This is a genomic window from Halobellus inordinatus, from assembly GCF_024498335.1.
GTDB classification, from domain to species: Archaea; Halobacteriota; Halobacteria; order Halobacteriales; family Haloferacaceae; genus Haloquadratum; species Haloquadratum inordinatus.
Genome location: NZ_CP101825.1, coordinates 2,298,966 through 2,354,035, shown reverse-complemented (window position 1 = coordinate 2,354,035; position 55,070 = coordinate 2,298,966). Strand labels below are relative to the sequence as shown.

At 56.5% G+C, this 55,070-nt stretch carries 64 protein-coding genes and 1 pseudogene (2 of these 65 cut by a window edge); 20 read left to right on the top strand and 45 right to left on the bottom strand.

The window, feature by feature from the left end:
* Positions 1-479, bottom strand: partial view of a hypothetical protein gene (locus NO362_RS11980; protein ID WP_256545443.1) — the 5' portion only. The gene continues 421 nt to the left of window position 1, outside the view; only the first 479 of its 900 coding nucleotides appear in the window; it begins with the start codon at positions 477-479; its stop codon lies off the left edge, out of view.
* 99 nt (positions 480-578) lie between these two features.
* The gene (locus NO362_RS11975) at positions 579-1,604 is read right to left on the bottom strand and encodes an AlbA family DNA-binding domain-containing protein (protein ID WP_256545442.1); all 1,026 of its coding nucleotides are present in this window, start codon (positions 1,602-1,604) and stop codon (positions 579-581) included.
* A gap of 186 nt (positions 1,605-1,790) precedes the next feature.
* On the opposite strand from NO362_RS11975, the gene NO362_RS11970 reads away from it, so the two are divergent.
* The gene (locus tag NO362_RS11970; RefSeq protein WP_256545441.1) at positions 1,791-2,258 is read left to right on the top strand and encodes a hypothetical protein; all 468 of its coding nucleotides are present in this window, start codon (positions 1,791-1,793) and stop codon (positions 2,256-2,258) included.
* Positions 2,259-2,274: 16 nt separating this feature from the next.
* Positions 2,275-2,883, top strand: coding sequence for a hypothetical protein (locus NO362_RS11965; RefSeq protein WP_256545440.1), 609 nt, complete (start codon positions 2,275-2,277; stop codon positions 2,881-2,883).
* A 9-nt stretch (positions 2,884-2,892) separates the two neighbouring features.
* Here the strand turns inward: NO362_RS11965 and NO362_RS14665 are convergent.
* Together NO362_RS14665 and NO362_RS14605 are read right to left on the bottom strand one after the other, a co-directional pair.
* Positions 2,893-3,048, bottom strand: a pseudogene (locus NO362_RS14665) (restriction endonuclease); the annotation flags it as partial.
* A 131-nt stretch (positions 3,049-3,179) separates the two neighbouring features.
* Positions 3,180-3,452, bottom strand: a complete 273-nt coding sequence (locus NO362_RS14605) for an HNH endonuclease (RefSeq protein ID WP_369335105.1) — start codon at positions 3,450-3,452, stop codon at positions 3,180-3,182.
* Between NO362_RS14605 and NO362_RS11960 the strand changes: the two genes are divergently transcribed.
* Positions 3,336-3,611 carry a hypothetical protein gene (locus NO362_RS11960; RefSeq protein ID WP_256545439.1) on the top strand — a complete coding sequence of 92 codons (276 nt, stop codon included), beginning with the start codon at positions 3,336-3,338 and terminating at the stop codon, positions 3,609-3,611. The genes NO362_RS14605 and NO362_RS11960 overlap by 117 nt on opposite strands.
* 373 nt (positions 3,612-3,984) lie before the next feature.
* Here the strand turns inward: NO362_RS11960 and NO362_RS11955 are convergent, their stop codons facing one another.
* From NO362_RS11955 to NO362_RS11935, 5 genes are read right to left on the bottom strand one after another with little or no spacing between them, the layout of a single operon-like run.
* On the bottom strand, positions 3,985-4,935 hold the full coding sequence (locus NO362_RS11955; RefSeq protein WP_256545438.1) for a hypothetical protein: 951 nt from the start codon (positions 4,933-4,935) through the stop codon (positions 3,985-3,987).
* Complete coding sequence (locus NO362_RS11950) at positions 4,932-5,657, bottom strand: DUF8168 family protein (protein WP_256545437.1); 726 nt, start codon at positions 5,655-5,657, stop codon at positions 4,932-4,934. Before NO362_RS11950 ends, NO362_RS11955 begins: the two co-directional genes overlap by 4 nt.
* A gap of 55 nt (positions 5,658-5,712) precedes the next feature.
* On the bottom strand, positions 5,713-6,576 hold the full coding sequence (locus tag NO362_RS11945) for a hypothetical protein (RefSeq protein ID WP_256545436.1): 864 nt from the start codon (positions 6,574-6,576) through the stop codon (positions 5,713-5,715).
* A 5-nt stretch (positions 6,577-6,581) separates the two neighbouring features.
* Entirely contained in the window at positions 6,582-6,710 is a 129-nt protein-coding gene (locus tag NO362_RS11940) for a hypothetical protein (RefSeq protein WP_256545435.1), read from the bottom strand.
* Complete coding sequence (locus NO362_RS11935) at positions 6,703-7,044, bottom strand: twin-arginine translocation signal domain-containing protein (protein WP_256545434.1); 342 nt, start codon at positions 7,042-7,044, stop codon at positions 6,703-6,705. The genes NO362_RS11940 and NO362_RS11935 overlap by 8 nt, the downstream gene beginning before the upstream one ends.
* Before the next feature lie 209 nt (positions 7,045-7,253).
* Here NO362_RS11935 and NO362_RS11930 point away from each other — a divergent pair, with 209 nt between their 5' ends.
* Positions 7,254-7,466 carry a hypothetical protein gene (locus tag NO362_RS11930; RefSeq protein ID WP_256546639.1) on the top strand — a complete coding sequence of 71 codons (213 nt, stop codon included), beginning with the start codon at positions 7,254-7,256 and terminating at the stop codon, positions 7,464-7,466.
* Positions 7,463-9,109 carry a hypothetical protein gene (locus NO362_RS11925; RefSeq protein ID WP_256545433.1) on the top strand — a complete coding sequence of 549 codons (1,647 nt, stop codon included), beginning with the start codon at positions 7,463-7,465 and terminating at the stop codon, positions 9,107-9,109. Before NO362_RS11930 ends, NO362_RS11925 begins: the two co-directional genes overlap by 4 nt.
* 126 nt (positions 9,110-9,235) lie before the next feature.
* Here the strand turns inward: NO362_RS11925 and NO362_RS11920 are convergent, their stop codons facing one another.
* A complete protein-coding gene (locus tag NO362_RS11920) occupies positions 9,236-12,400 on the bottom strand; it encodes a hypothetical protein (protein WP_256545432.1) in 3,165 nt (1,054 codons plus the stop codon).
* 237 nt (positions 12,401-12,637) lie between these two features.
* Here NO362_RS11920 and NO362_RS11915 point away from each other — a divergent pair, with 237 nt between their 5' ends.
* Positions 12,638-14,605: a transposase gene (locus tag NO362_RS11915; protein ID WP_256545431.1), complete on the top strand. Its 1,968-nt coding sequence runs from the start codon at positions 12,638-12,640 to the stop codon at positions 14,603-14,605.
* Positions 14,606-15,023: 418 nt separating this feature from the next.
* On the opposite strand, the gene NO362_RS11910 is transcribed toward NO362_RS11915, so the two are convergent.
* Positions 15,024-15,434 (bottom strand): GIY-YIG nuclease family protein, encoded by a 411-nt coding sequence (locus NO362_RS11910; RefSeq protein ID WP_256545430.1) that lies wholly within the window; start codon positions 15,432-15,434, stop codon positions 15,024-15,026.
* Between the two features lie 456 nt (positions 15,435-15,890).
* Between NO362_RS11910 and dcm the strand changes: the two genes are divergently transcribed.
* A complete protein-coding gene (gene dcm, locus NO362_RS11905; RefSeq protein WP_256545429.1) occupies positions 15,891-17,342 on the top strand; it encodes a DNA (cytosine-5-)-methyltransferase in 1,452 nt (483 codons plus the stop codon).
* 25 nt (positions 17,343-17,367) lie between these two features.
* Here dcm and NO362_RS11900 read toward each other — a convergent pair whose 3' ends face one another.
* Together NO362_RS11900 and NO362_RS11895 are read right to left on the bottom strand one after the other, a co-directional pair.
* Entirely contained in the window at positions 17,368-18,471 is a 1,104-nt protein-coding gene (locus NO362_RS11900) for a restriction endonuclease, SacI family (RefSeq protein ID WP_256545428.1), read from the bottom strand.
* Between the two features lie 5 nt (positions 18,472-18,476).
* Positions 18,477-18,674 (bottom strand): hypothetical protein, encoded by a 198-nt coding sequence (locus NO362_RS11895; protein ID WP_256545427.1) that lies wholly within the window; start codon positions 18,672-18,674, stop codon positions 18,477-18,479.
* 112 nt (positions 18,675-18,786) lie between these two features.
* Here NO362_RS11895 and NO362_RS11890 point away from each other — a divergent pair, with 112 nt between their 5' ends.
* Positions 18,787-19,833 (top strand): hypothetical protein, encoded by a 1,047-nt coding sequence (locus tag NO362_RS11890; RefSeq protein WP_256545426.1) that lies wholly within the window; start codon positions 18,787-18,789, stop codon positions 19,831-19,833.
* On the opposite strand, the gene NO362_RS11885 is transcribed toward NO362_RS11890, so the two are convergent.
* Positions 19,823-19,960 (bottom strand): hypothetical protein, encoded by a 138-nt coding sequence (locus tag NO362_RS11885; RefSeq protein WP_256545425.1) that lies wholly within the window; start codon positions 19,958-19,960, stop codon positions 19,823-19,825. The genes NO362_RS11890 and NO362_RS11885 overlap by 11 nt on opposite strands.
* A 148-nt stretch (positions 19,961-20,108) precedes the next feature.
* Between NO362_RS11885 and NO362_RS11880 the strand changes: the two genes are divergently transcribed.
* The 3 genes from NO362_RS11880 (at position 20,109) to NO362_RS11870 (ending at position 26,467) form a co-directional block, all read left to right on the top strand.
* Complete coding sequence (locus NO362_RS11880) at positions 20,109-22,190, top strand: AAA family ATPase (protein WP_256545424.1); 2,082 nt, start codon at positions 20,109-20,111, stop codon at positions 22,188-22,190.
* Between the two features lie 4 nt (positions 22,191-22,194).
* Positions 22,195-23,526: a hypothetical protein gene (locus tag NO362_RS11875; protein WP_256545423.1), complete on the top strand. Its 1,332-nt coding sequence runs from the start codon at positions 22,195-22,197 to the stop codon at positions 23,524-23,526.
* A gap of 475 nt (positions 23,527-24,001) precedes the next feature.
* Complete coding sequence (locus NO362_RS11870) at positions 24,002-26,467, top strand: hypothetical protein (protein WP_256545422.1); 2,466 nt, start codon at positions 24,002-24,004, stop codon at positions 26,465-26,467.
* Positions 26,468-26,493: 26 nt separating this feature from the next.
* Here the strand turns inward: NO362_RS11870 and NO362_RS11865 are convergent, their stop codons facing one another.
* The 19 genes from NO362_RS11865 to NO362_RS11775 all read right to left on the bottom strand — a co-directional run bounded on the left by NO362_RS11865 (position 26,494) and on the right by NO362_RS11775 (position 44,161).
* Positions 26,494-26,616: a hypothetical protein gene (locus tag NO362_RS11865; protein ID WP_256545421.1), complete on the bottom strand. Its 123-nt coding sequence runs from the start codon at positions 26,614-26,616 to the stop codon at positions 26,494-26,496.
* A 1,269-nt stretch (positions 26,617-27,885) separates the two neighbouring features.
* Positions 27,886-28,110, bottom strand: coding sequence for a hypothetical protein (locus tag NO362_RS11860; protein WP_256545420.1), 225 nt, complete (start codon positions 28,108-28,110; stop codon positions 27,886-27,888).
* 296 nt (positions 28,111-28,406) lie between these two features.
* The gene (locus tag NO362_RS11855; RefSeq protein ID WP_256545419.1) at positions 28,407-30,350 is read right to left on the bottom strand and encodes an ATP-binding protein; all 1,944 of its coding nucleotides are present in this window, start codon (positions 30,348-30,350) and stop codon (positions 28,407-28,409) included.
* Positions 30,347-30,727 (bottom strand): hypothetical protein, encoded by a 381-nt coding sequence (locus NO362_RS11850; protein ID WP_256545418.1) that lies wholly within the window; start codon positions 30,725-30,727, stop codon positions 30,347-30,349. The genes NO362_RS11855 and NO362_RS11850 overlap by 4 nt, the downstream gene beginning before the upstream one ends.
* A 103-nt stretch (positions 30,728-30,830) precedes the next feature.
* Complete coding sequence (locus NO362_RS11845; protein ID WP_256545417.1) at positions 30,831-31,145, bottom strand: hypothetical protein; 315 nt, start codon at positions 31,143-31,145, stop codon at positions 30,831-30,833.
* On the bottom strand, positions 31,145-34,744 hold the full coding sequence (locus NO362_RS11840) for a hypothetical protein (RefSeq protein WP_256545416.1): 3,600 nt from the start codon (positions 34,742-34,744) through the stop codon (positions 31,145-31,147). The genes NO362_RS11845 and NO362_RS11840 overlap by 1 nt, the downstream gene beginning before the upstream one ends.
* A gap of 357 nt (positions 34,745-35,101) precedes the next feature.
* A complete protein-coding gene (locus NO362_RS11835; protein ID WP_256545415.1) occupies positions 35,102-36,622 on the bottom strand; it encodes a P-loop NTPase family protein in 1,521 nt (506 codons plus the stop codon).
* Positions 36,619-37,443: a hypothetical protein gene (locus tag NO362_RS11830; RefSeq protein ID WP_256545414.1), complete on the bottom strand. Its 825-nt coding sequence runs from the start codon at positions 37,441-37,443 to the stop codon at positions 36,619-36,621. The genes NO362_RS11835 and NO362_RS11830 overlap by 4 nt, the downstream gene beginning before the upstream one ends.
* Positions 37,440-39,092: an ABC transporter permease gene (locus NO362_RS11825; RefSeq protein ID WP_256545413.1), complete on the bottom strand. Its 1,653-nt coding sequence runs from the start codon at positions 39,090-39,092 to the stop codon at positions 37,440-37,442. Before NO362_RS11825 ends, NO362_RS11830 begins: the two co-directional genes overlap by 4 nt.
* Positions 39,092-39,286 carry a hypothetical protein gene (locus NO362_RS11820; protein ID WP_256545412.1) on the bottom strand — a complete coding sequence of 65 codons (195 nt, stop codon included), beginning with the start codon at positions 39,284-39,286 and terminating at the stop codon, positions 39,092-39,094. Before NO362_RS11820 ends, NO362_RS11825 begins: the two co-directional genes overlap by 1 nt.
* The gene (locus NO362_RS11815; RefSeq protein ID WP_256545411.1) at positions 39,287-39,499 is read right to left on the bottom strand and encodes a hypothetical protein; all 213 of its coding nucleotides are present in this window, start codon (positions 39,497-39,499) and stop codon (positions 39,287-39,289) included.
* Complete coding sequence (locus tag NO362_RS11810; protein WP_121569221.1) at positions 39,496-39,816, bottom strand: hypothetical protein; 321 nt, start codon at positions 39,814-39,816, stop codon at positions 39,496-39,498. The genes NO362_RS11815 and NO362_RS11810 overlap by 4 nt, the downstream gene beginning before the upstream one ends.
* A 7-nt stretch (positions 39,817-39,823) precedes the next feature.
* Positions 39,824-40,441: a hypothetical protein gene (locus NO362_RS11805; protein ID WP_256545410.1), complete on the bottom strand. Its 618-nt coding sequence runs from the start codon at positions 40,439-40,441 to the stop codon at positions 39,824-39,826.
* 142 nt (positions 40,442-40,583) lie between these two features.
* Positions 40,584-40,859 (bottom strand): hypothetical protein, encoded by a 276-nt coding sequence (locus NO362_RS11800; RefSeq protein ID WP_121569219.1) that lies wholly within the window; start codon positions 40,857-40,859, stop codon positions 40,584-40,586.
* Between the two features lies 1 nt (position 40,860).
* Positions 40,861-41,439 carry a hypothetical protein gene (locus NO362_RS11795; protein ID WP_256545409.1) on the bottom strand — a complete coding sequence of 193 codons (579 nt, stop codon included), beginning with the start codon at positions 41,437-41,439 and terminating at the stop codon, positions 40,861-40,863.
* 18 nt (positions 41,440-41,457) lie between these two features.
* The gene (locus NO362_RS11790; protein WP_256545408.1) at positions 41,458-41,889 is read right to left on the bottom strand and encodes a hypothetical protein; all 432 of its coding nucleotides are present in this window, start codon (positions 41,887-41,889) and stop codon (positions 41,458-41,460) included.
* Between the two features lie 39 nt (positions 41,890-41,928).
* Positions 41,929-42,240 carry a hypothetical protein gene (locus NO362_RS11785; protein ID WP_256545407.1) on the bottom strand — a complete coding sequence of 104 codons (312 nt, stop codon included), beginning with the start codon at positions 42,238-42,240 and terminating at the stop codon, positions 41,929-41,931.
* A 112-nt stretch (positions 42,241-42,352) separates the two neighbouring features.
* Entirely contained in the window at positions 42,353-43,837 is a 1,485-nt protein-coding gene (locus NO362_RS11780; protein ID WP_256545406.1) for a hypothetical protein, read from the bottom strand.
* 183 nt (positions 43,838-44,020) lie between these two features.
* Positions 44,021-44,161 (bottom strand): hypothetical protein, encoded by a 141-nt coding sequence (locus tag NO362_RS11775; RefSeq protein ID WP_256289934.1) that lies wholly within the window; start codon positions 44,159-44,161, stop codon positions 44,021-44,023.
* A gap of 437 nt (positions 44,162-44,598) precedes the next feature.
* On the opposite strand from NO362_RS11775, the gene NO362_RS11770 reads away from it, so the two are divergent.
* Complete coding sequence (locus NO362_RS11770; RefSeq protein WP_256545405.1) at positions 44,599-44,808, top strand: AbrB/MazE/SpoVT family DNA-binding domain-containing protein; 210 nt, start codon at positions 44,599-44,601, stop codon at positions 44,806-44,808.
* Positions 44,809-44,906: 98 nt separating this feature from the next.
* Here the strand turns inward: NO362_RS11770 and NO362_RS11765 are convergent, their stop codons facing one another.
* Positions 44,907-45,629: a recombinase family protein gene (locus NO362_RS11765; RefSeq protein WP_256545404.1), complete on the bottom strand. Its 723-nt coding sequence runs from the start codon at positions 45,627-45,629 to the stop codon at positions 44,907-44,909.
* A gap of 288 nt (positions 45,630-45,917) precedes the next feature.
* Between NO362_RS11765 and NO362_RS11760 the strand changes: the two genes are divergently transcribed.
* The 3 genes from NO362_RS11760 (at position 45,918) to NO362_RS11750 (ending at position 46,825) form a co-directional block, all read left to right on the top strand.
* Complete coding sequence (locus NO362_RS11760) at positions 45,918-46,115, top strand: hypothetical protein (protein WP_256545403.1); 198 nt, start codon at positions 45,918-45,920, stop codon at positions 46,113-46,115.
* On the top strand, positions 46,105-46,401 hold the full coding sequence (locus NO362_RS11755; protein ID WP_256545402.1) for a type II toxin-antitoxin system RelE family toxin: 297 nt from the start codon (positions 46,105-46,107) through the stop codon (positions 46,399-46,401). The genes NO362_RS11760 and NO362_RS11755 overlap by 11 nt, the downstream gene beginning before the upstream one ends.
* A gap of 109 nt (positions 46,402-46,510) precedes the next feature.
* Entirely contained in the window at positions 46,511-46,825 is a 315-nt protein-coding gene (locus tag NO362_RS11750; RefSeq protein WP_256545401.1) for a hypothetical protein, read from the top strand.
* Positions 46,826-47,057: 232 nt separating this feature from the next.
* Here the strand turns inward: NO362_RS11750 and NO362_RS11745 are convergent, their stop codons facing one another.
* The gene (locus NO362_RS11745) at positions 47,058-47,747 is read right to left on the bottom strand and encodes a hypothetical protein (RefSeq protein ID WP_256545400.1); all 690 of its coding nucleotides are present in this window, start codon (positions 47,745-47,747) and stop codon (positions 47,058-47,060) included.
* A gap of 209 nt (positions 47,748-47,956) precedes the next feature.
* On the opposite strand from NO362_RS11745, the gene NO362_RS11740 reads away from it, so the two are divergent.
* Positions 47,957-48,265: an AbrB/MazE/SpoVT family DNA-binding domain-containing protein gene (locus NO362_RS11740; protein ID WP_256545399.1), complete on the top strand. Its 309-nt coding sequence runs from the start codon at positions 47,957-47,959 to the stop codon at positions 48,263-48,265.
* A complete protein-coding gene (locus NO362_RS11735; protein ID WP_256545398.1) occupies positions 48,262-48,702 on the top strand; it encodes a type II toxin-antitoxin system VapC family toxin in 441 nt (146 codons plus the stop codon). Before NO362_RS11740 ends, NO362_RS11735 begins: the two co-directional genes overlap by 4 nt.
* Positions 48,703-48,809: 107 nt before the next feature.
* On the opposite strand, the gene NO362_RS11730 is transcribed toward NO362_RS11735, so the two are convergent.
* Together NO362_RS11730 and NO362_RS11725 are read right to left on the bottom strand one after the other, a co-directional pair.
* On the bottom strand, positions 48,810-49,250 hold the full coding sequence (locus NO362_RS11730) for a toxin-antitoxin system TumE family protein (RefSeq protein ID WP_256545397.1): 441 nt from the start codon (positions 49,248-49,250) through the stop codon (positions 48,810-48,812).
* Positions 49,247-49,822: a DUF7342 family protein gene (locus NO362_RS11725; protein ID WP_256545396.1), complete on the bottom strand. Its 576-nt coding sequence runs from the start codon at positions 49,820-49,822 to the stop codon at positions 49,247-49,249. The genes NO362_RS11730 and NO362_RS11725 overlap by 4 nt, the downstream gene beginning before the upstream one ends.
* A gap of 193 nt (positions 49,823-50,015) precedes the next feature.
* Here NO362_RS11725 and NO362_RS11720 point away from each other — a divergent pair, with 193 nt between their 5' ends.
* Together NO362_RS11720 and NO362_RS11715 are read left to right on the top strand one after the other, a co-directional pair.
* On the top strand, positions 50,016-50,288 hold the full coding sequence (locus NO362_RS11720) for a ribbon-helix-helix domain-containing protein (RefSeq protein WP_256545395.1): 273 nt from the start codon (positions 50,016-50,018) through the stop codon (positions 50,286-50,288).
* Between the two features lie 10 nt (positions 50,289-50,298).
* Positions 50,299-50,598 carry a type II toxin-antitoxin system RelE family toxin gene (locus tag NO362_RS11715; protein ID WP_256545394.1) on the top strand — a complete coding sequence of 100 codons (300 nt, stop codon included), beginning with the start codon at positions 50,299-50,301 and terminating at the stop codon, positions 50,596-50,598.
* 37 nt (positions 50,599-50,635) lie between these two features.
* Here NO362_RS11715 and NO362_RS11710 read toward each other — a convergent pair whose 3' ends face one another.
* The gene (locus NO362_RS11710) at positions 50,636-50,812 is read right to left on the bottom strand and encodes a hypothetical protein (protein ID WP_256545393.1); all 177 of its coding nucleotides are present in this window, start codon (positions 50,810-50,812) and stop codon (positions 50,636-50,638) included.
* Positions 50,813-50,929: 117 nt separating this feature from the next.
* Here NO362_RS11710 and NO362_RS14705 point away from each other — a divergent pair, with 117 nt between their 5' ends.
* Positions 50,930-51,166 (top strand): DUF8106 domain-containing protein, encoded by a 237-nt coding sequence (locus tag NO362_RS14705; RefSeq protein ID WP_500683709.1) that lies wholly within the window; start codon positions 50,930-50,932, stop codon positions 51,164-51,166.
* Positions 51,167-51,382: 216 nt separating this feature from the next.
* Here NO362_RS14705 and NO362_RS11705 read toward each other — a convergent pair whose 3' ends face one another.
* The 7 genes in view from NO362_RS11705 to NO362_RS11675 are tightly spaced (each overlapping or abutting the next) and all read right to left on the bottom strand, a layout consistent with a single transcriptional unit that may run on beyond the window.
* The gene (locus NO362_RS11705; protein WP_256545392.1) at positions 51,383-51,610 is read right to left on the bottom strand and encodes a hypothetical protein; all 228 of its coding nucleotides are present in this window, start codon (positions 51,608-51,610) and stop codon (positions 51,383-51,385) included.
* A complete protein-coding gene (locus tag NO362_RS11700; RefSeq protein WP_256545391.1) occupies positions 51,607-51,870 on the bottom strand; it encodes a hypothetical protein in 264 nt (87 codons plus the stop codon). Before NO362_RS11700 ends, NO362_RS11705 begins: the two co-directional genes overlap by 4 nt.
* A complete protein-coding gene (locus NO362_RS11695; protein ID WP_256545390.1) occupies positions 51,867-52,193 on the bottom strand; it encodes a hypothetical protein in 327 nt (108 codons plus the stop codon). Before NO362_RS11695 ends, NO362_RS11700 begins: the two co-directional genes overlap by 4 nt.
* Complete coding sequence (locus tag NO362_RS11690) at positions 52,190-52,936, bottom strand: DUF6884 domain-containing protein (RefSeq protein ID WP_256545389.1); 747 nt, start codon at positions 52,934-52,936, stop codon at positions 52,190-52,192. Before NO362_RS11690 ends, NO362_RS11695 begins: the two co-directional genes overlap by 4 nt.
* Positions 52,933-53,376: a hypothetical protein gene (locus NO362_RS11685; RefSeq protein WP_256545388.1), complete on the bottom strand. Its 444-nt coding sequence runs from the start codon at positions 53,374-53,376 to the stop codon at positions 52,933-52,935. Before NO362_RS11685 ends, NO362_RS11690 begins: the two co-directional genes overlap by 4 nt.
* Positions 53,369-55,012, bottom strand: a complete 1,644-nt coding sequence (locus NO362_RS11680; RefSeq protein ID WP_256545387.1) for a DNA cytosine methyltransferase — start codon at positions 55,010-55,012, stop codon at positions 53,369-53,371. Before NO362_RS11680 ends, NO362_RS11685 begins: the two co-directional genes overlap by 8 nt.
* Positions 55,009-55,070, bottom strand: partial view of a hypothetical protein gene (locus NO362_RS11675; RefSeq protein ID WP_256545386.1) — the end only. The gene runs 241 nt beyond the window's last position; 62 of the gene's 303 nt are visible here — the last part of the coding sequence; its start codon lies beyond the right edge, outside the window — the gene reads right to left on this strand; it ends in the stop codon at positions 55,009-55,011. Before NO362_RS11675 ends, NO362_RS11680 begins: the two co-directional genes overlap by 4 nt.

Below are 55,070 nucleotides of genomic sequence, written 5' to 3'. Positions count from 1 at the left end.
TCGTCTAACCCTGAGAGTGCAATCGCAAAGTTTCCCGCAGAGAGATCTCCTCGATAATTCAAGGCATCCTTCTCATATGTAAAAGCCCCGCCGACCACTTGACCAGGGCTCTGTGAGAGGAAGACCGGCTCGTCGATACACAAATTGAGGGAGATCAGGAAATCAAAGATATCAGCGTGTTCTCTCAGTGGTGGGTCGATCGTTTCGAATAGTCCGTTCGAGATTATCCACCAGTGTCGCTCGGGATGATCTACAGTATGCTTTTTCCGTATTTTGTTGTCGCTGGTAACTACTCGCCGCCCGCGGTGAGCTTGTTCGTTGATCCATATATCGACTGGATTCTTTTGCTTGAGGGACAGAGACTCTATTCCAGGACATTTGATTTGAGATACCTTCTCCGCCTTTTGATCGACCTTCGATTGATTTCCCGTTCGCGTCTGGCTTACAGGGCGGAGATAGGCAGGTATGTACGTGGTCATCTCCGCGAAATCCAACGGCATACAGTAAATATGTGTTGGGGTATACAAGTCAGAAAATCTACACTCGTCTGAACCCTTCTATCAGTACTTTATTCAAAACTATCTGGTGTTCTCTTCTTCTAATCTCTCTATCTCCGATGTCAGTTCTGGGCTTATCTCTCTCGTTGATTTCTGCACCTCCGAAAGTTTCTGCATAATCAGTGGTCCCAGTCCGAGATAATCCATTTCTTCCTTTTCTGAATTCCAGAAAGAGACTGTGATTGTCCAAATTCGGAAATCACCCCAGTCATCACTTTTCTCAGTACCAATCTCTGGATGAAGGACCTCCGTTCTGAGTCGCCGAATTAGTTCATTCGTGGATCTAATAAGCTTATACTGCTCTTGTAGTTGCTGATAGACATCCTGACTAATGATCTCAATAAGTTGTTCATCAAGTGCGGCATCCCAAGCATCGGTCGCAAGTAGGTCAATCACATAGTGATCGCTGTCGACTTGGTGATTTTGTTGAAGCTTCCGCAGTAATTTACGACCCCCTTTGGCAGATTTGTTGTTTAGATCGAGCTCTTTTTCCAAGGCTCGAAGATATTGGAGTACGCGTTGTTTCTTTCGCTCTCGTTCTCGACGGTTTTCGTAGAGACGATCAAGCTGCCAGCGGTCCGTTTCCGGCTCTATAGGATCGCTTTCTTCTCCATTTCGCCTATAGATCACCCCGTCGTTCATTATGTGAGGAGGTACTCGACTTTCTGGTACTTCAATAATCAACACACCCCAATCAGTATACTCGGGATTCCTAACGAGCTGGATATCGAAGTCGGGGACCGGGTCAACTCTGGTTTTCACCCAGCGGCGTACCGTTTCTTTGAGACCGTCGTGTTCGGTTAGATGGATCCCGATCGGGCTCGCCGCTTCATTATTGAACTTCTCCGGAACGCCAAGGAAGAGCCATCCTCCATACGTATTTGCGAAAGAGGCGATGATTTTTGCGACGGTGTCTTCCGGTTGGTTTGGAAATTGACGCTTATATTCTACGTAGTACCCCTCTGAGACGCCGTCCTTTTCCAATGTGTTCAAATCATCAAACTCGATTTCTGCGACAGGCTTGTCAAAGGGATTGAAGTCGACCATAGTCCTCCAAGTCAGTTCGAGAACATTAGTGCTGTCCTGACTCTCCTGAGGTTATTGGCACCCCGGAACGATCCCATCTGGATGATCTGATTCATCTATTCGTCCTATTTAACTGAACCCAAAAGATATACGCTGAAGAGATTATTATGAAGACGCAGACGGACGCCCGGCGTCTCAGCTAAAATAATGGCCCAACAAGACCAGATTGGCGACCGTGCTGAATGGGTGCTGCGGATCCTGTACGCGCCAGTCAAAGGAAAAACTGCGGTCCCGATTGTTGGAATCACTCGGTTGATGAAGGCCTGCTTTTTAGTCCATAAGAAGCTGGACGCAGAGGAAGGCATCCAGACGGATTTCAGTTTCTATCCTGGAGACTACGGGCCAATTGATGACGAAGTCTATTCCACGTTGGAGAGACTTCAGTCGCGAGGTCTCGTGGAGGAAAGAGAGAGTAGGAAATATGATGGCACCGAGTATGTTCTTACCACCGAGGGGATAGATAGGGCTGAGGAACTCTTCGAAGAACTCTCAGGTAGTGAAAGGGAGCTATTGTCCTGGATAAAAGGCAAACACGTACTCAAACCCCTTTCCAAGCTTCTCAGCTTTGTGTACAACAGATATCCAAAGTATGCTGAAAACTCTAAACTGACCTAGCACATTCCAACGAGATATGGTAGGTGCCACTATTATCGCGGGGATGTTCGGATTTTTGGGAACGCTCTTTTTGGGATTCCTCTATACGACTCTCTGGACTTGGCGACATTCGGCGTCATTGGGTGGGGACGACGAGGAGCGAGTGGTAGAACTCGAAAGTCATCAGAAGAGCAAGCTGGATGACGAACTAACGAAGCTATTCATAAATATTGATGGACGGTTAGACAGCCGGGATGATCTCCCTCCGGATATAAATGAAAGAGATCACATCGCGAATGTGATTAACAGAGAGATTGGTGAAGAAGATATCAGGCCAGTCGTTGATGAACTGGATTCCGTAGACCAGCCTGTTTCGATATTCGACGACCACCGGAACGCGTATCGAACGGCGTCGCGCGATTTTATGTGGGGAGGACTCGCTACGCTCGCTCTTGCTGGATCAATGGCGGTAGTGACGGTATGGAACGGCGATCCATTCTCTGATTCGATTGCGTCATTCTTCTATTTTTTATTGATACTTGGAGTGGTCAGCAAGGGATATGATGGTGTCCAAAACTTCCTAAAAGCGCAATCTCTCAAAGACGAATTTGAGGATCTCTGGCGGAAATACAAGCGGATTGATTGACAACTTCCCCACCGCCGATTCCACGATCTCGATCTCCTCATCGGTCAGCCCGTACAGTTCGTAGACGATCTCGTTGATCAGGTCGTCGGTCCGCTTGATCTTCCCGTCTAACTCCGCAGCGCGCTCTTTCGCCTCAATGTATCGCCTCAGTCTGTCAGCGATATCGATACCGCCCCGCAGCCGACGCACGCTGTGAAGCCGGGATGGAAGGTTGGATTGGGATAACGCTGTCTGCTATGTGGCCGTAAGTCGACTCCTGAAAAAGAACCACTGAGGGAGGATTCGTAGATGGGGAGTTACTCATCAGGGGGCCACCACTCTAAACGTTCGTTACGTCGTCTCAGATATTCTTGAGAAGGTGGTTCTTCGGGGAAGGCCACTGAGTCGGTGTCAACGAGTGTCTGCTCAAGGAAAGAGCCCAGGCCTGAGACATCTGGTCGAGTTACGACCTCGTGAGCCTCTGTGATTGTAAACAGCTCCAAATCAAAGGCACGATGATGGGTGTAACAGAGGAGAATTCCGTTGTCGATATCTCCTCGGGGTTCCTCGAACTCACTCCACGGAAGAATATGGCCTGCCTGAAGCAAGCCTGGTCTGGAGATATTGCACAGCAGGCACGTGTCGTTAAACCGATCTCGAACAGCCGCACGGAAATCGGCCTGTCCTTGCCGCTGAGCGCTTTTTGTTTGAACACTCCCAGTTTGGACCTCACTATTGCTATCGTCTGAGCTGTTTTCAGATGAACTGCTGTTTGAACTGAGTCGTTGCCGAGCCCTGTCAGCCTCTACGGACAGCTCCTCCTCGTTACCATAGAAATCCTCCCAGATTTCAAGACATCCTTTACTGATATTACTTAGCCCCTGTGTATTTCGGGGGTCAAGATATCGATAATTCCCTAACCTAAATACAACTGCGTCCGGCGATCTACCGATTAGCTCGGCTACTTTCTGGATCTCTGGATCACTTGAATCTTCTACGATGTCAGGGTGATTAAGGTATAGCTGCTCTCTGAGCTCTATATTCTTGACACGGTTGAGTGGTTGGAATCAATCCTATTTTCTCACAGATTGCGTATGTTTATTCTCGTGAATCACCCCCTGATTAGGCCGATGTATCAGATTCCTTTCCATAACCGGCCAGTTCGCTGCCGTTCATCTCCGGCTCCTCGGTCTCGATCGGCTTCACGCGAAGTTCGCCGAACCCATACTTCGAGTGGGTCCCGACTCGGCGTATAGCATTCTTCGCCGTCTCGATTGGCGAATCGCCCGCATATCCGACGACTTGGCCGTGGTCGAGGGTCACGAGGTCGTAGATTTCTCCTTGCTCGACGATCTTCTCTGCACGGCGACGGAGTCCATCGTCGTGATCTACCGACCACCACCACGGTACTGTATCTCCATCTGCGCCGGGATACTCACTGTCTACAACGTACGGTGACACCAGCTCGAGGAGGTAGGCATCTGCGCCTCGCAGCCGGGAGTAGTCTAAGGCCTCCAGATCCACGACCTGCGTATCCTTCAGCCGGACACTGCCGTAGCCGTAGTTCCGCCTGCCACCGAACTGGATGCCATCGAGCACGTCCTCGCCCAGCGGCAGCGTATCAGGGTCATCGGCGTGCAGATAGGCGTGGATGAACCACGACGTCGTCTCTGTCTGCGCGTATGCCTTCTTAGGACGTCCCATAATCGTCTCGTGAGCTAATGCCATCTCACCACTCTGTGGCCGGAGATCGTGCGTGTTCAGCGCGTCCCTCGCACGGCTGTCGAGCAGCCAGTGATGGTGGGGGTTCCGGAAGAGGAACAGGTCGTCGTACGCCTCGACATCGGGCAATGTCGCGCCCATATACGGGAGTATCCCGTCCTGCGCGTGTTCTTCGGGATACGTTCCGAACTGACCGGGGACGAACATCCCGTGACTGGCGTTCAAACGCTTGGCATCGTCGTGGGTGAGCTGGTGCCCGATCGCGTGAAGGATCGCGTTCCCGCTCACGTAGTAGGGATGGCCGATGTAGTCCATCTCCAACTCCCAGTGGACTTGCTGAATGCGGGTCATAGACCGTACTCCTCCTCGAAATTCTCGATGTACTGGAGTGCGGTACTCCACGCACCGATCCGGCGAAGGTTCGCGTCCAGCACCATCGCCTGCTTGTTCTGATCGATTTTCAGAGGATTCGCGGTCAACCGCATCCACGTGGCCGCCCACGACCGCCACGGTCGGCTACCCAAGCGTGCCCACGGACGCCCGCCTGATTCCGAACCAAGCCGGAGCGAGAACTGTTCTCCGGCATAGATCGTCCGAAACGGCTCGACTTCGTCTGGGTCGTCGACGATCAGCAGGAGGTCCTCGAACTCCTGGTCCTGCTGGTAGGCGTCGAGGAGCGCCGCCACGAGCAGTGTGTGGTACTTCAGGCTCGTGTACGGGTAGTAGACCGACTCGTTGAATCCGCTGGCCACGTCAGACGTGAGCCACGTCCGATGTATCGTCTCTGGGTCGGAACTCGTCAGCAGGTCGCTGATCGCTTCTGAGAGCATCGGACGAGCGAAGTCATCTGGGTCGTAGGCGCTCTCTCCAGTCAGCAGCGACAGCCGGTAGTGGGTGTCGTGATTGTCAACCGTCTTCTCGGGTTTCCCAGGTGGCCGACTCAACGCCGACGCATCCGCATCTGCGCCGTGTGGGGTTGGCTGGTTGACCGGTACACCAGCGAACGTGTCCGGAGCAGTCCTATGCGGTTCGCCGTTGAGCTTGTGAGCATCGTGGCGATAGGCTGCGACCATAGGGTTCCGGTCTCCGACGTTCTGAAAGTCGCTGAGTGTCGCGTTTTCCGTCATCCTACGGCCCCTCCGCGATGCGATCTTCGAGTGTTTCCACGAAGCAGGGGCGGTACTCCTCTGCCCACCGCTCGTCTTTCCCGTCCATCGCGTTCGTGTTGCCCTTTCCGCGGTCGAAGACCCGCTTCAGCTCGCGCTCATCGTACAGTGGGTTGATGAGCTCACAGTCGACGATTCCCGCCCCGAAGTTGCGGGCACCGCCCAGTTGGTGCATAAAGTCGGTGCGATGCTCGTCGAGGAAGTCGATCGCCTCGGCGAGTAGGCCGACGAACTCGGGCTTTGTTTCACGGAAGGACAGATGCCACGCACCTTCGAGATTCGCAACGGCGTCGATCTCGACGTTCCGTAGCGGCTCGCGGTTGTCATCTCGATTCCGGGAGACGACGTTCCGGTTCAGCCGTCGATAGTGGCCTTCGGCTTGGCCGCGCGTGTAGTCGACGTTCGATCGGACCGGCGAGAATTGGATCGGTCGGCGCATCACCTTGCCGGGAACGCCGCCGAAGCCGCCGAAGAGGTCGAAGACGACACAGCCGTCGTCTTCCTTCGGGTCATCCGTACACGCGCCCTTCTCGTGGTAGCCGGCGTCGAGATCGCGGTCGTAGACATCGGCTTTCATAAAGTTCGCGTTGGCCTCTCCAGGGTGGCAGGCTGTCCCGCCGTATTCTTGGACGATTTCTTCGATTCCGTGGCGAAGCCAGCCCGACAACGGGAAGGCAGGGATGATCCCGCCGATCTGGTTCTGCGGGTCATCATCCTCGTAGTTGCCGCTTGAGGCGTGATGGCGGTCGGTCATTATGCTGTCACCGATCACCAGCAGGTCGGTCTGAAGCCGCACGAACACATCGCGGTCTATGTCTTCAATCATCGGCGCTATCGGTCCTTGAGTGCCATTTCGAGCGCGTCGAGACTACCATAGCCGACGCCGCCGATACAGTACTCAGGGTATGTTTCACCGTCCTCAGTTCGGACGATGCGAGCGGTCACGCGTGGCTCAGGCATCGGATTCCTCCAAGAATTTCTCAAGCCGGCGCACCGCTTCTTCCAGTTCTGCTTTGGCCGGTTCTGCTCCTTCGCCTCTGGTGGCGATCAGATGAATGCGGGCAGGGATGATTTGTTCTTCGTAGATATCAGCACAGAACTCTTCTTCGGACTGTTCTGGCTCACTCGAACTGGTGGCTGTGTTGCTTGGGGCAGAGCCAAGAACCGACAGTGCAGCTGCAGCGCCGAGGAACTGGCGGCGTGAAACGTCGCCGTCCTCTTCGTCGTTGTTTGTCCGACTCTCTTCGCTATCCGTGCCGGAATTCTCAAGTCCGGCGGACTTCTTCGTTAGCATGGGTTCTTTATCGGGAACCCAGCCCGAGTGCGGCAACACTCGGGCATTTCCTACGTTGGTAATGCCCCACGGGGCTGGGAATCCTCATCAGATATTACTGTTTGTAGTCACTTATAGATTACTACTCACAGTAACCATTACTGTTAGCAGTAATTAAGTGACCATAGATAGTAACAGAGACTATGGCAAAAGACAATCAAGCACACGATATGGTAGACGACCAATATCGGGGAATTCTCACTGAACGTGAGCGGGAAATAATCAAAGGAGAAGCAGATGTGTCCGATAATTATCGTTATAGAGTAGTAAGTCGGGTTCGAACGAAAATTGAGAATCTTAGCCAGGATGTGGAGATTCTCTCTGAAAATCGAGAGGATTTACTTGAGGAGTTACGTGAAGTTGTTTGTAATACCCAAGAATGAGTTTCAACCAACCACAGAGATTATTTAATCTAACCCCTAAAATGCCAAACAAGGCAAAGATAGCGGCTGTAGGTATAATTATTGGTGCTATAGCTGGTACGTATTCTGCCCTATATACGGAAGTTCCTGCGCTGTACTTTTCAGCATTAGCAACCGTTCAAGGTTCGATTTTCGGTGTTGTTGCTGCCATTTATATTCTCAGTCGCCAATTAGCTGCTTCAGAGTACTCCTCACACGCACTGTCCACTTTTCGACAAGAAGGGGCATATAAAAAAATCGTATCCATATTCGGGATCTCGATTCTAATTGATTTGGCAGCAGTAGCTACTATTAATTTAATTCAGGTGAACTTCCTCTACAGAGTTATCACAACTTCTACTACAATTGGATTTGCGATTGTGAGCTTTGTTCTTCTATATTCAATGAGGAACGAGTTACTGGACCATATTGATGTCGAGAGTGTTGAAGAAAATATTAAGAGAGGAGTCAACGGCCGCAATTGGCAGGCTGAAATAGCAAAAGACACTGGATTCCCGTTCTACCAATATTTTGAAACTACACGATCAGCGATTAGAAATGATGATAGACAGGCGGCGTATACTGTATTTGAAAGTCTAATATCCGAAACAAGCTCAAATCTGGACGATCATTTGTCCAGTAGCCCAAGCTTGTCAGAAAATTTGGAAGATGGGTACGTAAATCTGGTTAATGAGGTCAAGGCAGTGGGTGTTGTGGCTGCAGAAGAAGGTTATACGGAAATCTTACCACCAGTAATCAAATGGCTGAACGGAACTGGTGAAAAGTTCAGTAATCTCCCGAGTGAACGGGTTTCAGACAAAGTAATTAGAAGCGTCTCTACAATACATCACAAGCTGATTCCGTCAAGTCAGCTGGATACTATTGGGACTGGAGTTTGGTGGGGGTATAGTGAAGTCCTCTCTGCGTCGGCAGAGGCTGATCAAGAAGACCCAATCCGCTCAGGTACATATGCAATTGGAGATTTGATAGCAATTGCCTCTGAGGAGCACGAAGAGTTTGATGTGGATAAATCGTCGTACTCACTTATTGTTCGTATTTTATTGACTCAATTTATGGATTCTTGGAATCAACATGCTAAAGAACACTTATCGGATATAAATCATAGCGACCTACTATACGGAGATCCAAAATCGATGGAGCCAGGTGAGTTTGAGTATAATCATAACTATTTCGAAGATACGTTAAGATCTGTATCAACCCATATAACGTCAGCTGATAGGAGTTTTCCTCTTCCAACATCCGGCTTTCACAGTATGTGTGATACGATTGTGGAGGGTGTGGGTGATCTGGCAAAGAAGGCCTCAGAAAACGGCCAGCCAAAAATTGTAGAATACTATTTACTGACCGCTGTGCTAATTGCCCATGGGTTTGATGATTTTTCTCAATCAGCACCAGACGTGCGAAATTCTTTCGTAGAAATATACGAATATAATGATTGTTGTCAAAGAAAATTTGAATCAGTGATTGACCTCTGCAAGGATGAAGCTCAACTTAGACAGCAGAAAGCGTACTTTCATTACACTGGAGCATTTGTTCACCAAGATTACGAAATCAGTGAATTAGAAGAATACGCTGATGAATTGGAAGACTGGTTCGGTATTTGAACTAATCTATTGAACTCAGTTATTCTATACGCTAATACGGGATGTAGTGCTGAATACAGCGCGCAAATCAGCCACGGACTCACGGCTGAGTGTGAACAGTTGCGTCGGTAGATACTGATAGGGTACTCATCCGTTATTTCCTTGCAGATTTTGAATCTCAATCAATAAGGCTCGTACTGTTGAAACAGCAGCGATGTGTCTCTGAGTAATTTCGGGCTCATCAATGTCCTCATCCACCTCAACAGTTGGGGGCTCACGTACTCCTGCAACCGGTAACTCTGTAGCATCAATGACCGGATCTTCGCCTCGGAGTAACTGGACTTCCGAATACAGTTCCCGGTACTCTCGGTCTGACTCATTAAGATGTGCTCTAACGAACTCGTCAATATCCGCGACCGGAAGGTCCGATTTGAGTTCGGGTTGTATCTCTGCGATTGCCAGCAGGTAGGTACCGGAGCGGACGCCGAAGTACTCCTTGAGTTCAGTATCATCGATGGACTCGATATACTGCCACACATCTCGGAAGCAGTTCATCGCGTTCTCAATGTCTTGTCTAAAAATGTGATCCATCCCAATCACCTGCAATCCAGTGGCAGCATCAGCTGCATCAATAGCTTCTAAATTAAATCGGAGTCGGAGCAAACGTCCCAATACTGCCCCTGTAATCTCATCTTTTGGGTTGACGTAATTGATCGCATCATCGATCAGCTCAACTGCTTTCTCAGGGGCATTCCCGTGATCCTCAAAGTAGTTCACCGCTCTATTCACATACTCGCCGTATGCGTAGTCTGGAATTTCGTCAGTTGCAAGTTCGAATCCCGTCGTGTATGCATCCATCGCCGACTTAATGTTTCCAGCCCGGGTGTGCAAAGAGCCAAGGGAGAAATACAACGAACTGGACTCATAGTCGTCATCATTATTGGCCAACCATTCTGCTGCGTTGTCAAACCCGTCAGCCTCAGCAATTTCCCAAGCCTCGTCGATAATCTCTTCTACGGCTTCTGAATCTGGATCAACGGGTTGGTTATGAGTTTCAGGTGAGAACTGCTTACGCGGAGCGAGGAGCGCATTATATACATCATCGATGGACTCAATTTCATCCGGCGTTTCACGCTGGATTTCAGCCATCAGTCCTTCGAACTCGTTTACGGGGCCGTACTCTGAAAGAAAGCGCGCATACCGTTGTTTCGTCTTGATTGAGTCAGATTCCTCCATAGCCCGTTCATGAAATGACCGCGCTATCCCAATTTTATCAATTTGTTCGAAGAACAATGCACTCCGTTGGTACACTTTCGGGTCGTCAGTTTGCTCAACAGCCTGTTGGAGTAGTTTACGAGCTTTGGTAATTGATCGCCGGCTGATCAGGATCTCAGCCCACCTGACTCGTATTCTTGCTTCGAATGTTCCTGAATCAGCAAGATCAATCGCTCTCGTGAAGGCCCTATCACAGATTCGTGACTCGTCCAACATATCCGCAGCAACAGCATATTGAATATAGCTCTTTGGAAGATCTGGCTTTGCCTGGATGGCCCATGCAGCTTGTTCAAGTGCTTCCATAGGCCGGTCGTTAAGACCGAGGTATCCGGCGTAATTGATGCGCAGTCCGCAGCGGATATCTTCGTCAACCGCCCCTGTTCGGGAGTCATCAAGAACGTATTCAGCCACATCTTCAATCAGGTCCTCATCCTCGACTTCCGGATCAGCGAGAAGGTCAACCGCGAGATTCATCGCAAGCCCGATTGCGCGTTCGGTATCGATGACTGCAGTCGCGTCCCCAAGCAGGAATGATGCAAGATCGTCATACAGAGTCTCGAAGTCCTCATCCACTGCTTCGATTTGAATCGCATGGATCTGAATCTCATCACGTGAGCTGCCGGTGGTAAGCCACTGTTTTCGGTCCAGGCGGTCTATTGCGGGATCGAACTCGAGCGGATCCCCCTCGAAGACTGTCTCGAATAGTCCCTTAACCAGTGGGGTCTGGATCTGGTCAGTAACGGTCATAAGTAACCGAATGGCCATTAGAACTCGCCGTTCGTTTGGGGCGGAGTCTCTGATATTTTGGTACTGGTCCTCCCAGATTTGGAGCCCAAATGCAGGGATGTCTACAATATCTGAGACATTGATCTGGTCGACATTAGGTGCGACTTCTGTCGCAAGGTATGAACATGCCGAGTCGATGTAGAATGGGCTCGGGTGGCCAACTTGCACTTGGCGTATGAGCCATTCATAGGCTGTTTCCGTTAGTGAAAGGTCATATGCAGCAATCTTCTCGTCGAGAATCGTCGTGAGTGTCTCATCTGTGAGTGGCTTGAGACGAGTGACATCGAACGTCTGCCAGACAGGATCATCACGACGCTGGTCGATTTGGGGAAGCCTTGAGCGTTGTTCGCTCCGACAGGAAGCAAGAACATACAACGATTGATCTGGGTCAAGCACTTCGCCAAGTTTCAATACAGTTTCGTAGAATGCATTTGCGTCACCAAATCGACTCAGATGGTGAATATCATCCCAGACGAGCAAGACATCGCCTTGATACTCTCTTGAGAAGCTCGCTTTGATATCATCAACCCGTTGTGCTGCGTTTGTGGGTATCAGCACCTCTGTGACACTGCCGGAATCTATGAGCCGTGTTGCTTGGTGGAATAGACTCCATGACTTTCCACTTCCTTTCCGACCGAGGAGAAGTTGCTGTTGGGGAATTGGACCCTCTAATTCGGGCCGTTCTACGAGCACGCCGTCATCAGGCACAGTGAGCTGCTCGCGAAGCAGTTCGATGGCTGAGTCAAACTCATCAGCATCAAACACGCGATAATAGTTTGACTGGCGGATGTCGTCGCGAAGCTGCGTGACGTCTGCTTTAAGTTGCCGCAAATACTCAAGAACGATCGGCGAGCCACCATCAGACTGGGCTACGAGACGAGTTTCCAGTTCCTCAAGATACGTGCGAACAAGTTGTTCGTGTTCCCGATCACAGTCTGAGGGTAACTCACGAGCGACTGCAACGATAATTTCGTCCCTGGGGCGTCCCCTGAACGCATCATAGCCGTCCCCGTTAGTGGCACGGGCGAACGCCGTCCGAAGTTCGCTTGGCGTACAGTCAGTCCCGTCTGTGACGGCTTGGGCAGCGAGCAGTGGCGTGTTCTTCTCTCCACTGGTCTGTTTGATCCAATCATAGCCGCGACTTCCGACTTCAGCAGCAATCGCGACAGCCGCTGCCTCAAAAACGGGCATTTGTTGGAAATTGAGAGATGGCGACAGGTCAAATTTCTTTCCGTCGGAGACTGCAACCATCAGCTGGGGTACGCAAAATCGTGTTACTGGTTCAGCCTCACACACTACCGTTGGGAAGCTCGTATCTGACAGAATCTGTCTCCCCAACCACATCGTACTCTAATTTCAACGTGCTAAGCTGAGTAATATGATGTCTTAGATTTGACCACGGATTTTATACTCAGTCAGTGTACTCCAATCTATAATGACTGTACACCGGCCTCTATTTTTTCACTCACATCACCGAGGTGATGACCGGTGACTGTGAAGTCTTCGCGCCGCCGCCATAGGAACGGTAGCCAGCGCGAGATCTATCCTCTGTCGACGATTACGGTAGCTGAAGACGGCAGTCTTGAGATAGACTGCATTTTCTACGATGACAACGACGACGATCGTGACTTTGAGGCCGCCTATGATGAGGCACAGACAGTAGGAACAGCGACGACACCCGCATTCAAGCAAGTCGCACCAGATGCCGACAGAGAGGCTACGTTCGAGGATCTAACTCCCCGTCAGCAGAACGAACTTCTGGAGAAGTTAGACCGGCGTGTATTCGATATCGCTGCTGACTATCCGATGAGTGCTTTTGAGCCGGAACTCAAGGGCGGGAGCCAAAAGAGTAGAGGAACCAATATTGACGCCCTCTGTCGGGCTTATTACGCGAAGTGTCTACATCCGGGACTCGATTCGCGTGCTGATCTCGTACGATTCCTCCAGCACTTTGAGGGCAAACTCGAAGCGATGGGATTTGAGGCAGACCAGAATGATCCCTACGCAACGGCACCAAGCCGGGGAGCTATTGGTCGGTTCTGTACGCAACGGGTAACCCCCGACACGCTCGACCGGATCGAACAGTCAGTCAATGGGTTTCAGCGACCACTGGCTAAGGAATTCGGTCTGGCAGCTACTGAAAATCCAGATGCGATGGCCCTGCGGAAGGAAGCACCAGTATCGAACGAAGAGGTCCGAAGGGCCTATCGCCAGCTCGTAGGCGAGTTCGATGCCGTCCGAGACGAACGGGATCAAGCCAAAATCACCCATCCACAGGACTCGCTGTTCAGCATTCTCTCAGAGGCCAGTGCGAACAAGACGAGCTGTAGCGATATGATCGAGGACCGCGATCGTCCCGAAGAGCAGCGAGAGTACGAACACATCTACCCGCACCTCGACAACGAACCGGGCGACATCTCGATAAAGGGGTTCTTCGAGGCTCTCAACGCGAATTCGGCGACGGGCTATATGAAGGACTTCGAGCAGATTTTCCGGAACTTCCTCAAGCGAGCCAAACGGAACGGGATGTTTGCTCGCCCCGTCGACGTGATTATTGACGGGACGGACTTCGTCTTCCACCCGAAGAACTGGGAAGACGGAAAGCCGCAACTCCCGGAAGGCACTGTCGGGACGAAAGGCGGCGAACAGGCCTACAAGTTCATCACGATCAGCGTCTACGACCGCCAGCACAACAAGACGATGAAGCCGGTCGTCTTCCCAATGCGCGAACGGTCGCTGCGCTACGCTGCTGTCCACTATCTCGTGGAATTCATTCGAGACTTTATGTCGGTTCGAGAGGTCTTCGCTGACAGTGCATTCGCCTCTGGACCGATTCTGAATTACTTCGAGAAGGAAGGAATCGACTACACGTGTCGGTTCCGGATGAGCGGGTCCAAAATCAAGACCTGGATCAAAGGGCTGAGTGGACAGCGAATCACTGGGGCGAGAGACTACACGATCAACACGAACAGGACTCATCCTCACCGCCACGAGACGCGCCTGATTGCTCGTCGCGTGAAGCGAGGCAAAACGAACCTCAGCCTACCGGAAAGCCAGACTCCACTCGAGGACTTCGTCAGTGACAGCGGACAATTGGAGCTGGAGGATTTCGAGGACCACGACGTCGACGACTACGACGGGCCGTGGTTCGTCTACGTCACCAGCCACGACGTGCCAAATGAACGCGAATCGGTCCAGAAGAAGCTCAAGGACTACGCTAAGCGATGGAACGTTGAAACGGACTATCGGGTCGTGAAACAGAACTTTATGCCGTTCACGAACACCGATAAGTACGCTATCAGGGTCCTGTTCTGGCTCTGGGCCGTCGCCCTGTACAATGCGTGGGTCCTCGTGGATATGCTGATCAAAATCTGGCGGGGGTGGGATCTCTCCGGCGACTACCGTATCCGGTCAAAACCGTTCCGCCGTGAAATCACGGCTGTCGACTACGGCTGATCCTCGGAGCTCACCCCGTGTCAACTTCCCTGTGAGCTACAGCGCCGTTCTCTAACCCCGTGTCAACTTCCCTGTGAGCTACAGCGCCGTTCTCTAACCCCGATTCTCGACCGAAAACCCGCATCTGACGGTGGATTTTCATAATATTCTGGACTGGTACTTCGTGTGCCCCCAAAATCTACCAGAAATATTAGTATTTCTGGGTGTGATCTGGCGTGTAGAACTGGCTTAGGTCAGAGAGCAGTATAGATCAAGTGCGACTATATGTTCGTCGCGTGTCCAGGGATCAGCCATATGCTGATTCTTGTAATGTCTTATTTAAAATTCTAATGATGAAACGGACTGTATTGCCCGATTCACGGTTTGCCCAAAGGAGAATGGTTCTATGACACACTCAGTAGGGGGTACCACACGCTCGTTATCGAGAAGAGTACCGTGGATCCAGTTCTTTCTCCAGCACGCGCTCTATAAGACGTCGACGGCTCCTGTCTTGGATTTCGACGTATTTCACCTTCACTCGTTCCCAGATATTCCCATCCCGCCCTTTTTGCTTGCCTTGGTAGATGTCGATCTCGTCGTCCTCCTCGACCAAACCTAAAAGTTGACTCCCGTCAGTTCGTCGAAAGTGGTCACTGACGCGTCTGATCAGCTTGGCCGTGTGTCCAACGTAAAGCAGCTCGCCCGATTTCCTATCGTACAATCCGTACACAACTGGAAGTTTGGTTTTCTCCCCCTCCTGGAGACGGAACTCGCGAATCAGTCGGAGATCTTCGTCGTTCAATTGGTCGCCAAATTCATCGATCGTCTCCTCGGAGATGTACTCGTCCAAACGCACTGAACAGGCCTTCTGTTGCGTAGAATATCAAATTGGATTTGATGTACATAATGTGAATCGATACACGAAATCAAGTACGGGTCTCGATCAGTGTTGGAGTCGCGATGAGTCCAAGGAATTCCCAAAACAGCAGCTCCTACTCGTTCCCTTCCGCTTCGTGAATGCGATTGTACGTAATTGACAGCTCATCGCTCTCTTCGATTTCAACAAGAAAGACGTCTCCTTCCGAAATGTCGTGTTCTCTCTTTAGTTCGGCCGGAATAGTCAAATCAAGCGACTCAGTACCGTGACGACCGCGGGCTTTGACGGTGAAAGGTGCGGGCACGAATCGAAATCGCAGAGGTGTCCCTAACGTACTTTGTGTGCATTATGTACATAATTTGATTGCGGAGAAACGCTTCCGCGGTGAGAACACCTTTGTAGTCTATCGGTCAACTGTGGGTAAAGAGTATGAGCGGGCCTACAGCAATCAGCCTCTTCTCTGGCCTCGGCGGTATCGATATCGGGGTACACCGGGCCGGAATCGAGACTCTAGTCACGCTCGATTCGGACAGCTATTCGGCTGATTCTCTGCGAGCGAACAGTTCTACGTACGATGAAGGCATCAAGGGCCAGAGTGCTTCCTACGAGTGGACCGTTATCGAAGACGACATCCACGATGTAACTGCTGAGGAACTCCTCGAAGCGGCCGGGACAGACGATATAGACTTCATCGTCGGCGGTCCACCTTGCCAGACGTTTTCCCGATCGAACGAGGGAAACCGGGAAGGAACTGATGCTGCTCGGGGGATGCTCTTCGAGGAGTATGCCCGCTTGCTCCGGAAAATCGAACCCCGCGCATTCATCTTCGAGAACGTTCGCGGGCTTGCTTCAGCGAACAACGGTGAAGACTTCGAGATCATCAAAGAGGAGTTCGCTCAGTCGGGATACACTATCAACGACGACGTCCTGAATGCGGCTAACTTCGGAGTGCCACAGACGAGAAAACGGCTATTTATTATCGGATTTAGGGGAGAGGAGAAACCGTACTTCCCCGAACCAACCCACGTTGAGGCGAAGAACGCGCTGACCGGCAAGCCGTCTTGGGTGACCGCGCGAGAGGCCCTGAGTGATTTCGACCTCGACGCAGATCTCACTGAGGAAGGCTACGAGAACGCCGTCGGTGGACAGTACGGCTACCTACTGAAGAATATCCCGCCAGGAGGGAACTACCAGCACTTCACCGAACGGAAGTACGATCCAGAGAAGGGCGAATACGTTGAACGCGACGAGGACGAACTCGACGCGAAGGTGTTCGATTGGCGATCCCGACACTACAATTACCTCCTGAAGCAGGATCCCGACAGACCGACCTGGACGCTTCAGGCGGCACCGGGGACGTATGTCGGGCCTTTCCACTGGCGATCTCGTCGGTACTCGTTCCTTGAACAGATGCAGCTGATGGATATTCCAGTCGACTACGAGATCTGTGGTCCGCCAAGAGAAATACAACGACAGATCGGGAACGCCGTTCCTCCTGGTCTCATTGAGGCTGTAATCCGATCGCTGTCCGATCAGCTTGGGCTGGCGACCAGCGATTACAAAGAAGAAGCCTCGAATGCAACGATTCGCGCTGACGGTGGTGATGGTTCTCACGACCTCGATGGCACCATTGAAATTGAGAGTAGCCGCTCACCGTGGCGACACGCCGAGGATGCTCTAATCAGAATACAAAAGGGCGAACAGGTAGCTGTCCGCGGACGAGGAAAGAATATCGCGCGAGTCATTGACGTTCTGGAATTGATACGGCGACGTGCGGAGAATAACGTCGAAGTCGAGTTAGAGGAGACTGTTATCGATAAGCCCGAGGGAACGAAAAGCGACGTTCTTTCCGCGCTTAATGCTGAGATCGCTCCGAATTAGCGACGGTACGAGCCGCTTCGATTTGTCACAGCGACTCGATGATTTCTTTCCAGTCGGATTTGCTCTCTTCTTGAGCGCGCATATCGTTCAAGAACTCGCCTACTGATTCTCGGAAACGCGTACGACCTGCCCTGCCTTGGAATTTCAAGCTACTGAGGAGATCGTCTGTGGTGATGACGACTACCTCAATCTCTGCGTCTTCGATCGTGTCTATAGCACGCTCTTCCTCGGTGTGGGACTGAAAGCCACGTCCAGTGATGAATAAGTATTCATCCAGCTTATGCGTCCGTCCGGTTGAAATCGAGTGCTGGATATCTGCTTTCGTTGCCGGCTTATCCTTTACTTCAGCCGCCTGTAACAGGACTTCCTCGTCTTCGTCTTCGAAGACTTCGATGTCGCCAGCCGCACTCGAGTTTTCGTCTGCCACATTCACGTGGTCAACCTTGATGAAGACATCCGATCGGTCAGCTACGAAGTACTGAGCATCGAGCACACCGGCAGCGACAGCCGCAAGCCGTTCCCCGGTTCCAGACCGTTCAAGATACTGTTCAACAGCCTCTTTGAGTTCAACATACGAGACGTCTGGTGGGTTTGCGTAACTGACAGTCGTCGGCTCCAGCTGTGAGACGACGTATAGCGTCTGTCGCAGCATATCGATCGGTTCTATTTCCCCTTCCGAGGACTGTTCTTCCAACTCTTCTAGAAGGCGAATTAGAGTCTGGTACAGGTCGTCGTTCCGAACCTCGTAATCGGTATTGAGTTCGGACTGCCGGTAATAGACGCTATTCGTCCGTGGCTCGTTTGATCCGCCCAGCCGCTCTCCGTTGTCTTTTTCCCAGTCTGTTACCACATCGGTAGCTAATCCGCCAGAGTTGAACGATCCCGGAAGTTCGCTCTGATCCTGGAGAGCGAGTGCGTGTATGTCTGGATTAACCGTTTTAGCGAGAACGTTCGTCACCAAGATATACTTGAACGTTCTTGTGCCGTATATTTCCGCGTGGAGGACTTCTCTCAGGCCTTGTCTAATTATGTAATCGTCGACGTAGGACGACTCATCACTATCTGTTACCTCTCTCCAAGTTTCTCGTAGAAGATCTTCCGCCTCACTGTGATCGATTTCCTTCGACATACAGCTTAGTTCCCTGACGGGAACGCGGCGAAGGCGCCAACTGATTCTTCGTGCACATATAAAACATAATGTACATCAAATTTCTCCAGCACTAGATCGAAGTACTCGTCAGCCATCCGTCGCGGATTCTGCACCTGGTAGAAGTCGTCGAGGACGAACTTCATCTGCTCGCGCTCCAGTCCGTCGGCGTGGACCTTGGCCACGTCCAGTTCCGCCTGCTCGAACTCACGTTCGTCAGAGTTGTCTCATTATGTCGATACTATTATTATTATCTTACTTATAACAAAAGCTCTCTAACACGTTCACTCCTATATTATGGCTTTCACAGACTCAATCCCTGGAATGACAGCTGGGGCAACAGCACGAAACGCTATTGTCGCATTCATATATGTGATTACCTTCCCACTTTGGATCGTATTCCTTCCACTGATCGTTGCGGTTCTCGTCTGGCAAGACTACGGCGGCCTCGCTGGGTCGCTGTCGGCAGTCCCGGGCATCTCTGCCGGTGGTGGGGCGGTATCAGGGATTGCTGCTGGAGTCTATTTATTGGTGATCTTCGCAGTACTCGGCGCTGTCCTACCCGGTGGTGGCAACTCAGGCGATATATCTGATGCAGCTGCGGGCGACGACGACCAATCCACTATGGCAGCGGATGGTGGCTCGGAGGCTGCCGCCGATGGCGGTGACACAGCCACGGCAACGTTGACTCCGACAGCGACATTCGCGCCAACAGCGACATTGACTCCGACAGCGACGGTGACTCCAACTGCGACGCCAACGCCCACACCAACACCGACACCTGTCCCTGCTGAAGATGGGGAATCGTACGCTTTGTCTGGGAGCGGCAACGATGTCAGTGACTCCTTCACGACCGAAGGCGGTCTGGTGACTTTTGACTTCGAGCACTCCGGAGAGTCGAACTTCCAGGTCCAGGCGGTGAGATCTGGTGGCGAGGAAGAGTACCTCGTCAATAATATCGGAGACTACGATGGACAGGTGGCGCTGAACTTGCCGGCCGGCGAGTGGCGATTGGACGTCACTGCAGATGGCTCTTGGAGTGCGAACGTCCAACAGCCACGGTTCAATCAGCAAGATCTCCAAGGGCTCCCCGCAGAATCCAGCGGTGTTCACGCAGCGTGGTTCGGCCCCTACGAGTTTGATGGCGGGAATGAGGTTACGTTCGAGATCGAGAACGACCGGCAGGCGGCAGTGTGGCTCGCCAATACCGACGGGCAGAAGGTCGATCTCCTCCACAACGAGATCGGGCCGTACGAAGGGTCCACACTCGTTACGGACAGCGGATATGGCCTGATCATCATCGACACCGATTCCGCAGAATGGCGTATTGAGATCAGCGAGTGACGGCGAATATCTCCATCTGGCGATTCATTACTGAAGTCGGCTCGTCGTACTTCTCCAGCGCCACCTCGAAGTACTCGTTGACCATCCGCCGCGGATTCCCCACCTGCTGAAAGTCTTCGAGGAACAAAATCAATACCACCACATCGAGGTTTGAGTCATCTACTTTCGGTAAATACCGCAACTCTATAAATTATTCACCCAGATGTCAGACTGGGACTCAGTCGATAGAAACTCTGGGAACAGTTTCAAGACCTGGCCTCTGTTTGCAATTTCTAATGCAGAATCTCTATCTGGTGATTGTCGGGGATGACTGGGCAGACGAATTCCAGCAGACGGTAGAAACCCCCGTAGAGGTCTCTGAGGACGCTCCTGACTTCGTCGAAGGCTCACGACGAGCTCGATTCTGGGGAGCTGCAGAAGGCAAAGGTGGAACGAAGCGAGCGCATTTCGACGAAATGGCCGAAGGGGACGGGATCATCTTCCACGACAACAACGTCGTCTTCGGTATGGGAAAGGCGGGCGAGAAGTACGATCCCGAAACGGAAGGACCCGCTGTCGGGGGCTGGCTGTGGAATAATCCGGATAGCAATCTCGTATTCGAGGTTCTGGACTATGTCTCTGATCTTTCGATCTCGATAGAACAGGTGTGGCGCGACTTGGGGTTCGAAGAGAGCTATAACCAGATGTACAGCTTCAAGAAGATCTCCGACGACTCTATCGACTCCATCCAGGACTCTTATGAGTCTCTCTCGGAGTTTTATTCGGATCTCACAGACGGGGACAAGACAGACCAGCCGGAGACCCTCGATGCCGATCCGGTGAGCCGCAAGGCGGCATACTACTGGGTAAACCAGAGCAATAACCCCGAAGAAATTGAAAATGGATTTCTCAAAGCACCTCTTGACAATTCTCCACACCACGACGTCAGAAAACTGGAAAAAGGCGATCTCGTGTTCAATTACCGAGACGGGGAACTGATCGCCTGCTCTGAGGTCACCACTCCACCGTACGTTGTGACAGACACGGATGGGAAGAAGCACCAGCGCGCGGGTATTGAGGTCACACATTTCGAGGAGCCACTTCGACTGTCCGAGATCTTCGAGTACCTGATGCGCGACGAGGTGAAGCTCGACAAATACTACCCGCTCAATCCCGCAGGAATCAATCAGCAGTATCTGTTCAACCTGAGCGAAAAGGCAGGTCAGTACATCCTCGAAGAAGCGCAGATGCCTGGCTCGAACACCGACCGGCTCGAGAAACGTCTCTCGCTCCCTGAATTCGACATCGAACTCCCGGACGGTCTCTACTTCTACGGTGGCGAGGAAACACGGCTTCGCCAGCAAATTCACGCCGCGCTACAGGCCGGAAAGCACATCATCTTCACCGGTCCGCCTGGGACGGGCAAGAGCCGTTTAGCGAAGGCGGTCGCAGAGCAGGCTGAAGAACTGGACAGCGTCGACGGATACACGTTCACCACAGCGACTGCAGAGTGGAGCTCCTTCGACACGATCGGCGGGTATGTCCCGTCCGACGGCGGCGATGAACTCAGGTTTGATCCCCGCCTCTTCCTCCGGTGCTTCAGAGATCACAACGGAACTGTGCAGAACCGGTGGCTGGTGGTCGACGAACTCAACCGAGCGAACATCGACAAGGCGCTTGGCCCGCTGTTTTCGGTACTATCGAAGGACTCTGTAGAACTACCATACGAGCGCAAAGGTCGGATTCGAGTCGATTGGGTCGAAGAGGATACCGATCTCTCTGAAATCGCTGCTGATGACGATCGGTTCCCTGTCACGCCAGCTTGGCGGTTGATCGGGACGATGAATACCTTCGACAAGACCTCACTCTACGATCTCTCATTCGCATTTATGAGACGGTTCAGCTTCATCCACGTCGGTGTTCCCGATTTGACCGATGACGAGGAGGTGATCGAACATAATCTGCTTGACCCGTCTGCTGGCCCAAATTACGGGACCGTCTGGCAACGGTCCAATCCTCATCTCGAAGACGTGATCGATCAACATCACCAAGAGGTGATGGTATTGTGGGCTCAGATCAACGAGTACCGGTCCCTAGGCCCAGCAATCATCCTCGACATCTTCGAGCAACTTGCGGCGTTCGAGGGCGGAGATCGCCGCTCCCCACTCACTTCTGCGGTACTCAACTACGTATTTCCCCAACTTGAGGGACTCAGACAATCCGACCAGGAAAGCCTCCTCAAAGAACTCGCCGAAGACGGAGAAATCAAAGCCGATTCCGGATCTGAATCGGTCGAGCTCCCGCTTGATATCTCCTACCTCAGGCAGAAAGCGAACGATATGTTCGATCTCGATCTGGACCAGATCTCCACGGAGTGAGCCGATGAAAACACCCGCTTCGGAACTGCGTCGCCACGTGACCGAGGAACTGATCACCTATCTGGGATCAGGGAGTCTGAATACCGGACAGTACGTCGACGCCGTCGACTACAGCGGCCTCAATATCGAATCGTTTGACGAACTGAAGCAACTGCATTTCGTGCTGTACAGCGACGTCGTGGAGTACATTGATCGACTCCCGGATCGGCTTCGTCGCATCAAGACGATTACCCGACAGCAGAGCGAAACTGTCCGAGGAGGCGTTCGAGGGGCGATCGACTGGCAACAGACTATCCGTGAGCGAGGTGCTGCAGGCTATGATGATCCGACGCTCTTTGTTGTCAGCAATCCGGCTGTCGAGTACGATATCCCAGAGAATCGCGTTCTCAAGAAGTTGCTCGCAGTCATCGCAGAGCCCCTTACCACACAGATCGAGTCGATCAACCAAGAGTGGCGCTCGATGTGGGATGATCGAGATATTGTCGGGCTGCAGCAAACACTGAAGCACAACATCTACCTCGACGCCCTGCCAGCTCCTGAAGAAATCAGTCTCTCAGAGCGAGACCTAGACACCGCTCGTCGCTCTCGCCATCAGCTCTATTCTGAGGGACATCGACTCTATCGCTTGTACGACGATTTGATGAACGATCGGTTCGCTCGTGAACCCGTTCGAGACCTCCTCAATGAGACCCTCATCGTGCCGGATCAGGACCATAAGGTATTCGAGCTATTCTGTGTCTTTGGGGTGCTCAGAAGACTACAATCGCGTTATCGGGATATACAGGTCCAACGGATCGATTCGGATTCATCCGTTCTCGCGTCATTCGACAGTCCTGACCAATACATCGAGGTGTACTACGACCAAAATGGACCTCTTCGATTCTTCGAGGAGTATCCCTCTGCTGTGGAACTTGATGATCCCACCATCCCTGATGTGTTATATCGGAATCGCGTAGCCCTCGATTCGTACGAAGACAGCTTGGAAACATTTCTCTCGAAAGGCACTCAACACAGCTTCTTCAACGGACGTCCTGACCTCCTGATCCTTCGATATGAGAAGCGCAAGGGAGGTTCAATCGGGGGGGAGACCCTTTCAGAAGTACTAATCGGCGAGATGAAATATACGCAGTCGGCCTCCACGTTCTCACAGGGCCTACGCCAACTTTTCGAGTATATATACTTCGTACAGTCGGCAGAGGGATACCTCTTCGACATCGGCAACCACAACCCAGAAATCACAGGCATCCTTTGTACCGATAGCGTGGACACAGAGACCACTTCGACGGACAGCATCACCCACCTCACGACGCAGACACTATTGGAGACCTGTTTCTAACTGAATCGCGAAAAGGAATCTCGGATAGACTATCGGTACTCCTCGACGAGATCGGCGGCGAATTTGAATTCGGACAGTTCTCCCTCAACGTGGCCTTGGTTCCGGCTCATCTCTCGATTGCTGTCCCGAGGTCGGCTAATTAATTGAGGCGGATCGCTTTAGCCGCACAGCAGTGCACCCATCGGTACGGAGTGAATACGGGATAGATCTCCTCACACTCTGGACAGGATCTAGGATAATACTGCTCAGTGACTCCTCTTTGCTCCCACTCCTCGACGGTCCCAATCTTGAGCCCGTCAAGGACGCTGCGGCTGATTTTCTCGGCTGCTTGTTGTCTAATTTTGGTTTAATCACGGCCGGTCCGGTGACCCTGGACATATTAGGCAAATGAGCCTGTGAACGAATAATGGTTGAATCATCGGTGAGGACACTTATTCCGCCACAAATAAGTCAATGGTTTATTATCTTGAGATAGATGACGGAAAATAATAATTCTGACTTCACTCTACTGCAGCGAAAGATTTTGCATACTGCGGCATCCAATCCGGATTATTCACCCCGACAGTTATCTGAGATTGTAGACTGTTCGGAGTCATACGCAAGAAAAATATCTAAAGGATTCACAGAGGAGATCAGTAATATAATTGAATTTTCAGGATATAACTATACTCCGTCTTTTGGCCATCCATATTCTATATTTATTCCAGAAAGTTTCGCTACATATTATCAACTTAGTGAAGGAGATATTTTAGACTTAGAATTTGAAATAGATAATGAGACAGTGTCAGTTTATGGTCAGCTAACTTATCTATCTGAAGAACACCTTTCTCATAATTCTAAAGAGATGCAGGCCCGAGCACAGGGTTGTTATTTTGCTGCAGACGAATTGAACGAAGGGAACGGAGCAATACTCGACGGAATCTCGACGATTGACGATGGCCGCGCTAATCTTGCCACGGATGACGAATTTAGGAATTTTCTGGGGAGTATCAAGACCCATTTTGACAATTCTATAAGTGACTCATATTTTATAGTTGGTGCAGGAATATTAGAAATAGTCTATGACAAACGAGATCCAACAGATCTGATCTCTACGCCATTCTTTAATTTAGAGCAAAAGAGGTTTGTAGAATGCATCCAAGGCGAAGCACCAGAATTGGTTGATGTTAAATTGTACACGGGGGAAGTTTCTACCCCAGATGATGTTTATTTCACGTACTACGGTGATGAACTTTCCGAGGTAGAATTGGAGTGTGCTAAAGAATTGCTCTGCGAATATGGAATATTCAACTCTAATTGGAACTACTCTATTCCAAACTATAATTCGCTTGTCGGTCCCACAACTACCGAGGAAACAGGCCCTGTTGTCAAGGTTGCAGATAACTCTCTCAATATCGTCCCTGGGATTCAGCAAATAATAGAATTCTACCGTTCAGATGGGTCGATTTTTGACGGTTTAGATGGTGACAGTATTCATCAAGCAATCCAAAATGCAAATCCACAATTTGAGTCGCTCGCCTCTCATTCTAGGTATACATCTGACTCTGAACAACTACCAATACGTCAAGATGGAGATAGTATCTATTTCATTTTTGACCAAGTAACACTTGTTTTGTCTGCTGAGGGTAATCATATAGTCTGGTCGCGGCCTAAAGGAATCGATCGGATTGATAAAATTGTTGGAGCAATCAATGAAATGATTAAATCACAACTGGGACTCGAACAATTTAAACTTAGAAATTCTGTAGGTCCCGAGTATCATCGGGTCACGGAAAAAGACTGGGTGATTGATACAAACACCTTATATCACGACCACGTAGCAGACCGTCCTACTAGTATCCTACATACAATATTCCCACATAGGTTTTTCCACGAAAGTAACATCCACATTTCTTGGGCGACGGTTTTTGAAATGAACAAACATCCCGAATCAGGGAGTGGGTCTAAAGCAGCAAACGAGCAAGGATTCGAAAACCTTGGTATTCTGAATACACTCGAGACATTAGGTTTCTTATCAGTAGATGTGCAGAAGCCACCAAAAAGAGTGGTTGGGAACTTAGGAAACGGGGATGTGGCGGATATGTATATATTAGCTTATGCAGACACGTGTGAAGCGCATCTAATTACAGGAGATCAATCCCTACTCGACTTAGCGAAGCTATCTGATAAACAAGCGGTTGGAGTCTCAAGTCTTAACAGTTTGACTACGCCAGTAAACTCGGGATCGTCACTCGATCGAGAAATCTCATCGAAAATTGGGGCTGATTTACATACTCATCAAGAAATACTGAACGAACTTAACAACAAAATCAATCAGGAGGCGACTGTTCCACAACCCGAATCTAGCCGTCAGCTGCTTGACGATCCCGAAGCTATTATTCAATCCTGGTGCTCTGAAGGGAAGATTGTCTCATATTACAGTACGACTGAGGATACAGTTTGCTACGCCCAGCGCGAGAGCGTAGACGTTGTCGCCACTAAATCTGTCTTGGAATTTCTTCCGGACTATGTCCATAGTGCGGATGAAAAATACCTGACTGAGCCTTGTCTCCGGCAGATATCTGATGATATAACTGGAATAGGAGACAATCAGTTGCCTAAAATTAAACTAACAGTCCCATCAGAATATATTGTGAACAATGCATCTTCCGGAAAAGAGCCATCAGAATTCAACATTGGAATACTGGATTTATGCGATGCAGTGAACGTAGAGTACCAGGCGAAGCCAGCGCTACAGGTACAGGATTCGCTTAGTAGTCAAATTCTGACCGTAATTGAACAAAACTCCCAATCCGAGGATCCGTTCTTATCATCTGATGATTATTTGGCACTCTGCTTGGCTGCAAATTCTGATTCAGCTCATCTACTTCTACCAGAGAGCAAGGTTGGGTTGTGGAAGTTCGCCAACCTACTTGGTATCAATGTTGTAACTATGCAATAAAACCTCAAAAATGACTCCGCAAATTGCTATTCCTGGTCGAACTCGACAGTAACCGTCTCACCATCTGCCTTTTCATACTTGAGGACAGCACCATCGAGCTGTTCTAAGCTCATCCTCTCTTCTTCTCTGCTGCCCATCTTAGTACCCATAACAACTAGGTCGTATGACGATGGAGTGAAAAAAGTATTGTCTCAGTACGCGAGTATGACCCACTTAATTCTGCTCTGTTGAATAGCGACCTCGAAGTAGAGATGAAGCAATATCGATTATGAGGCCACCATCCACATACGCTCACGAGCTGGCTCACATTCTGATGTCCTATCCACCCATCACTATTTAACAAAGCAGGATGTCCAAGTGCTGTATCTGTCTATTCGCTCACACGGCTCTGTTCATAGAATTCTCGAAGTGACTGTACCAAGCGATTCGATATAGGTGTGAAACTCTCAGTACCCGCGAACGGGCCACTCCGGTCAATGTGCAGAGCCTGAATATCGGCGTACGATTTTTATTATCGTTGGTCTTCTCGCTGACTGCGGGCTTTGCCCGTTACCCAACCCACTACCGAGTCTCCGTCACACCGCGGGCAGTCCCCATTTCCCGCGGTGTTTCCGCTCACAAACGCCCACCTGTCGGGGCGCTGCCGATCTCTCCCGTCTCCATATCTCTCCACTCCAAGAAACAGCGGACAGCGTGGAGTTAGACCACTTGGCGGTCGCGATCGCACGCCGGACAGACGTGCGGCAGTTCCGCAAACAGATGCGTCGCCGCGACCGCACACACGCAACTGACGAGCACTCGCTCGTCAAGACCGGTCACCGGCTCGATCAGCACTACTCCCCAACGGTCGGCCTCACAATCTCAATTTCTTCGTCAGTCACTCCGTACCGCTCGTAGAGATCTCGTCAATAAGGTCGTCGATCCACTCTCTTTTTCATCGTGTATCGAACGTAGAGAAGTCGAATTCCGCTTGGGAAACCTCGATAGATATCTGCGAGATGACCTACGCTTCCGCGTGGTGACCGTCAATTCTACCAGTTCGAAGAACTACTTCGGCAGGCGACCGTTACTTTGGTTTTGAATATTGAGCGTAGAATTTCTTCCCGCACTTCTGGCACGCGTTTTTAGTTCTCCGGCTCTTTTTTAGACGTTTATAATTGTTTGCTGTCTGAACCTTTTGGATTGAAGTTCCCGCCTGTACGGTTGCAGGTGTCTGTTTCCCACAGTACGGACAAACAACATTTTCTACAGCCACATCGATACTTGTGAATTCGTGTATATTTATCCTTGTGTTGCTGTAAGTTTGAAAGAGTGCCGTAGAAGACTTGGCACGGTATTTATTTCACGATTATGCGGCCGAATCAGCCGTGAGAATTTGGTTGCGAATCGAACGATATACCGAGAAGCTGTTATGTGTACTATTCGCGCTGCCAAATGTAGACGACAAGTGCGAGGATGCCACCGAAAAACGTCAGGTACGTAAGACCACCGACGACCACGGCCCATAGCGCTGCGTTATCCTCGCCGCGTCGCTCAGCATCATTGTACACCCAGTATGCCATTGCAAAAGGGATTATCAGAAAAATCAAACCGAGTATGATGAGTTCCGGTCCGCCGGGGACACCGAATTGGAGGGGAATCATACACATAATATCGGAGAGATATTTGAAAAGTGTTTATGTCACATTTCTGGATGGGCGTCCGTAGGAATCTCAGTCTGTGTTGCGCGATTCCTGGTAGGTGTGCGAAGACTTCTATGACGCCCTCGTAAGTTTGAATCAAAATTTCCCGGAGATTATTGAAAGACTTACTCGGTCAGTATTCAGAGCCAGAATATCAGCGGACAGCGTGGAGTTAGACCACTCGGCGGTCGCGATCGCACGCCGGACAGACGTGCGGAACCTTTCTTGGACTCAGTAGGACGACAGCCACCCGAAGATCACAGACCGACTTCCGACGCTGTCGCTTCAACAGCACCGAACGCCGAGTTGTTCGCCGGCGCGATCCCGATATCGGCGAGGGACCGCTCGATCAACGGCTTCACGCGCTCGACGTCACACATCCGGATCGTGTCATCCAGCCGCGCGCGGGCGGCCGCTTCTGCGAAGCGCTGCATCGCGTCGAGCTTTCGCGCCGTCACGGGAAGCGGCGGCCCGTCGTACTCGCTGTCGCCCATCGCGTCCTGATAGCGCTCCGGCAGCGACGTCTTCAGATCGGCGAACCACTGGGCCATCTCGTCCTCGACGTCGCCTCTCGGGACCGGTCGATACTCCTGGGCGTGGGCGATGTAGGCGGCCAACTGGTCGCTGTCGTACTCCCCTTCGACGAAGACGCGCTCCTCGTCGGTCAGCTCTTCGCCACGAGCCAGCTTCCCGGCCGCCTTCCGGGCGCTGATCATCTGTTCGGCGACGCGGACGATCAGCTCGCGCTGCTCGCGGGCCTGCATCCGCAGGATCAGATCGAACCGCGACAGCAGCGGCGACTGAAAGCCGACCTGCTCAGCGAACTCCTTGGTCGGATCGAAGTGCCCACCGGTCGGGTTCCCGGCCGCCAGCAGCGCGGTCTCCGCCGGGAGCGTGGCGTGCTTCCCGGCCTTGTTGACGTGGACCTCCTGCGATTCGAGCGCCGTGTGCAGCGCGTCCAGATCGGAGTTGTCGCCCTTGTCGAGTTCGTCGACGACCGCGAGCCCGCCGTGCGCCCGCACCAGCGTTCCCGCAGAGATCGACCACTGGCCGTCGCTGAAGTCGTCCTTCTCGATCGCTGCAGTGAGCCCTGCGGCCGACGAGCCCGTCCCGTCAGTGAACGCCCCGCGCGGCGCGATCTCGTGGGCCGCCCGCGCCAGCACGGTCTTCCCGACGCCAGGATCACCGAGCAGGAAGACGTGCGGTTCACCACGATGATGGGCGCCGTCGTCAGTCGTCCGCGTCCAGCCGCCGATCAGCTGCAGCACGAGCGCTTCGATCACTTGCTGGTCGCGGTCGCCTGCGGCCTCGAAGTTCGGCGCGAACGCCTCGCACAGCACTGAGACCGGGTCGTCGGCAGTAGCAATCTCCTCGACGGCCTGCTGGTGCCGCTCGTCCTGATAGTCCGCGATCGTCGGCTCGTCGGGGACGACCTCGTTGCCGATGACGCATTCGTCGAAGACGACTTCCCCCGTGTATAGCGGCCGGTGTCGCCCGACTACGGTGACGCGCCCGCCGGACTCGACGCGGTCGGTCCCGGTGAGGTCGTCTGCGAGGTGGACGTCGATGTTCTCCGTGTCTCCCCGCGCGTCTTCGGGCGGCTGCTGCAGGCGGATCTTCTGGTAGTCCTCGAACTCGGACTCACTCCGCTTGTGGAAGAAGTACGCACTCGGGTCGTCGCAGCCCTGACAGCCCTGCGGCTCGCGGATCGATCCGAACGGCGGCTGTGGAATCCGTGCCCGGGTTCCGCAGCGCTGGCACTCGAATACAGCCTCCTCGACACGCGGCTTCACTTCGGTCCGTTTCGTGATCTGCCCTTCCAGCGCGAACAAGCGCTCGGTCTGTTCCGAGGGCGAGTAGCCGCCGACCGTGAACGTCGCACTCTCCGGGAGGTTCTCGAAGGCGACGTGGGCCTGCCCGAGCGGGCGCTCGCGTTCCGTGACCGTTGGAACGACGTCGTTGAGCGCTTCGGTGAAGGTGTCTCGTAGCGACTCAGGCCGCGCGATCACGTCGGAGGCGAGCCCGCGGACGTCGTCGAGGTCGCACTCGACGTCGCTTCCGAGAGCGTCGATCTCCCAGCGAGCGAGCCGCTGCCAGTCCAGCGTCAGCCGGCGCGTCTCTGGATACTCGTCGACGAGCGCGCGGATGTCGTCGGCGAACGCCTCTCGGAGTGCCACCTGGCACTGCTGTTGTCGACTCACAGCGACTCACGCTCCTCGTCAGCGGCTGTCTGGTCTCCGCCACGAGCAGCGAGCCACGCATCGATCCGCTGGCGTAGTTGCTCTCGTCCGCGCCGGGCGTCAGCACGGAGCCGGTACCAGAGCGTCTGGAGTTGTTCCTCACGCTCCTCCAGAAGCCCAGACTGATGCGCCTCGTACAGCGCTTCGAGGATGACGAGCGCTGCTGTAATCCCCACGAACGGGTGGATCAAGAGCCCGAGCGCAACTGGCACGCCCACGACTCCGAGCGCCTCCAGGACGGGCCGGAGTGCGTCACGCTCGTACAGCGCCATCCCGGTGCCGGTCGCGATCGCGCCGACGACACCGACGGCGATGACATGGACCAGTGATCCAGTCATATCTCTTCCTCCAGCGGCGGTGCGATGATCTTCACCCATATAACCCACAGCATAGCCAGTAAGACGAAGGCTAACACCGGAAGTGTCATCGGCGATGACGGGATCACGGCAGCAGCCCCCGGAGCATCTTGACGTCGACGTTCGTGGCCAGGTCGCTCCCGTGCTCGTACAGCATCTGCGTGTCGTTGAGGATCTGGGTGATGTTGAGGCGGCCCCAGCCAGCGGCGAGGACGATGGCCAACAGCACGGCAAAAACCATCAGGTAGCCGATGGCGTTCCGGAGCACCGACCCGACAGAAAGCAGTTTGCGGCCGTACAGCGCGACAGCTAACAGGAGCGCGACCACACCGATCTGCCCGCCGATTCCGAGGTACTGCAGCGTCCGGGTCAGCAGGTCACCGATCAGGAGCGCCAGCACTACTGCTCGCCTCCGTTGTCACTGCCGCCGCTGCTGCCGCCACCTCCACTTCGGAACGAGAAGGTGTTGACCGTCTCCGGCGTCGAGGCTTCCGTCCGCCGGACGAAGATGAACCAGATAGCCAGAATTGAGGTCCCAAGAATCGCCAGGAGGGCGATCGGGAGCTGACCGACGAACTGCTGGAGCAGTCCCGGCGAGAGGAGTTCGACAGCGCCGACAGAGACCAGCCCGCCGATCAGTATGAAGAGCCGGTTCGAGTAGATCCCGAGCTTCTGGAGCCCCCACAGCGTCGCGACTAGCAGACCGATCACCGACCCGAGCGTGATGGCCCGACCCGGCACCAGCCCCAGCTGGCCGGCGAAGAGGAACCCGCCGACAGCCAGAAGCACGGCCGCGTACGTGTTCGCCAGCACGCGCATCAGCGCCTTGTTCAGGAGTTTCAGGAGCCCAAGTCCGAGGCGACCACCGCGACGGGTGGTCCACGCCAGCAGCCGGCCACTCCCGGTGAGAACGCTCACGAGGAGGCCACCGCTCCCGCGCAGGAGTCGGCTGACGAGTCCGCCCGACGACGGGGAGCTACTCGAACCAGACGGTCGCGATCGCGGATCCTCTGCCGGTGCTGCCGGCGGTTCACTACTACCGAAGACACGGCGCGAGACAACGACGACCGCGCCGCCACCGAGCAGGAGGACCCCAGCGATCGGGAGCCAACTCGGGACCGACATCGACGGCGTCTGGACCGATCCCACAGCACTACTGGCACGGTCCCAGACGCCGGCCCCGCCACCGTCATCGCTGGAGGAACTCGTCTCCGCGAAGATCGATAGCAGCTCATCGGAGTCGTCGTCGTCGAAGATCGCGGGCGAGTTCGCGACGTCGGAGTCTCGCACGACACCCTGCGTGATCGAGTTCAGGATGTACTCGACGCCCGACGTCGTCCGGTAGTATTTGTAGGTCACCGGATCACCAGCCCCCATCGGTCCAGGGTCGATGTCCAGCTCTGGATCCGAGCCGGCCTTCTCGACGGTGATCTTCACGTCGCCCTTCTCGGGCATCGCCATCGTCTGGATGTAGTTGACGCGGAAGTGATCGCCCGTCTTGGAGTTCGGGAGGTAGAGTCTCTGGTCGCCGTCTGCTTCGATGATCGCGTAATCCGTGGTGGGGTAGTCACTCGACGTCGCGTGGTGGATCCGGTCGCCGTTCGCGGTCGGCCCGACGTTCACGTGGAAGCCGGGCGATCGCGAGTCGATCTGCAGTTGCGTGTCGAGTTCGTCGCCGGGTGCGGTGGCTTCGGTCACAGTGACCGCGCCGTTCGCGACGTCGATCCGGCGACCGGTCGCTCGGACGTCGACGGTGGAGCCACTCGGGATGTCACCACCGTAGGCGTCGCTGAGGTAGACGTCGAGTGTCGTCCCGTCGAGACGGTAGTGCCGCGCGCTCACGGACTGCCACGTCCCGCCGTCGATGCGGTACTCCAGGGAGGCGACCTCGACGATCCGCTCGGAGGCGAACGGGATCGTGACCTGGGCGTTCGCGGTCGCATCCGCGTACGTATGAGAGACGTTGTAGGTTTCCTCGAAGGCGGTCGTCCGGTAGCTCACCCCGATCTGGTCGGCGGCGTCGTGTGAGAGTTCGATGTCGGCCTGCATCGCCGGCGCGTCCGCAGAGAGCGAGTCGTCGGCGAGCGAGACGTTCAGTTGGTTCGATCCCTCACGAAGCTGACTCTTCGGGATCGTGGTCTGGACGGTCTCGCCGTCGGCGAGCGTGCCGGAGTGGAGCGTGGTCGTGTTGCCGTTAAGTTCGATGGTGGGGTCTTTCAGTACTGTCCCCTCGGTGATCTCGGTTGAGACGTCCACCTGGCTCCCACCATTCGTGGAAACCGTCCACGCATCATCAGTCAGAGACGGATCAACGGTTTGGGTGGTAGATTCGCCTTCAGATAGTAGGCCCGTATAACTCGCTTCAGCAGTCCCGTCACCGTCAATATCGATTTCAGGATCTTCGGTGAGCGTCTGTGATTGCATCGTCAGCTGATAGTCGATTGTCCCCGTTCCACTCCCAGAGAAATCGAGCGCGGTGGAGGACTGACTGAGGTCGAGGCGAGCGGTTTTCGTCTCTCCGTCAGTGAAGTCACCAAAGGATGCCGACGCTCCAGCGCCGTCGGCCACGGAGAGTCCATTCACCTCATTTACAATATTCATCTGGATATCCGGGCGCTTTTCAAATGGACGATCGGTGGTGTCGACCCAAGTCCCCGACTTGACTGACGATGGAGAATCGTCCGTCGCGATTGCGAGATAATCTTCCGCCGTATCTCCACTTGTTCCGCTCGCCAGAATCTGGAGCGTGTATGTGGAGCCAGCACTGACCTCGTATTGCGTGTCTGTGGTGAAAGTCTGGGTCCCGGTCGACCACTCAGGATCCCACCCTGATTTGATCTGTGTCCCTTGTCCGTTGAGATAGGCACCAGCGTCTGAGGTCACTTCGCTGTAACTCTTCTTCGCGATGTATACGTCGAAGGTCACTCCATAGTCGCTTCCCGCTGTGCCAGAGATATTCAGAGTGATTGAGTCAACAGTCCCGTCCGTCTTCGGCTGAAATTGGGCGAGCCCATCGACGGGGTCCTCGTACCCGGCGGACATATCGTCACCCAGGTACGGTTCGGACGAGTCAATCGTTCCGTCACCCTGATCCGTTAAAATCGAGTGAATCGAGCTGCTTTCGTGTGCGGTCACGGCGATCTGCGGGTTGTTCCCGTTTCCGTCCGTCGGTTGAACGTTCCCTCCGGGATCAAGCGATTCCGTCGCAGTTGGAGAAAGCCCGCTCCCAGATTGATTTTGCCACGTTGCGGTCGTGTGCCCGGTTAGAACCACCTCCGCGGAATCTTCCACGTCGATGTTGCCTGCGATATCTGCCGAGACCGTCTGGCCGTTCGTCGCCGCGGAGACTGCTATCGAGTCTGTCTCGGTGCTTTTGACACCAGTTGTGTTTATCGTGACACCGGACGCTGAATCGTAGTCTGACAGCTCCCACTGCGCGGACGTGCCGGTGGTCGCGCCGGTCATCGAGATGTCGACTGCTCCGGAGAATGTCACTGTGTTCGATGAGAAGCTCTCGATCGTCATCACAAGAGAGCCGTCCTCGTAGGTCGCTTCGGAGCGCCAGGTCTCGCCCGAGGAGTGCGTCCCGCGGACGGTCTCGGGCGTATAGCCGAGTGCTTCTCGCAGTAGTCCGGCGTCGACGGCGATCTCCCGCGACTCGTGATCCTCTGCGTCGCGGAAGACCAACGCCATCTGGCCGCTACCAACGACGTTCGCGTCGGTTCCCATCACTTCATCAGCGTGTCCGGGCGTCGTCGCGATCACTTCGAGCGAGTCGGCGTGGCCGCTCGACGCGAGGACTGCGCCTTCGAGGTCAGCCGCCGAGACCGGGATCGACTCGCCTTCTGGGACTTCCTGGGTGATCTGCGAGTCGGAGACGGTGACCATCCCGCTGGGCGCGGCCGCAGCAGAGCCAGCGAGTGCGCCGCCGAGGGCAGGCGCTACGAGCGAGAGCGCGAGCACGAACGCGAGCACCGCGGACGCGATTCGCCTGCTCACGCGCACACACCTCCGTTACGCGCAGCGAGCGCGTGTGAATTCAGCACCCGCGCAGGCGTGCAGTTGCCGCGCCGGCGCGCACGCTTCCGGAATTCATATCGCCCGCGGGCGGCCGCTCGACCGTATATAAATGCGCCCGCGAGATCACGCCCGCCCGCACGTTGGACCGCACGCGGTGGCCCCCCAACGCGTGGGGGACTCCCTCCAAGGTAATCTATATTCGCGCGTGCGTAGCGACTCGGATATCTGAGAGGTTCGGCGGTTTGCCCCCAGATCCCGGCCGGCTCCCGCCGGTGGGCCCTGTACTTAAAGGCCCGAAGTGAGTGAAGCAGAGCGCGATCTCGTTGATCGAGTCGTTCAATCACCAGCACCCACCCCCCGAATGTCGCTGGCCGAGCTGGGCGTCTCCCCGTCGACAGGGATGCGCGCCACGGTGATCTGGCCGGCTTCTCCGGTCATCGTGAGCTCTTTGCCACCCGGCACGTCCTGGATTTCGTCGAACGCCAGCGCCTCGATCGGGGATTCGAGCGGATCGAGGACGGTTCCGGATTCGACCGAGAGCTGTCCAGATCCGGGATCCTTGACTACGAGGCGGTGTGCGTGGGCGTTCTGCCACTCGGCGAAGATCTGATCGTCGAACTGCAGTTGGAGATCTGCTTCCTCGTCGACGTCGAAGCCCGTCTCGGGCTCGTCGACGCGAATCCGCAGCCAGCGGTGCTTATCTTCCGACTCGAAGGGAATGTCTTCCCAGCCGAACCACGTCGCACCCCACTCAGCGTAGCAGAGCCCGGTGCCGACCTTGAAGCCCGAGATGACGTCGGACTCCATCGGGACGGTCTCGAAGCCGACTGGAATCGATGACATCCGCGACGTCCGCGGATTGGGTCGGCCGTCGGGCATCGAGATGCGCCATTCCCACTCACGACGGCCCTTGTGGTGGATGTTCTCCTCGTAGTGGATCGCGCCGAACGGCGAGAACCCAGCGCGTCGTGAATCGGACATACACGAGCGGAACAGCGTGACCTTGTCGTGGGTGCGGTGAGCGTCCTGCTTGGCATCTTCTGGGACGAGGTCACCCAGTTCGTCGAACAGCAGCGAGAGCCACTCGTAGTGACTCGAATGCTCGACGGCCGCGAGGATGAACGCGAACCACCAGTGCTGTAGCGGCGTCGGCGGCTCGCTCTCTTTCGTCTCCCACGACGGACGGAACGGCAGCGGGTCACTCGTTCCTGGGCGATTCGTCTCTGCGGTGAGTTCGGTACAGCCGGTGAACGTCGGATCCGGGTAGACGACGTTGATCGTTCCCTCGGGACCGTCGCCGAGTTGCTCCAGGAGGTCGAGGGGATCCTCGTAGGTGAAGACGTCGCGGACAACTTCGTCCAGATCGTCGACGTTCTCGGTCGGGGCGTCGCCCGTTTCGGTCATCCACGTGGCCTCGACCTCGGCGTCGGCGGGGAGCCACAGCGTAACCCAGCGCTTCAGCCGCAGCCACTCTGAGCGCATCGGAGAGCCACGCCAGACGACGATTTCACCGTTCTCGTCGATCAGCCGCGTGCCGATCTGTGAGAGGAGCGTGGACTTCCCACAGCCACGCTTTCCGACGAGCAGGGCGCCGGTGCCGCCCTCTGAACGAGTGCGCTCGGCGTCGTGCTCGTGGATCAGCAGGTCTGGGTAGACGATCCGCGAGGGCTCGTCGCCGTCCTTGGTGAAGTCCGAGATGTCCAACTGGCCGATGCCATATCGGGTGCGAATCTCGTCAGCGTCCGTCGGTTCGTCTTTCGGTGCGGAGTGCGTCCGCACGGACTGTTGCGTTTTCTGACCCCAGTCACGGTCTTCTGGAGCGCTCTTTTCGGTCGGAGTGAGTCTGTTGTTCGTCATCCTGAAGGAATGTGCATATCCGCGGATCGTTCGTCAGTCGCTTCCCCTGCACTCGCCGCTAACTCACGGACTGCGCGGTTCGTTGCGGGCAGAAGGTAGCGGGCGGCCAATTGCTCGCGCTCGCGGGCGTACGCTTCAGTATCGCCCAACGCGACGCGCCTGCCTGCGCGCTTTTGGATGAGCTCGAAGTCGAACTCTTGGCCGCCTGGGATGTTCTCGATCTCCCCGAGCGTGTCGTAGTCGAACTGGTGGACCCAGTTCTCGAGCTCCGACAGCGAATCGAAGCCGTCGAACCAGCGCTGGAGCCGAATGCGCTGGCGCTGCTGATACTCGTCGAGTGTCGGTCGAAGGACTGAGTGCGGCGATTCGTCTGGATCCGGCGCGGGGTTGTCTTCGTCGACGTACTCCGTCGCTCGGGTTCGGAGGTCACGCAGCGCCTTCCGGCAGGCCGGGCGAAGATGCTTCGCCGCTTGTCGGTGACGCTCGTCGGCCCGCTGCTCGGCCGTAAGGAACGACCGCGGGTGATGTCGTCGACGGGCTTTTGCGTTGTTCAGACAGCACGCGACAGTGACGTCCTGCGTTGGCAGCAGGTAGTACACCCAGTCAGCCACACGCCCGAGCGTGCGGTACTGGAACGTATGCAGCCACTTCAGCAGCGCTTGCCTCGAAGCAAATCCATCCTCACGGAACGTCTGGAGCGCTTCGAGCTGCTCCTCACGCAGGCGGTTGAGCGCCGGGCGACGTGGGTCCGGCTCGTCGAGCGGGTCTTTCGCGTCGGGTTCGACGTCCCAGTGTGCAGCGGCGGAGGGCTCCGAACTCACGCTTCGGCCACCCCCTTCGCTTCCTCAGACCACAGCTCGTCGAGGGCTTCTGGATCCTCGCGCTCGTGGGCGCGCTGGATGAGCGCTTCCGCGCCCTGCTCCTCGATCATTTCGAGGATGTCTTCGTGGCGGTTCTTCTCCGAGCGGAGTTCCTGGATGAGCCCCTCGAAGGTCTGGTACTCTTCGAGCGACTTTTCGAGGTACATCGCAGTCGCGTAGGCGTCTTGGGCCTGCCCAACCGCAGGTAGGATCCGCGCGGTCCCGTTGTGCGCTTCGGTGTAGATCAGCGCGACACCGACCACGCCAGCCAGCACGGCCACGATCGGGCCGACGAGCAGGAAGAACACGGTCGCCGGAATCGCGAAGACGACCAGCGCCTCCAGGAGGCCACCGATGTCGAAGTTGCCCTCTTCGTCGTAGATCGGCGAGCGGAAGTTGAAGTGCTCGCGTTCGATGTCGACGAGGGAATCGGCGTCCGTCGCGATGAACAGCATCTTGTCGGCCGGCGAGTTGTAGAGGTCGATCTCGGAGTTGATCCGAGACGCCCCAGCCAGCACGGCCGCGCCGCCGAACACACGCGCGAAGAACGCCCGCAGGCCCGTCGGGATCACCGCGAGCGCCCCGCCGGCAGTCTTGGTGATCTTGATCGTACGGAACTGCCCAGCGATGCCCTCACGGGCGATGTCACCGGAAGGCGTCTTCTTCGCGTCCGTGTCCATCCGGAAGAGCACGACGCGCCTGACGCCGTCCTCGTAGCGTTCGAGGAAGACGATCCCGACGAGTCCGCCGACGAACAGCGGGACGGCGAACGGTAACGCGACGATGATGCCTGAGAGCCACGTCGCGGCGAACAGCAACCCGAAGAACGTCGCGAACCCGAGGATCACGAGCCACGGCATAAGCCCCCACTGCGGGCCGGCTCCGGCACGACGGATCGCGGCCGGAACAACGAACCCGGCGAGGGCGGTCGTGCCGAGCGTCGGGAAGACTATCTGGACGAGTGCCCGCTCCCAGAACCCGCCCTCGGTAGTGATGAGGATGTTCTGAGCGAACGGCACCGAGTGATGGGTGAAGTGCCAGCGGACGTCCGGATGACCCTCGATCCACATCGTCACCTGCGTCGGCTCGGAGTGGCTCGGCAGCGAGATGTTCGCCCGCTCGCGATTCTCCTCGATCGTGAGGTTCTGCCGCGCGACCGTCTGGTTGACGGCGACTGTCTTCTGGATCGTGCCGTTCCCGTTCGGGGCAGCGACTTCGCGCTGCTCGGCCTCCCAGTAGACAATCACGAGCGTCTCGTCGCTCTCGGGGCGTCCGTACCGAATCGAATCAAGGTTGACGCGATCGCGCCGGACGGTCGTCCCGTGTTCGAGGAACTTATCGGTCGCGTGGAGCAGCCCGACGCCGTCGTAGCGGACGGCGAGCGACGTGTACGTGTCGAGTTTGCGGACTGAGGCTGGCGAATCCGGATCGGGTTTCGTGCCCTGTCGTCGCAGCTCGTCGATCGTGTAGCCCGCGTCGGCCTGGGTGGGCGATGTCGCCTGCATCGGCCGCTGGTCGGCCGACAGATCAGCGACTGCCGTCCCGACGCCCATCCCGACAGGGCCGACGAGCAGGAGGATCGCGAGCGATGCGAAGGCGACTCGCCGCATCAGTCCAGCACCATCCTCCCGCTCTTGTAGACGGCCGCCAACGCCACGATCAGCGCGAAGCCCAGCACTGCGAGCGGCATCTTCACGCCCACGAGGCCCGTGACAGCTCCACCGACCGCGCCGGTCGCCGCCAGCGCTGTGAAGAAGACTGTCGGAGCGACCAGCAGCACCAACAGCCAACGCCAGAGGCGCATCTACTCGCTCACCTCCGGAGCAGAGTCGTCGGTCGGGGTCTCACCGACCACGCCGGCCTCGACGACCAGCGCGAGCGCCAGTACGAGCGGGAGTGCGACCCACAGCAGGATCGACGGTCCGCTCCCGAACAGCGTGACGAGCGCGCCTGCGACGCTCGCGAAGCCGACCAGAATCGACGCACAGAGCGTCGCGACGTCTTTCCGGCGGGTCACGACGACACCTCCCGCTTGTTGAGGATCCACGCGAGAAGCACGGGAACGAGCAGCGCGACACCGAGGATGGGTCGCCGAAGAATCTCCGGCGAGAGGAACAGGCCGGCCAGTCCAGCCAGGATGGCGAACGCCATCGTCCCCGACGCGAGGAAACTGATCGTGCCGGTTTCAGAGGTCATTTGCGACCGGACGGAGGCATCTTCGCCGTTGCCTCGGAGTCGCCGGACGAGCCAATACAACATCACCACGACCAGTAGACTCGCCAGTGCGAGGCGGGCCTGCGGGCCGATCGTGAGGGATTCTGTCTGTAGTATCATTGTCTTGTTAATCTGCGTAGGTTACCCCGACTGCGAGGACGAACACGAACGCGATCGTGCCCGCGATGAGCGCCGGTGTCTGGTACTGTGCTGGGAGTGTCCCGCCGACGAGCGGGAGTGAGCCGCCAGCGCCGAGCCAGCCGATCCCGATCGCGCCGATATTCGACGAGATGAGCGGGACGTCGGCGACGACCTGAGCGGCGATGCCCGCGACTTCCGCGCTTTCGCCGGCGAGGATTACCACGAGCGAGAAGCCCAGCGAGATGCCGAGCGTCCCGATCGCTATCCACGTCGAGAAGAGTCGCTGCAGTCGTCTGGAGACGCTCCGGGCGATCGTCTCGGGATTCCCCGAGGACGCCCACCAGGCCTCCAGCACCATCCACGCGAGCATCAGCAGGGCGACGCCGACGATGACGGGTCGCTCGCCGAGCCCGAACGTCGGGATGATCGACACGTTCCACGGGAGCAGCAGCGACCCGAGCAGGCCCACTAAGAGCACGCTCAACAGGAACGGAATCGACGGCAGCCGTCCCTTCTTCACGTAGGCGAGCCCGAACAGCACGACCATCAGCAGGAGGATCAGAAACCCGCCGAGGATCGCGCCGAGAGTACCGAGGAGAGACATCAGCTACGGCCCTCCTGGAAGCTGTCCGATCGACTGTAGCGTCTGTTGTTGCATCGTGAGTGGATCGGTTGTCGGGAGACTGCGGCCGCTCTGTGTCCGGATCGACAGAGGTTACCCCCGGTAGAGCGGGCTGCAGTAGTCGTCACGCTGTCCCTCCATCCGTGCGCGTGCGCCAACGGAGCCAGAGCCGGCGGACGAGGAAGACCAGGTAGGCCCCCGCGCCGATCAGGATCAGCTGCTGTTGGACGGATGGGTCGATGTCCAGACTCGGGAGGATCCGAATCGAGAACAGCGACCAGCCGGCGAACAGCGTCCCCGCGTTGGCCGTCAGAAACGGGACCAACTGCTGGAGACCCAGGGCTCCGAAGAACCCCGTCGCCCACGCGAACGGCGATTTCAAGATGTCTATTACGCTCATTCTATGGTCTACTCACTGGTGCGGCCGCGATGATGATGCGAACGAGCCAGAACAACCCGACAGTCATCCCGAGTCCGAGCAGGAAGAGGATCGCCGGACCGGCGAGGCCGCCGTCGCTCGGGATGGACGTCCAGACCGTCTCGATGCCCTGCAGGAGTTGGATCCCGCCGAGCCCGAATTCGTCGATCAGGACGTCAGCGACGTAGCCCGGAATGTCCACGAACGAGAACAGATCGCACTCGTTCGAGGAGCACCACGGGACGTTCACCGAACTCCCGTCGACGGTGATCTGGCCGGGGACCTCGAAGTCGGCAAGCCACCGGGTGAGGTTGATCCCCAGCAGCAACACAGTCAGGACGTACCCGACGAGCGTCGAGAGCAACACCCCCAACACGAAGCGACGAGGACTGTTTGCGACGGCTTTGAGGTTCGTAAGCCAGCCCGGGAGCGAGAGGTCGCCCCAGCCTGAGATGCCTCCGCCGCCGCTGCTTGTCGTGTCGTCACTGGTGGATCCGCTATTGGAGTCCCACGACTCGTCGCCGTCGTCACTGACGTACGCGCCTGAATCTGGAACTGACATCACCGCACCTCCAGCGGGTCACAGCGCATACTTGCGCACCCCCCAGAACACGGTTGCCAGTGCGATGATCAGCGTGAAGGCGAGCAGAAAGCCCAGCGCTGCGTCCGATACTGAGGCTTCTGCGCTGTCGAAGACGGCGTCGACGTAGTCTCCTGGCCCATCGATCGAGATGAGGTCCATCCCGCGCAGGATCCACGTTCCGTCGCCGAACAGCACCGCGATCAGGTCGTTCAGGAAGTCGAATCCTGCGTCGACGAGGTCGCTGAGTGCTTGCGCGACCGCGCGGTAGTACGCGATGATCCCGTAGAGGACGGCCATCAGACTTGAGCCGGCGGCCGTCTTCGTCAGCAGCCCGACTTTCACGCTGGGCGTGCCGTCTTCCTCCTCGACGCGGTCGAAGATCGACCCATCGTCGCCCCAGTTCGTGAGATAGCGGTCGCTATCGGCCACCGCGATCACCTCGCTGTCGGGGGACTGATGGTGCGATCATTATTCTGCGTCGTCTGGACCGAAGAACGGAACACTTCCCAAGAACGGGACGTCCTGGTCAGTGAGATCCTGCCAGAGGCTGTAGAGCCACGCCAGCACGAGGACGATCAGGAACGCGATGATGAACCCCAACGCCTCGGTGCTCAGCCACGCAGACGTTCCCTCCTGACCGGCGGAGAGAAGCCCTGAGAGGCCGCCGATGAAGTTCGTGTTGAACAGCGAATCGAGTTCTGAAAAGAACCCACTGGCGAACCCACCAAGCCCCGCTGCAGTCGCCCGAACTGGCGCGACGATCACGTAGATGGCTGCCATAAACACGCCGCCAGCGCCGCCGGCAAGGAACTTTGAGAGGGACGATGCGTTCCGGGCACTGTCGACGAGCGAGCTCGAACTCGGGACGTCACTGCCGCTCGAACTCATCGGCTCACACCGCCTTCCGAGCCTTCCGGAGGTAGTTGCCGATGATCGCCACGATGCCACCGACGCCACCGACGATCGCGCCCCAGATGCCGCCGTTACCACCGGCGTTGCTGAAGAAGCCGCCGCCACCTCCGGCGGGGCTCTGCTGCATCGCCGTGACGTCATCCTGGGTCAGTCGGAGCTGAGACCGGACGACGATCTCTTGACCGGGCTGGATCGTGTCGTCGAGGACGTGCGTCTCGTTCTCGCCGGAGAACTGTCCCGTGACGTCCGTCCACGCCGTGTTGGAAATCTCCGAGAACTTCGTGTCGGAGGTTCCTTCGGCGACCTCAACGCTCACGTAGCGGTCGCTCGGGAGCGACTGGTTCACGCGAAGCGAGAGGCCCTGGTGGCCCAGATCGTACGCTTCAGGCACGGACAGGCGCGTGTAGATCGTCGCCTGCTTGTCGTAGGCGGGGTAGGTGTTGCCCGCGTCGGAGACTGTTGCCTGCGTGTCCGAGGCCGGCAGCGCCGAGCTCGTGTAGTGAACGGGAAAGCGCAGGTCGTGGACCGTGACGTTGTTGTCGCCCGAGAAGGTCGGCCCGAGCGAGCCCATCGAAGCGATCGAGACGTCACCGATCGGCTCGGTCACGGTCTCGGTCTCCCATTCGTCGTCTGAATTCTGGTAGTGGTGATCGCCGAACTGCCACTCGCCGGTCTTCTCGGCGTTCAGTGCGAAGATCGACGCGTCGACCGTCCCGGTTGCGGACGTGACGCTGATCGACTCGATGTCGTTGAACGTGCCGTCCGAGCCGCTGACGGAGTTCGTCGTCAGCTGACCGAACTGCTCCTGCCAGACGTACGTCCCGGTACCGTTCGCGATGACCGCCGCGTTGCCCGTGACGTCCTGGGAGGTGTTGATCGTCGCCTGCTTGTAGTCGCCGTCGGCGTCGGTGAAGTTCACGTTCACCGTGCCGTCACTGGAAATCGAGTGAACAACGACGCCGATCTGGCCGAACTTCTTGTTCTCGTCACTCGTGACCGAGAAGTTCGAGAACGACGCGGAGTCGCCCGCGGCCGACGTCGTGATCTGGACGGCCTCGACGCCAGGCCCGGTTTCGGTATCGGAGACCGAGGCACCCGACGTCGTCCACTCGCTCGCCGTCAGCGCCGACACGTCGCTCTTGTCGTGCGGGAAGGCGCCGTAGTCGGCGGCATCGATCTGAGCGGGCGAGAAGGTGTAGACGTTCGGTCGCGAGTCGGTTTCGTTGACGATGGCATCCAGACTGGCTTGTGAGCCGTCATTCGCTTCGTAGGTCGTGACAGCCTGGCCGGTCGGGTGCGCTGCTTTCGTCAGCTGGTCCTCGTTGATGTACGGCGAGGGGGTCGCACCGTTCCCGAAGACGACCGTGCCCGCGGCCGCGCCCACGCTCGAAAACAGCACGAGCGTAACGAGCGCGATCGCGAGGCCACGGGCGCCGATGCTCGGGAGTCGCTCGCGGAGGCTCATCGCGACCCTCCGTCAGAAGGTGTGTGTGATCGCTGCCGATGCCACTGCCGATACTGCGTACTGGATTTCATTTGTGAACTCCGAGAAGTCGTTCTTTGAGTTGCCGTGCTTTCGTCCGTATGCGGCCCTCGTGGGCCTGTTTGCCTGCGTCGTGATGTTGGTAGGAATCCCAGGATGGCATCCTCAGAAGTGCGCCCGCGTGTCGGGCTGCGGGAGGCCCTGTCTGTACTGTCGCTTCGGCCACGTGCGTCGGAGACGGGCGATGTACTGCCGAAATTCGTCGCTTGCGGCGAGGCCGATGTCGACTTGGCTGGCGTCACTCATCGGCCTCCTCGGCATCAGAGAGCGCTCGTTCCTGCCGATCGCGCTCAGTCTGCTCGACGTGTTGGCGCAGTCGCTGCGTCTCGTCGAGCAGATCAGTCACGGTCTGGCCTCCCAGCGCTATCGAATTCCTGCCACGTGGCAGACGGTTCGACGTGCTCGCGCTGTTGCTCGGCGTCTGTTCGCCTGTCGTGTCGGCCCTCCTCGTTGTCTGAAAAGGAGGGGTTCGGGGCGGAAGCCCCGCGTTCTCCAGTCATAGTCTGGCTCCGACCGGTGATCCGGAGCGACCGGGCCGGCCGTCGCCTCAGAAAGCGGGATGTTCGAACCTAAACCCGCGAGAATCAGCCTATCTAGTCGAATTCTGTGCGTTCTGTGAGATCTGACTGATTCGCCTTTTGTCCGTCTGACTTTTTATAAATGGACAGCCAGAACAGACAGATATGAGCACTCAGACAGAACAGGTGGATGAGCGTCGTGAAGACCGTGCGGTCGGCATTTCTATCGTTCAGGAGTCGTCTGGATCTCTCCGTGTTACGATCCCTGCCGAAGTCGCGGAGGAGATCACTATCGACGCTGGCGACAGCGTTTTCGTGACTTCCGACAGCGAGGACGAGTTCCGAGCTCGCAAGAGTTCGTCAGTCGATCTGTGACGCTGTCCGACTCTCCTCTGTGACATAGACCAATTCAGGTCGGTCGATTTTCATCGCCCTGCTGACTCTTCTGAATTGCATTTTGTCCGATTCGCTCGTTAGTCGGGCGCTTCGCCCAGCTCGGCGAGGCCTTTCTCGCCAGCCTCGACGCGGGCTCGCTCAATCTTCCACTCGTCGTTGTCGAACGCGACCCCGTAGAGTTCGTCAGCGCGATCGAGGATCGTCGCGATGCTTCCCTCGGGTACGTCGAAGAATCGAGCTGTCGGGCGCTTCGAGCGGCCTTTCTTCACTTCCCGAATGAACGCCTGAACGCGTTCGTAGCCCTCGCCCGGGACCGGCACGCCCATCTCGTTTTTCGTCATTCCGTGTGGTGCCTGTCCGAACTGGACGCCACGATCGATCGCACGTTCAATTCCTTCTTGCCGCCGCTCGCGATTCAGCTTCAGCTCCATCTCCGCGACGATCGACATAAACTTCAGCATCATCTGCCCCATCTCGTTGTCCGGGTGGACGTCGAACCCCTGCTGGACCAGGTGCAGGCCGACGCCGTGATCGGCGCAGGTGTCGACGAAGTCCGCGACCTCCGCAGTCGATCTGCCGAGCCGATCGAGTTTCGCAGCGACGATCTTCTCGACCGGATCATTTTCGAGGCGTTCGCGGAGATCGACGTATTCGTCGCGGGTCGGGTCGTCACCACTCCCGATGTCGGCATAGATGTTCTCGGCTGGGAGATTGGGATAGTGTTCGCGGATTGATTCGATCTGCCCGTCCCGCGACTGATCACTCGTCGAGACTCGTGCGTAGCCGAGGATTTCGCCCATACGCAGAAACGCACCCCGCAGTATTTAAAGAGTCAATCGCGAAAAACAGCGGTTCGGAGGTTACTTCTCAAACGCAGGATCGAGTTGTCGAGTTCAACCTGAATTGACCTGCGCAAGTTTTAGGTTGTAAGGGTTGTAAGGATTGCACACGAAGTCCGATAAAGACGCTCGCGTGACAACCGAGTGCTCAAACAAGGACTCGTCCCTCTCTCCGTATTCCGCATTCAGGGTGAGAAAAGCGCCCAAGTGGATCGGGGATGGTATTGGGGATTTGGAGCGTGTGAGACAATGTCGACAGCAAATAAACGAATACCAGTCACAGAGGAACGATGGAAAGAACTGAACGAACTGAAATCAGCTGGCGAAACGTACGACGAGCTGCTGGAGAGCTTGATTCAGGAACACAACCGGCGTCATCTGGCAAACGTAGCCCGCGAGGTCCGCGAGGCCGACGAGGAGGATCTGACGCCGCTCGATGAGCTTTGATATCCTCCTGAGCCAAAACGCCCGAGAATACCTGGGCGCTCTCGACGAAAAGAGCGCGCGGATTGTGAAGGACAACCTCCGGAAATTGGAGGAGGAGCCGTACCCGCGCCCTGGATCAGGTTCTGGAGACCGGGAGAAACTCCACGTCGATGGCGAGGAGATGTATCGTCTCCACATCGGCCGAACGCACACAGCATTCTACGTAGTCCTCGACGAGGATCAACAAGTCCGTGTGGTCGAAATCGTGGATATCGACGAGGCGCACAAGCGCTACGGATTCGATTGAAGGGGACGATTCGCGGGTTTCGGTTCCGACTTGTATGAGAAGTCGGTAGGCGTTGGTCATTCCTACAGACGGGGTCAGAACTATGTTGCTTGTCGCACCCACACCCGATATGCGATATCTCGAATTCGACGGTAAGACAGTGAAAGTTGATGTCGAAGCCCCGGATCGGCTCGTGGGGTTTTCTGAGTGGCTCCGAGATGCAGATATTCCGCTGGGATCACTTACTGTGATTGCTACTGGAGTAGCTGATCTCGTGTGTACTCTCCCAGAGGACGTCAAAACCAGCGCAAGCATTCTTTTAGCAGTCGTTGAACTGCTTTTCGCCACCATTCTTGATTACTCAGTTCGGACTGTGCAGTACCTCAGCGCCAGCGGCCAAGGCTGGGCCTTCGGAAATGCTGAAGCTACAATCACCTCTAACTGACCACAGCGCGTTCTGAAAAAGAATCCCCGATCGTGCCGCGTGGTCAGAACCGGCCGCTACTCGCCACCTCGATCTGACGAAGATTCGACAGCGTCTCAGCAACCGACAGACGCTCGGAGGGGATTTCTTTCGGTATCTGAGGGCGCAAAGAACGCTTGCCACCCCGATTTATTTCACAGAGAGCGGGGGTCACATCATAAGACACCAGTTTAACGATGTCACTGGGTGATCTCTATTGGTTCGCGTCCTCTATTTTCTTGACGTCGATTAACGCGTATCCTGAGGTACTCTGCATATCCTTGATCGCCATCTCTTGACTCTCAAGAATATTATCTATATGTTTTATTGAGGTCCGGGAGTTTCGCGATGAGAGATCCGTAATGAAGTCCCCGAACACAAACAGCGCACGTTCGTACTTGCGTGCTTTCTCATCTGGACAGGTCTCTCGGAACTTTTCACAGAACTCGGCGTATCTGCTTGCACTTTGACTCGCTCCGCTGTACAACTTCTCTGTTTTGTCACGAATCCTCCAGAGATAGACGTATGCATTCCATACATTTCTGTCATATATCGGGAACTTCTCCGAATATTGCTTTGGCCCGCTTGCCATTAGATGAAGCAGAAATGCGGATGTGACGAGACTCTTCGAACTGACCACGTCTGCATCATTCAGATAATCCGAAAGCGATCTGATTGCCTTCTGGGGTTTCTGATCAATGTAATCAGTTCGATCAAGTTGGTCGATCACAGGGGCTATTTCTTCAAATGGAATGCTCCGATTCAACCCCTTCCATTCCCAGAGAGCTTCTGCCTTATCTGTCAAACAAGTGTAACTCATTGCCTCTTCGTACTGTTCAGCGTAGTCTGTATATACAGAGTAACGAGTGGCCCAATAATCGATATTGAGCGGAGGAGATGACATATCTTCGACAAAGTTGTTACTGATATATAGTTTACTGTCTTGAGTGAATCCTGTGCAAGTGTGCAAACTCTTCTACGACTCCACGGAGCGGCATTCATTTTTGAGTCTCGTGCCGGTTGTGTGGACACGTACGTCGCGGAGATACCTGGAGTTCCGAATCTCATCGGCGACACGCTTAGTAATACACGAAGAATATAGTACAACAAATAATGTCGAGTAATACCCAAGCTAAGCAAGTAATACAAGTCTCGCAGAAAGGGCAAGCAACGATTCCGAAAGCGCTGCGTGAGAAGTTCGGCATCGAAACGCCGGGAGAAGTATTCGTCTACGAAGAGGAGGGACGCATCGTCATTGAGCCTGTTCCCTCGGTTGAGGAACTCCACGGCATCCACGCCGGTGAGCACGAACCTGGTGAGGTGCTGGACAAAGTGCGCGAGCACAAAGGCGAAGAACGCCGCCGCGAAGAGGAGCGCGCTGAACGGCTTCGTCCGTCTGCGGACGAGGACGTCGACGAATGAGTTCGGGCTACGTTTTCGACACCGAGGCTATCATCGCATTCCTCTACAGTGAACCCGGCCACGACACTGTCGCCGATCTACTGACCGACGTTTTTGCGGGAGATGTGCCGGGTCGGATCGCCGAGGCGAACGCCAGCGAGATCTTCTATCTTATCGCGCGCTTCGAGGGGACGGATGAGGGGAAGCCCACGAAGGAATCCCTCCGGGAAGCCGACCGCGATCTCCGGGCCCTGGAACGTCGCGGTCTGCAAATTGATCGGGCGGATTGGCGGGTCGCCGGCGAAATCAAAGCCGACGGCCACATCTCTCTCGCGGACGCTCACGCCGTGACGCTCGCACACGAGCAGAACGCAACACTGGTCGTCGGCGCAGACGACGACTTCGACAACCTCCCCGTCACAGTGGATCTACTGCAGTTTCGAAACGATAGCGTTTGACGTCTGCTGAATATCTCGCTTGCATCTCCACCTCGCAAGCAACCTGCTCCAAGCGATCGCGCAAGAAGAGTCGCGGATCGATCACGGGGGGTCAGAAGCCTCCGCTACTAGTCCCAGAAGGCACGCTGCCGGGCTTCGATCTCCGAGAGAACCGTCGAGAGCACGTCTCGCCAATCAGCCGGATGTGACGCGTCGTCACCGGGCGTCGGTGCATCGGGCCCGGGGTGAACGTGGTCACGGGTGTTGTGACTGGATGGGTGCCTGTCCCATCTGTGGTCGAACTCGCCACTCTCGTGTTCCTCGTGGTAGTGAATCGAGAAGTCCCCGTTTTCGTACCAGACGATCTCCAAGCGAGCAGCACGAATTCGTTCCGGGTAGAACCGCTGGTCGTACACGCCGACCAGTCGTTCCGGCGCAAACTCTGGCTGGTCGTCGATTCGCTCGAAGCGGTCACCAGCCGAGAAACGCTCTCGGATCGCGTCGAGTCGATCGAAATCGATCGGTGCACCGCTACGTGAATCTGACGCGTTCTCGTCGTCGCCGCTCATACCGCTGACTGCATATCGGCACCGTCACCGGACCGAGTCGTAAGTGCTCGTTCGAGCAGCGCCACCCGACGGCGGGCTGTCTGCCACGCAGAGAGGCGTTCCCAGACGTCCTCGATGGATTGGCCCGTCTCACTCGCATAGCGTGTAATCGAGATTTCGTCCGGGGACTCGACGTCGAATTCGCTCTGCAACGTCTCTGCGCGCTCTGATTCCGTCTTCAGAAGTTCGAGAAGTTCGTCAGTAGCGTACTGTTGGCGGAGCTTCTGGACCCGTCGCCAGTTCAGGTACTCCTGGTTCCGTTCGTAGGTGGCTGGTGAGTCCGTGACCTGCGTTACGATCCCCATCCGCTCGAACCAGTCCAAGTACTCGCGTGCGGCATCGACACCGTGGCCCGCAAGCTCGGCGACTTCCTTCGCCGTTGCCGGACTGTCGAGGGCGAGGACGGCGTCGAAGAAGTCGTCCCGCGTTCGGTCGCCACGCACCAACTCCTCCGGAGGAGTCAGACCCTCGAAGTCGGGTGCTTCGGCACGCTTGTCGGCGTCGGCCTTCAGCTCCTCGCGCGGTTCTTCCATACGCGCTGTACGAGTTGAGGCGGAATAAATCTTGTTAGCGCGGAATAGTCCGTCTATTTACCTGAAAATCGGGCGCTAATGCCCCGTCCTCAAGTAGCGCAGTAGGGAGGGGATACAGCGCCGTCATCGTCTCACAAACACTCCGCGACGACTGAGCGACAGTTCTTTGAGTACCACGCGCGTACCACGGCGTATGAGCACGGACGCAGGAGACAACGGCGACGGGGATATGGTGAAGTTGAACGTGAAGGTCCCGAAGCGTCTTCTGGAGGAGATCGACGAACTGGCAGAGGAACTGGAGTACACCAACCGCTCGGAGTTCATTCGTGAGGTGCTGCGCGACACCACGGAGCCGATTCTGACGCCCGGCGCGCAGGAGGGTGTCTCGGAGGGCTACGCGGACGTTGCAGCGGGGCGGACGATGTCCACGGACGAGGCCCGCGAACGCCTCGGTATCGACAACTGAGGGCCGAACGGTGGCTCACGAGGTCGTTCTGACGGAGACGTTGGTCGAAACGCTGGAACAGTTCGAGACGGTGGACGCCGAGCGGATCATCAACAAGCTGGAGGACATCGGCGACTTCCCGGGCCACTTTCTTGACCGGTTGAAGAACCATCCCGGCTACAAGCTCCGCGTCGGCGACTTCCGCGTGCTGATCGATTGGGACAAGGACAACGAGGTGGTCTACGCCATCGACGCCTTCGAGCGGAAGAAGGAGTATCGTGAACTCGGCAAGTACCGAGAAGTATGGGGGTCGTGGCGAGACGATGAGTGAACCGCCTCGGGGTCAAGCCCCGAGGCACTCGCCTTGTTTATCTGTAGATCGCGTCAGAGACGCGGAGCTGTCCGTGCTCGCACTCGTCGCATTTGATCCGATAGTCTCTCCGAAGCCGTCGGCGGATGCGCTCGCAGGTTCCCTCGGCGATCTGGTCTCGCGTCGCTCCGAGTTTGCACTCGTCGACGACTTCGGCCTCTACCTCGTCGATCACTTCGAGGATGTCCTGTGAGACGTCGTCTTTGGAACTATCGTGCCCATCGTCACCGTCAGTAACGAGTCGGCGCTCGGGCTGACGTACGACACCGTTATCCCCGTCTGGGGAGTATATATGGAAGTGACGCCCTCTACTTCCACTACTGAGCGACAGCCGGCCGACAAGGCGACGCTCTATTGCCCTGCGTGCGGTCACGAGAGCCACATCAATGGAGACTGGATTGTCCACGTCTTCGCCAATTCGCTCACCTACGAGTGTCCGGATTGTGAAGCGGTGATCGATTCCCGCCGGGATCAAGAAGAGTTGGCTGCAGGGAGTGGTGGATCGCTTCAGTCCACGGCCCAGAACTGACTCAGACGTCGGTAGCTTCAGTATTACCCTAATTTGGCGGTGTCGGGTCACATCGCTCTGAATCTGAGTAACTACTCCCGTAGGTCTCGAATTCTCTTTTTCAGACATCGACGTCACCCCACGGTTTGCACTGCGCGTCGAGCGGATGGATCGAGCCGCAGTCGGTGCAGTAGATGATCTTCTTCTCCCGCGGTCGTCGCGATCGTGTCGCGCTCATCAATCTTCCCTCCAGTAATCGACCACGTGTGATGCGTTCAGCTCGTCGTGCTCCCAGCGTCGCGTCCGGCCTGATTCCGCGAGAATCGTCGTCGACTTCTCGCACGTACAGCAGTACGCCGAGATCACGCGCCGCTCGTCGACGTCGCGATCGAACGGCGTCACATCGTCCGCTTCGCGCAGATCGACGTTCTCTGCCGCGCCGATCACGCGCTCAGATCGGCTCATCGTTCACCTCGCTCGGAGAGCCCGAAGTCGGCCGGGCCGTGGACTGTTTCGAGGTGCGTCGCGAGCGGGTCGTTCTGTGCTTCCCGCCAGTGCCGGTCGAACTGCGCTCCGCACGCCGGGCACTGCAGCAGTTTCAGCCGCTCGCACTCGTCGCCGCCGCAGTCGATCAGCGAGCCCGTCAGCGAGTGGTCTGCGACGTCGTCGGTCCACTCGGGCTCGTCGCGATCGACGCCGCCGCCGTAGTCTGCCAGCGTCGTCATCCCTCGTACACCCCCGATTGATGCGCGGCCATTCTCCCGGCCACGTACTCATCGACGGCTTCGGCGATCGGTGCGTCCGTGTTGGCGACTGCGTCGAAAATCGCGTCGTGGACGTCGCTGTCGCCCAGGAAGTCGTCGTGGGCGAGTTCTTTCTCCAGTTCGGACGCGAGCCAGCGCAGTTCGGCGAGTCGGCAGTACGTCTCGTCGGAGAGCAACTGCTCGTAGTCGCTGTAGGTGAACTCGTCGTCGTCGTTCCGTGCTCGGTCTTTCTCGTGAGCGTAGGGCTGCAGCCCTGCGTTCGGGAGTCGGTGTTTGAACGTCATCGTGAGACCTCCTCGCCGCCGTCAGCGGCGATCAACTGCTGCTGTTCAGTCGCGATATACTGATCCGGGACGTCCTCGAAGTGATCGAGGCCCGCCTGCTCGGTGCTCTCTGGGAACGGTGGGCGGTCGAGATGCCAGTGCGGCCGCTCTCGGTCGTAGCCACCGCCGACCGATGCGAGCGTATCAGTCTCTGCCGGCCCGGCGATCTCCTCAGCGCGCTCTTTTAGCCACGCCATCTGTTCGCCGATCCCGTCGAAGTCGTGCTCACGGAACGGAAACTCTGGCACGCACGGGAGTCCCGGCCGTGATCGGCCGGCCCCGCCGCCGACGTTGCCGCGGAAGGCGTCGCGGGCTTCGAGCGGCTGGATGTATCGTTCGCCGGCGAGGACGACCAAGCGGCCGCACGGTGACTCTCGCGGGTCGTTATCGCTCTGGAACGGCCAGTTCAGCCAGTCCGTCAGTTGCGATCGCACCCGGTCGGCCCAGCGGTCGAGGGCGTCGCCGTCCAGGTCATCGACCGTTGTGTCGTACGGCTCGATTTCGAGTGTCGGCGGCACGATCCCGTGTTCTGCCGAGAGGATCGCCCACGCCGATGTCTGATGCTCGTCGGCCCACGTCGTCGCCGCTTCTGCGTAGCGGTTCTTCAGCACCGCGTAGTTCGACGTATAGAGTTCGCCGGCCGGTCGTGGCTCGTCGGCTTTCGCGGCTCCGCAGCCAACGAGGACGAACGTACCGCGGCTCACGCCGTCTCACCTCCGTCAGCCACTGCTCGATCGCGGAGGTCGTCCGCGCTGAAGTCGTCCATCGACAGGAACGGGTCAGCCTCGATCTTCTCGCGAACGGCTGTCGGAATCTCGTCGCGCTTCCACTCGCGCCAGGCCGTCTCGAACGCGACGAGCCGCTGCTCGATGCCCTCGATTCGGCCTTCCAGGTCTGCGCGGTACTCTTCGGCTTCCGCTTCGGACTGACAGATCCAGTAGCCGACCGAGCCCGATCGGATCGGAACGCCGCGCTCGAAGAGTAGCGCCGTGATCGCTTCGCGCGTCTTCGGTGATCCATCTCGATCCCCAACCTCAACGCATTCTGCGAGTTCGGCCGCCGTGATCGCGTCGTCACGGCCACGATCGGCCAGTTCCTGCTGCAGTTCGTCGAGGAGTTCGCCGTCGATCGCCGGCTCAGTCATCACCAGCCACCTCCTCGTAGGTAGGAATCTCGGCCTCTGGATCCTCCCCGAGCCCGCCTCCGTACGTTGCAAGACTCGGATCCGTCGCGGTCAGTACGTGCTTACAGAGTGACTTCGCGAGGTTCACCGGGACAGCGTTGCCGATCTGGGATGTCCGGTCTGTCTTCGTCCCCACGATCTCGTAGTCCGCCGGGAATCCCTGGGCTCGCTTCAGTTCCCGCGGCTGCAGCATTCGGTAGCGGACGTCGAGTCCCCACGGCCACAGCTCTGGGACTACGAGCGCGAATCGGTCGCGGCTCGTGACGGTCCCGAGTGGCTGTGAGACTGCCTTCGCCGGTCCTTCGTAGTCGTCGACGAATGGTTGGACGACCGGCGTCACGAGTTTCGCTCGCGGGTCCGCCGTGATCGTGTGCGCCGGCCGGTCGTCCGGCCGGTAGAGGCCATTGCTGTGAAGTCCGCGATTGCGCCCGTTCTTCGGCATCAGTAGCGTCTCGGTCGTCGCAATCGCGTGGCCGCCCCGCGTTGCGATCGTCGGCACCGCCGTGTCCTGGACGTCGATCGGGTGCGCGCCATCCTGCTGCCGCAGCAGGTGCGTCGACGCCGTTCCGAGCGCGAAGTGATTACCGTTCGCGTGGACGGTGTGGAGTGGCGTCGTGACGTCCTGTGACGGGCTGTTTTTCTTGTGCTTCAGGATCCACGGCGCGACTGTCGCTCGCGACGCGGCCGGCACCAGGAACGGCTCGTCGACAGCGTCAGCGACCGCTGCCGCGTGCCGCTGCGGGACAATACGCTCTTCGCGCAGCCGACGAATCTCGTCGCGTCCCAGTGTTTCGAGAACGTTCGCGAACGGGCCGATCGCGTCGCCACAGTGCCGCCGGAGCCCTTCCGCGATCCGGCGCATCGTCGAGTTCTTCGGCGGCGTCATTCGGCCGTCGTCGAGGTCGCGCGTCCAGATCGATCCGCCGAGGTCCGACCAGTCGATGATCTCCGCGGCCGTTCGGTGGTTTGGGAGTTCGTCGTCGACCTCGCTGTGGGTTGGCCCGGGGAAGGTGACGCTGCCCGCCTGCCGGCCGATGATGAAGAAGCGTTCGCGCGTCGTTGGGTCGCCGTAGTCGGCGGCGACGAGCTGTGTCCAGTCGACCGCGTAGCCGAGTTGGTTTAGCGCGTTCACCCACGCATCGAAGATCGAGCCGTCGCGGACTGGCTGCCCATCGTCATCGACCGGCCCCCAGTCCTGAATCTCCGGGACGTTCTCGATCACGAACGCGTCGACGTCCAGCTTCTCCAGCCAGTCCAGGATATGCCACGGCGACATCCGCTTTTGCTCACTGACGGGCTTCCCGCCGCGAGCGCGGCTGAAGTGCGTGCACTCTGGGCCGCCGACGAGCAGGTCGACGTCCGGCGTGTCTTGCCCCGTCAGTCGGCGCACCACTTCCGGCGGGTGGAGCTGCTCGACCTTCGAGTGGTACTGGTGGGCGTCGGGATGGTTCGCCTCGTGGGTCTCGATCGCCGGTTCCCAGTGGTTGATCGCCGCCTCGTAGAGGTCGTAGCCGAGGTCCTCGCACGCCTGGCTGAGGCCCTCGCTGAAGCCGCCAGCACCGGCGAAGAGGTCGACAGCAACTATCTCTCGCGTCATCGTGCGCCACCTCCGAACGCCGCGAGCCCCGACTGGATCGGCTCGTCGCTCTCGTCGT

What these genes read in the sequence shown, in the direction of transcription:
- NO362_RS11975 (WP_256545442.1), bottom strand. Translation starts at nt 1,604, where the DNA reads ATGGTCGACTTCAATCCCTTTGACAAGCCTGTCGCAGAAATCGAGTTT.
- NO362_RS11970 (WP_256545441.1), top strand. Translation starts at nt 1,791, where the DNA reads ATGGCCCAACAAGACCAGATTGGCGACCGTGCTGAATGGGTGCTGCGG.
- NO362_RS11965 (WP_256545440.1), top strand. Translation starts at nt 2,275, where the DNA reads ATGGTAGGTGCCACTATTATCGCGGGGATGTTCGGATTTTTGGGAACG.
- NO362_RS11955 (WP_256545438.1), bottom strand. Translation starts at nt 4,935, where the DNA reads ATGACCCGCATTCAGCAAGTCCACTGGGAGTTGGAGATGGACTACATC.
- NO362_RS11950 (WP_256545437.1), bottom strand. Translation starts at nt 5,657, where the DNA reads ATGGTCGCAGCCTATCGCCACGATGCTCACAAGCTCAACGGCGAACCG.
- NO362_RS11945 (WP_256545436.1), bottom strand. Translation starts at nt 6,576, where the DNA reads ATGATTGAAGACATAGACCGCGATGTGTTCGTGCGGCTTCAGACCGAC.
- NO362_RS11940 (WP_256545435.1), bottom strand. Translation starts at nt 6,710, where the DNA reads ATGCCTGAGCCACGCGTGACCGCTCGCATCGTCCGAACTGAGGACGGT.
- NO362_RS11935 (WP_256545434.1), bottom strand. Translation starts at nt 7,044, where the DNA reads ATGCTAACGAAGAAGTCCGCCGGACTTGAGAATTCCGGCACGGATAGC.
- NO362_RS11930 (WP_256546639.1), top strand. Translation starts at nt 7,254, where the DNA reads ATGGTAGACGACCAATATCGGGGAATTCTCACTGAACGTGAGCGGGAA.
- NO362_RS11925 (WP_256545433.1), top strand. Translation starts at nt 7,463, where the DNA reads ATGAGTTTCAACCAACCACAGAGATTATTTAATCTAACCCCTAAAATG.
- NO362_RS11920 (WP_256545432.1), bottom strand. Translation starts at nt 12,400, where the DNA reads ATGGTTGCAGTCTCCGACGGAAAGAAATTTGACCTGTCGCCATCTCTC.
- dcm (WP_256545429.1), top strand. Translation starts at nt 15,891, where the DNA reads ATGAGCGGGCCTACAGCAATCAGCCTCTTCTCTGGCCTCGGCGGTATC.
- NO362_RS11900 (WP_256545428.1), bottom strand. Translation starts at nt 18,471, where the DNA reads ATGTCGAAGGAAATCGATCACAGTGAGGCGGAAGATCTTCTACGAGAA.
- NO362_RS11890 (WP_256545426.1), top strand. Translation starts at nt 18,787, where the DNA reads ATGGCTTTCACAGACTCAATCCCTGGAATGACAGCTGGGGCAACAGCA.
- NO362_RS11880 (WP_256545424.1), top strand. Translation starts at nt 20,109, where the DNA reads ATGCAGAATCTCTATCTGGTGATTGTCGGGGATGACTGGGCAGACGAA.
- NO362_RS11875 (WP_256545423.1), top strand. Translation starts at nt 22,195, where the DNA reads ATGAAAACACCCGCTTCGGAACTGCGTCGCCACGTGACCGAGGAACTG.
- NO362_RS11870 (WP_256545422.1), top strand. Translation starts at nt 24,002, where the DNA reads ATGACGGAAAATAATAATTCTGACTTCACTCTACTGCAGCGAAAGATT.
- NO362_RS11865 (WP_256545421.1), bottom strand. Translation starts at nt 26,616, where the DNA reads ATGGGTACTAAGATGGGCAGCAGAGAAGAAGAGAGGATGAGCTTAGAA.
- NO362_RS11860 (WP_256545420.1), bottom strand. Translation starts at nt 28,110, where the DNA reads ATGATTCCCCTCCAATTCGGTGTCCCCGGCGGACCGGAACTCATCATA.
- NO362_RS11850 (WP_256545418.1), bottom strand. Translation starts at nt 30,727, where the DNA reads ATGACTGGATCACTGGTCCATGTCATCGCCGTCGGTGTCGTCGGCGCG.
- NO362_RS11835 (WP_256545415.1), bottom strand. Translation starts at nt 36,622, where the DNA reads ATGACGAACAACAGACTCACTCCGACCGAAAAGAGCGCTCCAGAAGAC.
- NO362_RS11825 (WP_256545413.1), bottom strand. Translation starts at nt 39,092, where the DNA reads ATGCGGCGAGTCGCCTTCGCATCGCTCGCGATCCTCCTGCTCGTCGGC.
- NO362_RS11820 (WP_256545412.1), bottom strand. Translation starts at nt 39,286, where the DNA reads ATGCGCCTCTGGCGTTGGCTGTTGGTGCTGCTGGTCGCTCCGACAGTC.
- NO362_RS11810 (WP_121569221.1), bottom strand. Translation starts at nt 39,816, where the DNA reads ATGATACTACAGACAGAATCCCTCACGATCGGCCCGCAGGCCCGCCTC.
- NO362_RS11805 (WP_256545410.1), bottom strand. Translation starts at nt 40,441, where the DNA reads ATGTCTCTCCTCGGTACTCTCGGCGCGATCCTCGGCGGGTTTCTGATC.
- NO362_RS11800 (WP_121569219.1), bottom strand. Translation starts at nt 40,859, where the DNA reads ATGAGCGTAATAGACATCTTGAAATCGCCGTTCGCGTGGGCGACGGGG.
- NO362_RS11795 (WP_256545409.1), bottom strand. Translation starts at nt 41,439, where the DNA reads ATGTCAGTTCCAGATTCAGGCGCGTACGTCAGTGACGACGGCGACGAG.
- NO362_RS11785 (WP_256545407.1), bottom strand. Translation starts at nt 42,240, where the DNA reads ATGGCAGCCATCTACGTGATCGTCGCGCCAGTTCGGGCGACTGCAGCG.
- NO362_RS11780 (WP_256545406.1), bottom strand. Translation starts at nt 43,837, where the DNA reads ATGAGCCTCCGCGAGCGACTCCCGAGCATCGGCGCCCGTGGCCTCGCG.
- NO362_RS11775 (WP_256289934.1), bottom strand. Translation starts at nt 44,161, where the DNA reads ATGAGTGACGCCAGCCAAGTCGACATCGGCCTCGCCGCAAGCGACGAA.
- NO362_RS11770 (WP_256545405.1), top strand. Translation starts at nt 44,599, where the DNA reads ATGAGCACTCAGACAGAACAGGTGGATGAGCGTCGTGAAGACCGTGCG.
- NO362_RS11765 (WP_256545404.1), bottom strand. Translation starts at nt 45,629, where the DNA reads ATGGGCGAAATCCTCGGCTACGCACGAGTCTCGACGAGTGATCAGTCG.
- NO362_RS11760 (WP_256545403.1), top strand. Translation starts at nt 45,918, where the DNA reads ATGTCGACAGCAAATAAACGAATACCAGTCACAGAGGAACGATGGAAA.
- NO362_RS11755 (WP_256545402.1), top strand. Translation starts at nt 46,105, where the DNA reads ATGAGCTTTGATATCCTCCTGAGCCAAAACGCCCGAGAATACCTGGGC.
- NO362_RS11750 (WP_256545401.1), top strand. Translation starts at nt 46,511, where the DNA reads ATGCGATATCTCGAATTCGACGGTAAGACAGTGAAAGTTGATGTCGAA.
- NO362_RS11745 (WP_256545400.1), bottom strand. Translation starts at nt 47,747, where the DNA reads ATGTCATCTCCTCCGCTCAATATCGATTATTGGGCCACTCGTTACTCT.
- NO362_RS11740 (WP_256545399.1), top strand. Translation starts at nt 47,957, where the DNA reads ATGTCGAGTAATACCCAAGCTAAGCAAGTAATACAAGTCTCGCAGAAA.
- NO362_RS11735 (WP_256545398.1), top strand. Translation starts at nt 48,262, where the DNA reads ATGAGTTCGGGCTACGTTTTCGACACCGAGGCTATCATCGCATTCCTC.
- NO362_RS11730 (WP_256545397.1), bottom strand. Translation starts at nt 49,250, where the DNA reads ATGAGCGGCGACGACGAGAACGCGTCAGATTCACGTAGCGGTGCACCG.
- NO362_RS11725 (WP_256545396.1), bottom strand. Translation starts at nt 49,822, where the DNA reads ATGGAAGAACCGCGCGAGGAGCTGAAGGCCGACGCCGACAAGCGTGCC.
- NO362_RS11720 (WP_256545395.1), top strand. Translation starts at nt 50,016, where the DNA reads ATGAGCACGGACGCAGGAGACAACGGCGACGGGGATATGGTGAAGTTG.
- NO362_RS14705 (WP_500683709.1), top strand. Translation starts at nt 50,930, where the DNA reads ATGGAAGTGACGCCCTCTACTTCCACTACTGAGCGACAGCCGGCCGAC.
- NO362_RS11705 (WP_256545392.1), bottom strand. Translation starts at nt 51,610, where the DNA reads ATGAGCCGATCTGAGCGCGTGATCGGCGCGGCAGAGAACGTCGATCTG.
- NO362_RS11700 (WP_256545391.1), bottom strand. Translation starts at nt 51,870, where the DNA reads ATGACGACGCTGGCAGACTACGGCGGCGGCGTCGATCGCGACGAGCCC.
- NO362_RS11695 (WP_256545390.1), bottom strand. Translation starts at nt 52,193, where the DNA reads ATGACGTTCAAACACCGACTCCCGAACGCAGGGCTGCAGCCCTACGCT.
- NO362_RS11685 (WP_256545388.1), bottom strand. Translation starts at nt 53,376, where the DNA reads ATGACTGAGCCGGCGATCGACGGCGAACTCCTCGACGAACTGCAGCAG.
- NO362_RS11680 (WP_256545387.1), bottom strand. Translation starts at nt 55,012, where the DNA reads ATGACGCGAGAGATAGTTGCTGTCGACCTCTTCGCCGGTGCTGGCGGC.